The sequence below is a fragment of the Gelidibacter algens genome (genome assembly GCF_001678675.1).
Taxonomy (GTDB): Bacteria; Bacteroidota; Bacteroidia; order Flavobacteriales; family Flavobacteriaceae; genus Gelidibacter; species Gelidibacter algens.
Genome location: NZ_LZRN01000025.1, coordinates 1 through 57,671, shown reverse-complemented (window position 1 = coordinate 57,671; position 57,671 = coordinate 1). Strand labels below are relative to the sequence as shown.

The following is a 57,671-nucleotide window of genomic DNA, read 5'->3' as shown; positions in this document are numbered from 1 at the left end:
CCAATCTTAAAAAAGCGCTCCAATGGTGTGACGTGGCCAACATGCTTCGTGTTCAGAATGAACGGATGGATATGACCTATTTTCCATCAACCAGAGAGTATACGCAGCAATATGGTGTTAATAGAGCTCTGCTCAATATGTTAGATAAAGAAATAACCATCATGCATCCAGGACCAATCAACCGTGGGGTGGAGATTACAAGTGATGTAGCAGATTCCAAACAAGCTATTATTTTGGATCAAGTTCAAAATGGTGTCGCCATTAGGATGGCTGTCATCTACTTATTAGCATCTAAAATTAAACATTAAAACCAAAAGTTATGATTTTTGATAAAGACAATAATACCACCATTATAACCCAAGAAAAGAGCACCATAATTGAACTGGTGAAAAAACTTCAGGCAACCTATCCAAAATTTAAAAATGACAACGTCATTATTAATTTGGCAGTCATCAACAAAGTGAGCTTACAGGATATTATTGAGTTTTTGGAAATTTCAAATACCCACCGTCATGCCAAGCACTCTTTTGTTATTGTCACAGATAAAATAAATTTGGATGAAATACCAGATGAGATTGCTGTTGTGCCAACCCTTAAAGAAGCTTATGACGTGATAGAGATGGAAGAGATGGAACGTGATTTGGGCTTCTAAACATTGTTATGAAACTGACTATACTTGGTTGCTTCAGTGCAACCCCGAGAAAGGACGCAAATCCTACTGCTCAGGTTTTGGAAATCAACAACCATCTTTTCCTAATTGATTGTGGTGAGGGAACTCAGGTTGAATTACGCCGTAATAAAATTAAATTTGCCCGCATCAGGCATATTTTTATTTCCCATTTGCATGGGGATCATTTTTTTGGATTGGTTGGATTGATTTCTACCTTTAGATTATTGACTAGAGAAACGGAATTGCACATACACTGTCCAAAGGGGTTGAAGGAAGTCATAACATTACAAATGAAATTGGCGGATTCATGGACCAACTATCCGCTCTATTTTCATGAACTCACTTCCAGTGATTCTGAACTTATTTTTGAAGATGGGAAAGTAGAGGTATGGACTATTCCACTAGACCATCGTGTATATACCAATGGGTTTTTGTTTAAGGAGAAGGAAGGTGAACGCCATTTGCATATGCCATCAGTTATAGAAGCCAATATTGACATGGCCTATTACAATAAGTTGAAACAAGGGTGTGATGTACTGAATAAGGACGGTGTGCTCATTGATCATCTCAAAGTCACACTACCTCCAAATCCACCAAAAAGTTATGCGTTTTGTAGTGATACAGCCTATAAAGAAGATATAGTGCCTATTATTAAAAATGTAGATGTACTCTATCACGAATCTACTTTTTTGGAGAAGAATGCTAATTTAGCACCAAAAACAAAGCATTCGACAGCTAAAGAAGCAGCATTAATTGCCAAAATGGCGAATGTCAAAACTCTTATTTTAGGTCATTTTTCAACGCGCTATGACAATCTAAATGAATTTAAGCGCGAAGCGGAGACTATCTTTAAACCGGTTGAATTGGCAAGTGATGGCAAGTTCTTTGATTTTGATTAATTATTAAAACCAATTTTTCGTTCGTTATTAACTGCATTGAATCTACGATTTATGACGATAGTATAAATAATCTTTTAGTTTCGTCTGAATTCTTTCAGATTCTTGACCCAATCCATCGCTTCAGGGAGCTCCTCACATCGTTTTAGGCTTATTTGAGCAAATTGCTTCTCAATGGATGCAGTATAATAACCAAAATCATTATAGGCCACTGTCGCAATGGCGACTATAAAATCAAATTCCTCATGAAACTTATGCCATAGTTGTGGTTCAAGAGAGTAGGAATCCACTCTATTGGAGATATACGCAATTTCTATCTGCTCACCATAATAATCTATGAGCGCACCAATTACTTCTAATATTTTATCCCAATCAAAATGAATTCCTTCATGAAGTTCAGAGATGACAAAATTGTCAAACAAATAATAATTCCCAAATGAAAATTCTAATTTGTTATGTGGTAGTAAGCTAAAATATATACTTTCTTCAAATCGCATTATAGTCAAATAATGCTTAAATTTATAAGAAATTGATCATCCAAAAAAGAAAAAAGATTATTTAACACTACAGAAATTTATAATGCATACAGACTTAGGAAATTACAGAAAATCATACGAGAAGCAAGAGCTGTTAGAATCTAATATTAGTGATAATCCCATGGAGGTTTTCCAAAAATGGTTTCATGAAGTAGATACTAATTTTGATGAAGGTGAAACCAACGCCATGACCATTTCTACCCTTGGGTTGGATGGTTTTCCTAAGAGTAGGGTAGTCCTGCTCAAAAAATATACACATGAGGGATTCATTTTTTATACCAATTATGAAAGTGAAAAAGGTAAGGCAATCCTCAACAACCCTAAAGTGTGTCTGTCATTTTTCTGGCCTAAGGCAGAGCGCCAAGTGATTATTAAAGGCAATGCCGAAAAAATAGCACCAAATATGAGCGACGGCTATTTTGAATCACGCCCACGCGGAAGTCAATTAGGAGCCTTGGTATCCCATCAAAGTGAGGTTGTAGAAAATAGAAAAGTTCTTGAGGAGGATCTACGGCAGCTGGAAGAGAAATTTGAGGAAAAAGAAATTCCGAGACCAGATTATTGGGGCGGATTTATCGTAAAACCTATTTCAATCGAATTTTGGCAAGGGCGTCCAAATAGGTTACACGACAGGATCAGATTTACCATAAATGACAAATTTGATTGGGTTATGGAGCGTCTGTCGCCATGAGAGGCCATTTTCCAGATTTAAAGTTATTTGGATAGCATCTATAAGATTTAATAAAAAATACGCTAGGAAACACCATTAATCCTTGTATAGATAAGCCTATCGGTACTGCTGTCTATGTGGGCATTAGTTGATATAACTAAATCAGGATTTAAGAATCCAATCATGCGTACATTTTTACTTATGCTCATTTTGTTTTTTCCTGTTCTAGGAGCCCTTTTCTATTTTCAATTTCGAAGAAAATTATTAGACAAAGCCCCTCTAAATTTGAACGGAGATTTAAGCGAGCTCACTAAACTCATATCTCAAGACTACTTTCTTAACAAATTCCTTTAACAGTAGTGTAATAATGATGCATGTGCCTTACCATGTGCTAAAACCTATAAATTTTCAATTTCATGTGCTTAAATTTATATGCAATCTATTTGTAAGGCATATTCTAATCATAGTGCAATTTCAAAATCTATTTTTCAACAACAACACCGATAAAGCGTTAATTCTTACCGTTGTAAAGCATAAATCGTATGGATAAAAATGCATTTCATCGATGATTTACATATAAAACCGACCAACAACATGTTTTTCGTCGATTTTAACATTTCCTTAACATTTTTTATCAATTAGTCTTCTAAATTAGCTAAACCAAACCGAATTTACCTACTTATGAAAACTACATTATACTTGCCAATGTTGGCGTTAATTGCCATGTTCACGTTTTCATGTTCCTCAGAGGAATTTGATGATCAACCAATAGATCAAAGTATTTTAAAAAATGCACCGGCAACCAAAGTCATTGAAGTTGAGATTTTAGAGCTCATCAATAATTACAGAATAGGCAAGGACTTAACTCCTCTAAACAATTTAAGCGTTATTAAGTCTGTGGCTTTTACACATACCGATTATATGGTCACGCTAAACCAAGTAAACCATGATAACTTCTATCAGCGTAAAGCAAGTTTGGTTAACAATGTAGCTGCCCTTAAAGTGTCAGAGAATGTAGCATATGCGTATAGTTCTGCACAGTCTGTAGTTAATGCGTGGTTAAACAGCCCAGGACATAAAGCAACTATAGAGGGAGATTTCACTGATTTTGATATCTCAGCAGAAAAGAATTCTGAAGGTAAATGGTACTTTACAAATATATTTATTAAGCGTTAATTTCGTATTGAATTTTAAGATTAGTTAGTTATTTTGAAAGAAGCCGCTCAATGAGCGGTTTTTTTATTTGTGCAGATATTATGCGATTTTTATTTTCAAAACTTAGCTGCTCTTATTCCCTTAAAAGATGTCGTCCATAGACAGACTTCTGAATGCAGGATTTCTCCTCTGTGCTGGTGTTTTCGTTCCCGATCTCGTCAGATTACATTTGAATATATTTTGGTTGTTGACCGAGTAGAGGTAATAGAGGCCGCTAATTTCATATTTAATTATGTTATGATTAGAAGTATAGCCTTTTTACAATTAAAACATAAACAGCCTTCACAAAAGTTATGAGTCGACTTTATAATTTGCCAATGAAGTAAGGGTTACAGAAAATTCAAAAAAGGGTGAGGTACATTGAAATAAAAAATGAACTAGACAGCAAGTATTAGATATCTCGCACAAACCAGTAGTACTATAGTCATATTTTTAATGATTTGCCAATTATTGCTTAGTTATTGACGCCATTTCTAAATTCATTCATCTTTGACACTTATAAGGTCTGTAAGAAATCAGTAAGTTATGTTCAGTAACATATAAAAAAAAAGCAGACCAATGGTCTGCTTTTAAAATATAATAGTTATCGAAATTAATCCTTTAAGATGTAAAAGTATGATCTTCTGTTTAACTGGTGCTCTTCTGAACTACATTTAACACCGTTTGAACACTCGTTGAGTAATTGTGTTTCTCCATAGCCAATAGCACTTTCAATACGCTCTTTGGCAATGTCTCGGGATAGTATGTAATCTTTAGTAGCTTTAGCTCTTCTGTCAGATAGTTTTAAGTTGTAATTGTCACTTCCTCTGCTATCTGTGTGCGATTCAATTTTGATCACCATATTTGGATGTGCTCTCATTACATCCACAATGTGTTCTAGTTCATACTCAGCATCTGTTCTGATATTTGATTTGTCGAAATCAAAGAAGATCGGATTGATTACAATTTGGTCATTGTCAATTAACGGTGTTAGGTAAAGATCTGCAGTATTGACTACACCATTTTCAACATTCGTAGCTACTTCTTTAAGGGCGTCTTTGTAATCTGCTTTGCTTCCTAAAACGGTATAGTTCTTATCACAATCTGCATCAAACTCAAAGGCTCCTGTTTCTGACGTGATTACCGTAGCAATGATCTTTCCAGAAGTATTGATCAATTTGACTTCAACATTGGCCAATGGTGCGTTGGTTTTGCTGTTTCTCGCAATGCCTTCAATGTTTTGCTTGCAAGGTTCAGCATTGAAGCTGTAGATATCATCACTTCCGTTTCCACCTAGACGGTTAGAGGAGAAGTATCCAGTTTTACTGCCGTCATTCATGAAAAATGCAAAATCATCATAGCCACTGTTGTAGGGTGCACCAATATTTTCAGGTTCGGCATTTTCATCCTTAATGATATTCGATTTGTAAATATCCAATAAACCTAAATTCAAATACCCATCAGACGAGAAATAAAGCGTACTGTCTTGAGCTACAAAAGGAAACATTTCACGGCCTGCAGTATTGACTTTTTCACCTAAATTTAGTGGCTCACTATATTTTCCATTCTCTAAAATATTGACCTGATAAATATCTGTCTGTCCAAAACCTCCTTCACGATCTGACACAAAATATAATTTTGTGTTATCAGAACTTAACGTAGGATGTCCATTTGAAAAGTAATCATCGTTAAACGGGAGTTCAACAATATTTTTCCAATTACCATCCTCTAATGTCGCTTTGTACAATTTGAGATGTGAAGTACCTTTACGGTCATAATCCAATCTGTTTCTTCGGTTCAAATTATCTCTTGTGAAATACATGGTTTGTCCGTCGTTACTGATTGCAATAGAGGCTTCATGATACGCCGTATTTATTTTTGATGAATTGATAAACTCAGCCTCTCCAAATTCTTTTTTATCATCTTTATCAGTTACGGTTACGTAGTACATATCCAAAAATGGTTCGGCATTCCATCCGTATCGTTTTTTTACATCTGTATCTCTTGCGGACGAGAAGTAAAGTTTACCCTCAGCGCTGTAACCTCCAAAATCAGAAAACTCAGTATTGAAGGGCATATTCTCGATTTTAACAACAACATTTTCAGTAGATGCTAAGTCTTGGTAAATATCAAGATTATTCGCATCAAAATCTTTAACACGACTGTCGTCATTTTGAATGGCCTTAAATTTTACTAACCAATCGTCAGCTTCTCTGTAACTTCCAATACTTCTCAAGCTTTGAATGTATTTAAAGATATATTCAGGATTGACATTATTGTATTTGTTGACCGCTTTTCCATACCACAACGCCGCTTCTTTTGATTTTGAGTTGTTGTAGTAAGCATCACCTAACCGAGTTAACACATGTTCACTACTGTCTCCTTTTTTAACAGCCTCTTCATAAAGTTCAATAGCTTTAATATAAGAATAGTTTTCAAAGAATTTATCAGCCAGCTTTTTTTGAGCAACCATAAACGTGCTACTAAGCGCAAAAAGAAATATAAATAATTTTGTTTTCATAGTCATAGGTTTTAGAAGTATCGAGGCGATTTAATACGTTTACTTTTAAAGATTTCAAACATCAGCAAAACTTCATGAGTACCGCTTGTATAAGGTCTGAGATCAGAGAAAGGATATTCGTAGGCATAACCAATTCGCAATTGTTTGGAAACTTGGAAGTCTGCAATACCTCCTAAAGCTGAAGTTCCTTCATTCATTCTGTATGAACCACCTATCCAAAATTTCTCATTAAACAAGAAGTTTGCGGTTAGATCTAAAGATAGGGGAGCACCATTGGTTGCTTTTACCAAAAATGCCGGCTTAAATTTGGTTGTTCCACCTAATTCAAATACATAACCCCCCGTAAAATAGTAACTCAGTCTTTCCAATGCTTCAAAATTCTCTTCCCCATTGTAATCCGTATTCAATAATCGTGGAGCAGACAATCCTAAATACCATTTATCAGAATGCCAATAGGCACCTGCGCCAATATTAGGTTTCCATCGATTTTCATAGCCGTAAATAACAGGGTCATACGCTTCCGCAGTCTGGTAGTCAGGATCTAAACTAAAGCCAGTGAAACCAGCTTTTAAACCCAGAGCCAATTTTGTATTTTGACTTGTTTGAATAGTATATGAAAAATCAGCATAGAGATATTGGAAGTTTTGGTATCCAAGTTCATCATTGATAAAAGACATACCCAAGCCAATCTTTTCATTGCGCAAGGGCGCATGGACTGATAGTGTTTGCGTGGTCGGGGCTCCTTCGAGTCCAACCCATTGGCTTCTATGTAAACCAACTACGCTTAATGTTTCTCTGCTACCTGCATAAGCAGGATTGATAGAAATGGTGTTGTACATATACTGTGTAAACTGCGGTAGTTGTTGTGCTACTCCCACCCAGCTCGTGAACAGTATGAAAACGACGATATTAAACTTTACAAATTTCATAGGTTAAAATTTATTTGGTTGCTACGTAGATTGGACCTGCAAAAGGTTTTAATCCACTATTTTTTAAATTAACGATATAATAGTATGTGCCGGTTGGTACGAAATTGGAGCTTCCAATTGATGCACTAGATGCAGTACCATTCCAATCATTCTGATAGTCTTTGGACTCATAGATTAAAGCTCCCCAACGGTTGTAGATTTGAATTTCTACAGTAAAGCCACAAGTTTCAACCCCTGTAACGGCGAAGAACTCATTAATGTTATCATTATTAGCTGTGACTGTTTTTGATATCACAACATCTTCTGAACCGCATGGTAATACCACACAATCATCATTTAAAGAAATATTAACCAGTGTTTCCGTCGCACATAAATTATCAGTGGTCGTATACTTAAAGGTATAGGTTCCTAATTGCAATAAGTAAGGATTGAATATACTACCATCCAATGTTGCGGTTCCCGATTCTACAGACCATAGACCATCTCTAGTGAAAGTTCCACTAAGTAAATTAAATAGGTCAAAATCAATGTCATCATTATTACAAAGTTCACTATCAATTCCAACAACTGTACTCGCAATGTTTACATTTATTGTTTGTTTGAATACAGCATCATTATCGCAGGTGTCAGATACTGTCCAAGTTCTTACAATTTGATAGTTAGTAAGGTTATCTGTAGCAGTAGATACTTCTTCAAAAACAACATTAATATTGTTTGAGCAGCCATCTTCAAATTCAAGTGCAGGCACCTCAGGAATACTTTCACATGTAATTGCAATCTCTGTTTCGTAATCACCAACTAACGTTGGGGCGGATACATCTGCTATATTTATAAGTTGAACACATTCAGCAGTATTTAAAATGGTGTTTTCACCATTATCACGAAATCCGTTGTTATTTGTGTCCTGGTATTTAGTAATAGAATACGTACGTGTTATGGTTTGTGAGCAAGTACCTTCATCACTACTGTTAGATGCAGTAATTTCGATAACGCCACATGTCGACTCTCCAATACGTCCATCTCCATTGCCCAACGCTTCAAATTCTTGAATGCTATATGTTGTAGCAGATGGTAACTCATCATAACACGCTACATCCAAACTAGGGAAGGTAGGACATACAATTTCAAAGATATCTAAGCTCACAGTAATTGTTGCGGGTTGTGATACGTTCCCTACTATGTCTCTCATTGTATAGGTTACCGATGCTTCAGTAAATGTGGCTAGAGGCGTAAAAGTTGTCATTCCGTTAGCACCTACTGTAAACGTCCCTTGCCCAGCAACGGTTACTGTATTGGCATAGGTTTCTGTAATGGGATCAATGAGTTGTACAGAAGACAGATTCAAAGCATAAGAGCCTTCACCATCATTTGCAAGTACATCAATAACGGTATCCGTTTCTAATAGTCCACAAGCGGTATCATCATTGGCAACAGGTAGTGATATTTGATCTTGGCAACGAGCGCCATCTCCAGGTTGCAAACCTTGCATAGCTGCACTATAAAAAGATGCCGTAACACCGCCGGTATGTGGAGAAGAAATTTTATAGGTTAAACCAGAACTGTTATTGGCCACAAATAGGTTACCAACACTATCAAAAAATGCTGTACCATAAGAGTTAGTTGTTTCAGCCTCCAGGCCAGATACGAAACCTAAGTCAATTACAGTATTGGAAGCGAGGTCATAACGGAATAACTTTGGATTTTCAGTACTTGTCATCATATACAAGCTATTGTCTATAGCATTATATGCAAGATCATTTATAACAATAGTATAATCTAATAGGTCAGTGGATGTCAAGTAATTTGGACTTAACGGATCAAGATTTACAGCCACGAATTTTTTGCCACTGTGCAAGTATAAGATTCCATTGTTATTCATATCACCAGAACTATAAAATCCAGTAGTAAAAGGACTTTTAATGTCAAAGTATTCAACATCACCTTTGGCATCTATTCTTACGATCTTATTGGTGCTTTGTAACAAGCCATATAAGAAACTATCCTTAGTATTGTATCCAATACCATTTATAAAACGTGATGTAGAAGAAGCTTCTACCAAAGGATCTTTTATTAAGGTTTGAACATTAGTGGTCAAATTTAAAGTATGAAAACCGGATACATAATTACTTTCACTCGTACCAGTATTCGTTATTATAAAAGCTAAACCATCAGTACAATCAAATGGAACTGCTAGGCAGTCTAAAGGAGCTGATCCCGATAAATCTAAAATGCCACAAGTATCATCGCCTTGTATTTTAACATTATACGTTGCTATTGTGGAACCAATAGGGCTAGAAATCCAAGTGGTGGTCTGGTCACCGTTATCAGTAAATTGGCCAGGTGCTCCAGTACCGTTTGCAATAAACGGTGCTGTGCCTTTAAAGGTTGCTGTAATTATATAGGCCGTTTTGCTGTTGGTGCAAGAAAGAGATTCTGGGTTGACAAGGGCAAGTCCTTCAATAAAGTTGACCGTCACTGCCAATCTACTCAAACTTTCACAACCTGAACTAGAAGTTTGTGTAGAATAATATGTAGTTCCATCTAAAAGAGAAGCGGAAGCAACTAGCGGAGTTGTAGACGCTAAATCACTATACCATGCAATGGCATTGCCTGAAGCACTTAAGTTAGCAACAGTAGGATTTTCTAAAGCGCAAAATTCTTGAACGCTAGCACCTGTTGGAGCAGCGGTTGTGTTTGTTGAAACAGATATTGTAGCTTGGTTTGAAATAAGACCTGTAGTATCAGCAATAGAATATTTTATGGAAGCCTCTGTAAAACTTGCAGCAGGTGTAAAAGTTAGAATACCTGAACCATTCACGGTAAACGTGCCTTGTCCTGAAACCGTAACTGTAGAAGATGCCGCGTTTGTAGAAGGATCTATAAGTTGAACAGATGCCAGGTTTATAGGGTAAGTTCCTGCACCGTCGTTCTGGAGCAAATCAATAGTAATTGTTTGACCATTACTTAAACAAGCTTGATCTTTTACAGCGTTTGGAGCGACAGCCTGATTTGGGCAGCGGGCGCCATCGCCAGGTGTTCCGGTTAAAGAATTAAATGCCGTTGCTGTAAGCCCTCCAGTGTGCGGAGAAGCTATTTTATAAATATTTCCGGAAGCATTATTGGAAACAAACATGTTTCCCATACTGTCCATAAAAGCTGTTCCAAATGAATTGGAGCCTTCAGATGCTAATCCGCTGATGGCACCAAGATCCGTAACCGTATTGGACGTAACATTATAACGCAATAATCTTCGGCTACTATTACTAGTCATCATGTACACATTATCATCTATAGGGCTAAATGCGATGTCATTGACTGTCGTGGAATAGCTCAATAATGTATTAGCAACTAAATAATTTGAAGCTGACGGGTTTAAATTTATTGATATGAACTTGTTTTCTCCATAAACAAAAAGGACGCCGTTTTTGTCTATATCACCAGCAGCATAACTTCCTAGTTTAAAATCTCCTGTAATGGTTAAGAACTCAAGAGTCCCTGCGTCATCCATTTTTACAACTTGGTTGGTGCCTTGAAGGATGCCGTATAGATAGTTGTCCAAGATGTTATAACCAATGGCATTGATAAATTGAGAAGAACTTGAACTAGGAATTAACGGATTTTTAATCAACGTTTGGGTATTGGTCGCCAAATTGTAAGTGTAAAGTCCGGTAACATTTCCGTTAGAAGATCCATCATTAGTAAGGATGTAAACTAATCCACTTTCACAATTATATGGGGCTCTCAAATTACCAGATTTAGGAGCTGACTGATAATTTGCAGTGCTTCTTTCGCTCAATGTAGTATTATCAAGCTGGAAAGCACTTTCAACATTTACCCCGATATTTTCTTTTTGGGGAGCGAGCTCTGATGTGGTTTGACCATTTGTGTCTAACACATTTGCTAGCAGAATAAAAACCAATACTAATTTTAGTTTTAGTACCATAGGAGTGATAATTATTTTCATGACGTTACGATTGGAATTAAAATCTCAATACATCATCTACACGATAGATGACTACAAACAATTTTTTAATACTAACTTTACTAGAGGGAAAACACCTGGAAATAGCAGTGCAGAATGGATTAAGAAATTACTTTGATTTGGGATCATATAAATTAATAGCTTCAAACAAAGAAAGAGTGATTATATGTTCGAATCAAAAATAAATGTTAAATCACTGAAATAATCGTTAAGTGGGGACGTCTAGACACTTTATCGGTCGAATAAAGTTGTTAAACGACACACTAAACCGTTAAGAACACACGTTTTGAAGGCTAAAGATAAATTTGGGTCATTTTTTAGCAGTTGAATTTGGCTACTTTTTTCAGTTATACGCGAAAAGCCAAAACTAAGTAGGTGGTAACCTGTATCAGTTTGTAGAAAAAAAATGTATTTAATCGAACAACAATATGAAAACAATCGTACTTATAAGACATGCGAAATCCTCTTGGGATCATGATGTCAATGATTTAAAACGGCCTTTAAGTGAGAGGGGTCTTTCTGATGCCAGTTTGCTTGCCAAAGCATTTATGGCCTATAATTTTAAACCTGATGCCATCTATTCAAGTCCCGCAAAAAGAGCCTTATCCACTTGTAATATTTTTATGGAAAACTTGAGTTTATCAGAAGAATTATTAAGCATTGAAGAGCAGGTGTACGACTTTGGAGGGAACCGAGTACTACAGTTTATAAAGGCATTGGATAATGATTTTGAAAGGGTGATGATTTTTGGCCACAACCATGCTTTTACTGCATTGACCAATAGCCTTGGAGATATGGCTATTGACAATTTGCCTACTTCTGGTTTGGTAATGATTCATTTTAACGTCGAAACTTGGAAAGCGGTGACGCAAGGCACAACTAAAATGATTTTAAAACCAAGAGATTTTAAGTGAGTAGCTATTAAACACTATAGTGTTGTATAATTATAGTTTGTAGACTGGACTTAATATTGACAAATAACTATTCTCTGTGAAGTGGCTTTATTTTAAGTTTTAAATAGAATATATTTGTCATAGATTAAAATTACAGTACATACTTCATGGTTACAGATATAAACTCCAATACATATATTAATAGAGAATTGAGCTGGCTACAGTTTAATGAACGTGTTTTGCAGGAAGCAGAAGACGAAACAGTACCGCTTATTGAACGCCTTCGTTTTTTGGGTATTTTTTCAAATAACCTAGACGAATTTTTTAAGGTCAGATATGCCACCGTCAAGCGGATTGACGAAGCCGGAAAAACTGGCAAGAGTGAGTTGGGGGGTATTTCAGCAAGTGAATTGTTGGAGATCATCACACAAATCGTCATCAAGCAACAAAGTGATAGCCTCGACATCTTAGCAACCATACATGAACGCCTGGAGGATGAAAATATCCATATCATCAATGAAACCCAAATTGATGACAGGCAACATCGGTTTATCAAAAATTACTTTATTCAAAATGTGAGTCCTGCTTTGGTGATCATTATTTTGAGCGATTTGGTAAAACTGCCAACCTTAAAAGACAGTGCGGCCTATCTTGCCATTAAAATGGACTTGGGCAATCAACAAAAACAATATGCACTTATTGAGATCCCAAAATCTATGGATCGGTTTGTGGTGCTGCCAAAAAAGGGTCATGACAATTACATCATCCTGCTTGATGATTTGTTGCGGTATTGCATGCATGATATCTTCAATATTTTTGAATATGAATCTGTTTCAGCACACATGATCAAAATTACGCGTGATGGCGAATTGAATTTTGAAAGTGACCTGAGCAAAAGTTTTATCGAGAAAATTTCTGACAGCGTTAAACATCGGCAAGTGGGAGAACCTGTCCGATTTGTTTATGACAAAACAATAGATCAGGAAACCTTGCTGTTTTTGATGAACATTATGGGTATTGATTCTAAAGACAGCGTGATACCAGGAGGGCGTTATCATAACAGGCGGGACTATATGGATTTTCCAAGTTTGGGAAGAACAGATTTATTGTACGATAAAATAAAACCGTTGCCCGTAAAAGGATTGAGTTTAGAAACCAGCATCTTCAATAATATTGCAAAAAAAGACTATCTGCTGCATACGCCCTATCATACTTTTTCATACATCGTCAAGTTTTTAAGGGAAGCTGCATTAGATCCTAGGGTTAAAAACATTAAGATTACGATTTACAGATTGGCACAAATTTCCCATGTCGCCAGCTCGTTGATCAATGCGGCAAAAAACGGTAAAAAAGTAACCGTGGCCATCGAGTTGCAGGCGCGTTTTGATGAACAGGCCAATATTGATTATGCTGAACAAATGGAAACTGATGGTGTAAACCTTCTGTTTGGTGTGAAGGGTCTTAAAGTACACAGTAAAATGTGCGTGATTGAACGTGAAGAAAATCAAAAAATTAAGCGCTACGGGTTTTTAAGTACAGGTAACTTTAATGAATCTACCGCCAAACTTTATACAGATTTTACCTTGTTCACTTCAGACCAAAGAATTTTGAAAGACGTGGTCAAGGTGTTTGATTTCTTTGAAACCAACTATAAGATTTTTAGGTATAAACATATTATCGTTTCGCCACATTATACTAAAACTAAATTATTTAAACTGATCGATACTGAAATTGAAAATGTCAAAAACGGAAAACCTGCGTTTATAAAGTTGAAGCTCAACAGCATCTCCAGTTATATGATGGTAGATAAGCTTTATGAAGCCAGTAGGGCAGGGGTGAAAATTCAAATGATTGTCAGAGGTATCTGTTGCTTGGTTCCTGGCATCAAAGGCATGAGCGAAAACATTGAAGTGGTCAGTATTATTGACAAGTTTTTGGAACATACCAGGTTATTGATTTTTTGTAACAATAATGATCCCAAAGTGTTTATCACATCTGCAGATTGGATGTCAAGAAATATTGAAAATAGAGTAGAAATTACGTGTCCAATATATGATAAGGATATTAAAAACGAGCTTTTGGATGTTTTTGAGATCTCATGGAATGATAACGTAAAGGCCCGTTTGTTAGGAGGCTCCCATGAAAATAAATACAGACATAATAATGATCCAAAAGTAAGAGCGCAATTCGCCATCTATAATTATTATCTCAACAAATTACAAGACTAGATTATGCTGACTATTAAAAAATATGCTGCTATTGACATTGGATCCAATGCGGTACGCTTGCTTATTTCAAATATTATTGAACAAAAAGGAAAACCAACACTTTTCAAAAAAAGCGCTTTGGTGCGTGTTCCTATTCGTTTGGGAGCAGACGTGTTTTTAAAGCATCAAATTTCCAAAGAAAATGAACTGCGTTTGGTAGATACCATGAATGCGTTTAGGCTGCTCATGAAATCACATAAGGTCACTGCTTACAAAGCTTGCGCTACTTCAGCAATGCGTGAGGCTGATAATGGTGATGACATTGTGAAGCTTATAAAAAAACAATGCCAGATAAAGATAGATGTTATTGATGGCGAAGAGGAAGCCGCAATTATTGCTGCTACTGATTTGAATAGCTTTATCGATAAAAGCAAAACCTACTTATATGTTGATGTTGGGGGTGGGAGTTCTGAGTTTTCTGTGATTGATCAAGGTGTAACCACAGCTTCAAAATCTTTTAAAATAGGGACGGTAAGACTGTTAAATGACATTGTCCAAAAAGAAGCCTGGTTAGAGTTGGAATCATGGATCAAGCAACACACCAACGGTTTTGAGAAGATTGATCTTTTGGGTTCAGGGGGAAACATCAATAAAATCTTTAAGATATCAGGAAAGGCTATGGGAAAACCGCTCACGTATTTCTATTTGACCTCCTATTACAACATGCTCCAAACCTATAGTTATGAAGAGCGCATAACTGAATTGGACTTAAACCAAGATAGGGCAGATGTGATCATTCCGGCAACCAGAATCTATCTTTCTGCCATGAAATGGAGTGACGCCAAATACATCTACGTTCCTAAAATTGGGCTTTCTGATGGGATTATCAAAAGTGTATATTTTGGTACGGTTGCAAGTGTAAATTTGATATAATAAGCCGTTTGTCTTCTTTTTATTGTTAGATATCTAATTTATAATTGAAATACTATTTTTCAAATTATATTCACTCACTCAAATCTTATATTATGAAAAAAATTTTTACACTTCTACTTTTTGCAGGTATTACAACCTACTCATTTTCTCAAGATATTAAATACGGTGTGCACTTTGCTACCAACGTGTCCAACATGGATTATGAAGTTGATGGAATTAGATCAAATCCACATAGAAACGGGTTTGTTTTTGGAGCCTTTGTAGATTTTGGACTGACCGAAACCTTGGCAGTAATGACAGAATTGCAATATTCTCCCGAAGGTGCAAATTTGCAATATTACAAAACAGATTATCTCAACTTGCCAGTAATCTTAAACTATAATATTTTTGGTGGATTTAAGCTTGGTGTCGGTCCGCAGGTAGGATTGAAAGTCCACAAACAGAATGACGGATTTAAAAACTTAGTGTTTTCAGGTGTTGGGTTTGCCGAGTATATGGTGACTGATGAAATTGGTATTGATTTCCGTTATTTGTATGGCATTTCAAATGTGTTTGATGATGAATTGGACCTGGAAGCTAAGCAAGGTGTGATGCAATTTGGATTTACTTATCGACTATAACATCTACTAAAATATATTACAAATAAAGCTCCAATACTGTTGGAGCTTTATTTTTTTATGCTTCTACTGATGTGTTAAAATGAGCCATAAATACAAAGGCGTCTATCCATGGATCGTTTCACTTTTACTCAAATTTTTCATGATTTGAGCTTCATAATCTAACAGTTCATTCCATTTTTGATCCACTTCTTTTCTTTCGCCATATTGTCTTGCAAATCCTAAAAACATGGTGTAATGGTTGGCCTCACTAACCATTAGTTTTCTGTAGAATTCAGCTAATTCCTTATCTTCCAATTCTTCCGAAAGCAAACGAAAACGCTCGCAGCTTCTGGCTTCAATCAAAGCCGCGTAAAGTAGTCTGTGGACAAGTTGTGTGGTTCTGCTTCCGCCTTTAGGAAAAAAGCCAATCAATTGAATGACATACTCATCCTTCCGGTCTCTACCAAGAATCCATCCATTTTCAAGAATTTTATCATGCACCATTTTAAAATGGCTGATCTCTTCCTTTACCAAAGCCACCATTTCTTGCACCAATTCAGTATATTCCGGAAAACTGACAATCAAAGAAATAGCAGTGCTGGTTGCTTTTTGTTCGCAATAAGCATGATCTGTCAAAATATCTTCAATATTTTTTTCGACGATATTGACCCAACGTGGATCTGTAGGTAATTTAAGTCCGAGCATGATTTACTGATTTTGGTGTCATTTCTACCCAAGAGAAATCACATGATTTTTATTTTTTTTAAATTTTATAGTAACTCAACTTTGTGCTTCTATTAAATTCAAGGTTTGTTGTCCGTTAGAATCGATCGACATTCTATATAACTTATGTGTATCGTCTATAGGATTGATAAATGTAATGTCCAGTTTAATGTCTTCTGCAGTTGATAGTTCCTGATTTACCCAGGCGTGCTGTAGCGTCGCGTTATCCCAAAACGGGTCAGCATCAATTGCGCTAATTTGTTTGGCTGAAATATGAGTGTTCAAAATATCTTTGGTTGCTGTAAAAACGCTTATGTCTGACTCAAACACACGCTGATAATTCACTTTTTTAGTAACACCATTTGTGGCATCTGAAATTAATATCTGCTCATCCAGAAGTGAGTAATTCTTGATCCGAACTTGGACACTGTTTGAGATAATGGTATCGGTAACAATCTCCACATAGGATTCAGGATGATAAGTGGCACTCTGAACTGGTGTTGTTTTTAAGTTAAATGCAGAAACAGCCTGTTCTAAAGATTCCTTTTTTGTTTTTCTGCTATCACAGCTCAAACACACTATGGAGACTAAAGCGACTAATACTAATAAATTCTTCATAAGACAAGATATTAAAGCATCATAAAAAGTTATAAAAATTAACTATAAATCCAGCCCAAATGTTTTTTTCAAGAGCTCAATATTCGGGTTTTTCTCTTTCAATTTCTCGTATTTTTCAATGGGCGTAAAGGCGTATTGCTTTGCAATTTCTTCATTGACATGAATCTCTAAAGATAAGTTATAATTACGAAGTGATTTTCTGAGATGTTCCATCAACGGGAATTGGGCCCGTTCCAATTCTATTTTGAGAGATTCAAGAGGGAATTCCACATGGATTTCAGTGCCTTTTAAAACCGGCTTGTTCATTTCCAACATAGACACCATAATCTTTTCTCCTTTTGTGTTTAAAGAGCTAATATAGGTGTCCCACGCTTTGAAGAAGGCTTCTGGTGTAAATGCTTCTGAAGGTAAATCATTTGGATCAATAACCACCTCCATCTGTTTAATCAGATGTTCCTTTTTAGCCCTAATACTTTTTAAAGAAAGACCAGAAGTGCGTTTGCTATCAAATTTCAAATCAATTTTAGGAACTGATTGTTGGGAATAATCGCTTTGCTTTTCCTTGATAACAGGTTCAGGCTTGATTTCTAACGATTCAGTTACAGGAGTGCTACCCGATACTTCTTTTTTAGGAAGCGATACAGAAATAGGGGTTATCCCTTTGGCCTTAAAATAAGAGGCCGGGATTATGTAGTGTTTGCTATTTTTTTTTTCTTCCATCAAAAGTGATAGAGGCAAGCTGCATTAAGGTCAGTTCAACGAGTAAGCGTTGATTCTTACTGCTTTTAAATTTGAGATCACAGTCATTGGCCAATTCAATGCCCTTCATCAGAAACTCGTAGGACGCTTTTCTGGACTGTTCCATGTATTTCAGCTTGGTATCCTCACCAACTTCAAGCAATTCTATGGTCTGCTCATTTTTGCAAACCATCAAATCCCTAAAGTGTGACGCTAAACCTGCAATATAATGGTGCCCATCAAAACCTTTAGATAAAGTGTCATTAAACTGAATGAGCAGTTCAGGTATTTTATTCTCTAAAATTAAATCGGTACTCGTAAAATAGGTTTCGTAATCAAGAACATTTAAGTTCTCAGTAACGGCTTGTCTGGTTAAATTTTTACCAGAAAAACTGACTACCCTGTCAAAGATGGACAGTGCATCACGCATAGCGCCATCAGCCTTTTGGGCAATAATATGAAGTGCATCATCCTCGGCATCAATGCCTTGTTCTTGTGCAATGTATTTTAAATAGTTTTTAGCATCTTTAACCGTAATGCGTTTAAAGTCAAAAATTTGGCAACGTGACAAAATCGTTGGAATAATTTTGTGCTTTTCAGTGGTCGCTAAAATAAAAATGCAGTGCTTAGGTGGCTCTTCCAAGGTTTTCAAGAAGGCATTAAACGCCGCTTGAGAGAGCATGTGCACCTCGTCAATAATATAGACCTTATATTTTCCAACTTGTGGCGGAATCCTAACTTGATCTGTCAAATTACGGATATCATCCACCGAGTTGTTAGAAGCTGCATCCAATTCAAAAATGTTGAATGCAAAGTCTTCATCTTCTTTCTCAGTACCATCACTATTGATCATTTTGGCCAAGATACGTGCACAAGTGGTTTTGCCTACCCCACGCGGACCGGTAAAGAGTAGGGCTTGGGCCAAATGATTGTGTTCAATGGCATTTAATAAGGTATTGGTAATAGCCTGCTGGCCCACAACATCCTTGAAGGTTTGTGGTCTATACTTGCGTGCCGATACGATAAAATGTTCCATCAATAGTGTTGCATACAGTCCGGTATTTGATAATGCCAAACTTGAAGTAACAAAGTTAGAAAATCGGTTCTAATAAAGGAATTACAAGGTGTGATTTTAGCATTAGTTATTAACAAAAAAGGCATAGGTTCCGAGAGTCTAAACTACGTTAGAGTGTTGTATTGAGTGTTTATGTTGAAATTGGCAACTTTAGGCAATTAAATCTTTAGTCAATTAAAACTTTAAAGTAACTTTGGCCGCAAGTAATTCGCCTTATCGCTGTTCATGCAAATGGATGGAGGAAAGTCCGAACACCGTAGTGCAACATAATGGTTAATGGCCATCGGTCGTGAGATCAGGAAAAGTGCAACAGAAAGTATGTACAGGTCATGCTGTAGTGAAACCAGGTAAACTCTATGTGGTGCAATGTCATGTATACCAACGTCCCGATCCGTCGGGAGAGGGCGGCACGCTCGATTGTTGGAGGGTAGACAGCAAAAGTGTGCTGGTAACAGTACACTCAGATAAATGATAAGGGCATTTTTATTTCTGGAATTCATTTCCAAAAAGAAAATGTACAGAATTCGGCTTATAGATTTACTTAAACTAACAGGCTCTTTGAATTTTCAAAGGGCTTTGTTTTTTAAAAATAGTTTAGGTAAATCTCAGTGCTTTCTCACTGTATGTCTGCGAAACAGTAACTCACAAATTTATTCTGATTTCTCAAAAAAACTAAACGCACTACTTCCATAATTTTTAGAATACCTAAAGTTGGGCAAATGAGATAGATCGGTCTGTTTGGCGTGCTCAACAATTAAGACACCATCATTTTCCAAAAGTTCATTTTTAAAAACCAACTCCGGAATTCTTGAAAATTGTTCTAAGCTAAAAGCATAAGGCGGATCAGCGAAAATGATTGTAGATTGAAACTTGGAGCTTTCTAAAAATTTAAAGACATCACTTTTTATAGTTTGAATATCCATTTCAAATTCTTCAGCGGTTTTATTGATAAATTTAATACAGCCAAAATCTTCATCCACACAGGTGATGTTTTCCGTGCCTCTGGATGCAAATTCATAACTGATGCTTCCTGTACCTGCAAAAAGGTCCAACACAGATATCTCATCAAAATAAAAGCTATTGTTCAGGATATTAAAAATAGCTTCCTTTGCCATGTCAGTCGTTGGACGAACGGGGAGTTTTTTTGGCGCTGTAATGCGTCTTCCTTTAAAATTACCTGAGATTATTCGCATGGGTTGAAACTATTTAAAATAAGTGTGTGTTGGTGTTTGGATGCACTATTGTCATTGGTGTCATAAGCATACTTTTTAGAAGGCTTACCGAAAGTTACATAACGAATATAGGTATAAAGAATTTTGTACAACGCATCACCTTTTTCAATAGCTCCCGTTAATTTAACAACCACGTTTTCAGGGTTTAACTGGAGTTGTTCAATGGTGAAAAGTATAAAGTAGATAAAATCTTCTTTGCTGTCATACTCAAAAGTGTTGTAAAGCTGAAGCTGTCCTTTTTTGACGACCACCATTTCAAAATGAAAGGGCTCCACGTTGATATATATGCTGTCATCCTTAGAATATTTATCTTGCTTTAGGGCCTGTTCCAATAAAATGGTGGATGCATGCTTGTATTCAAATTCACCATAGACCTCAAACAAATAATTGTTAATATTCATATAAGGTACAAACACATTGACGCTTTTAATGGCTTCTATTTTATCGTGGGAAATAAAATCAGTTTTAATGATTTTTGAACTGAACTTCAAATAGTCTGCTGAATTTTGCTCGTCAAAGAATTTCTCTGGAACTAAATTGGACAGTTCATTTTGAAAAAACACTAAAATGCTATCAAACGTGCCATTTAAAAGCGGCTCCTCTGCGATGGCGTTTCTAAGATGTTCCAAAACAACTTCTGGTGTAACTTTGCCTTTAAAGTCAAGACGCTTTAAATACGTTACTTTCGAGTTTGTACAATTTAGGATACAAAAAGAAAGTCCACTCAAACTAATTTGAATGGACAGTTTTTTTAAGATTTTCAATTCCAATTTATTCAGTGGTTGAATAGTTTTTAGGCCAGTTACCAATGGTTTTGACTTCCGTCATAGAACCAACCATTAATTTTGGTCCATTTACACCATCAACAGATATGACTTGTTTTTCTTTTGCAATCAAGTTTTTATCCTCACCATCCAGAATGATGGCTTTATCTACACTTGCTTCAAACACAGGGATATCATCTAATTTACCTGCTTTCAAGGTGAATTTTGCTCCAGGTTTCCCTACAGGTACATTCATCATCGTTTTATAACGGGTATCAGCTCCAAACAAAGAATCTTTTACTGGAACATAACCTAAAGTATCAATAATGACAATTTCTTTTGTAGTAGTAACGCCACCAAAACGTCGCGTTGCCTCTTCGTCAACAATGGTAGAGTCCTTACGTTGTGTAATTGTATATTTCCCAGTTTCTATAAAGTTGACTAGAGCATCAAAGTCATCGGTAAATTTACCATTCACTTGTTTGTATGCCATTTCAGCATCTCTAATATCATTTAATTTTTCAATAACAATAGCATAGCGTTTGTCTTTAAGTTGATTGAATTGGATTTCTCCATACACTGACATAAAGGTGCTGTAGCCAAGAAAAGCAATAGCCGCCCATAGTAAGATATGCAAAATTGGCTTAAAGTTTTTAGGAACAAATTTGTCAATCAACCATACGATTCCAATCGTAAGGACGATAACAATTACAATAGCAAGGATTACTGTTAGCATAGTTTGTGAGTTTATTTTTATAATTGGTCTATCGCAAATCTACAATTTTTTTTTATTCACGAAAACCAAACCTTATAAAAATGATAAAATTAAAAAAGTTGATGTGTCAAATATCGCAATATGCTTTTAAAAAGGATGTCATAAAGTTACAACAATTCTTTATAAACATTACCTTTCCGTTTTAAGAAAAATGACTCTCTCAAATATGAATGCCTCCGATTTTTATAAACATTTAATACAAAAATTTCCATTTGAACCTACGTTAAAGCAAAATATAGTCCTCGATCAGCTTTCAAATTTTGTTTTTGACACCAATACCAATCAGTTATATTTGTTAAAAGGGTTTGCTGGTACCGGAAAAACAAGCATCATCGGGACTTTGGTTTCCAATTTATGGCATATTAAAGTAAGTGCGGTATTGATGGCACCCACGGGAAGGGCCGCCAAGGTTATCGCAAATTACTCAGGTAAGGAAGCGTTTACCATTCATAAAAAGATTTACTTCCCTAAAAAAGATAAAGGTGGCGGTGTTAAATTTGTAATGCAGCCCAACAAGCATCGCAATACTATATTTATTGTCGATGAGGCCTCAATGATTCCTGATGCGCCATCAGATTCAAAATTGTTTGAAAACGGATCTTTGCTAGATGATTTGATGCAATATGTATATTCTGGCCACAATTGTAAATTATTGCTCATAGGCGATAAAGCACAATTACCGCCTGTGAAATCAGATTTAAGTCCGGCATTAGACAGTGTACAACTCAATCTCAACTATAATAAAAATGTTATTACCATGGAACTGGACGAAGTGGTACGGCAAGGTCAGGATTCAGGGATTTTGATGAATGCCACCAAGCTTCGTGAGGTTTTGGAAGGCGAATTTTATGAGTCTTTTAAATTTGATCTAAAAGGATATTCAGATATTGTTCGTCTTGTAGACGGTTATGAAATCATGGATGCCATAAATGATGGGTATTCAGACCAAGGCCATGAGGAAACTGCCATTATTGTGCGCAGTAATAAACGGGCCAATTTGTATAACAAACAAATTAGGGAACGCATTTTAAACAATGAAAATGAACTTACTGTTGGCGATTTTTTAATGGTGGTAAAAAATAATTATTTCTGGGTAAAACCAACCTCTGAGGCAGGATTTATTGCAAACGGTGATATCGTTCAAGTGTTGGAAATCTTTAGTATTCAAGATCTATACGGGTTTAGATTTGCAGAAGTAAAAGTCCAAATGGTAGACTATCCAAAAATGACGCCCTTTGAAACAGTTTTACTTTTAGATACGATCGAGGCAGAATCGCCTTCATTACCTTACGAAGAATCCAACAGGTTATATCAGGAAGTACAAAAAGATTATGAAGAAGAAACATCCAATTATAAAAAATTCCTGAAAATTAAAAATAACAAACATTTCAACGCGTTACAAGTCAAATTTTCTTATGCCATTACCTGTCATAAATCGCAAGGTGGGCAATGGCATACCGTTTTTGTGGAACAGCCTTATTTGCCAAACGGTATCGATAAAGATTATTTGAGATGGCTTTATACCGCTATTACCAGAGCGAAAGAAAAGTTATATTTGATAGGGTTTCCGGAGGATTTTTTTGAAGTATAAACAAACGCAAATTCATTATCCACACCTTAACAACTCAACAAAAAAAAACAGACAACAAAAAATAAACCAATAAAACATGGAAACCATCATCAGCATTTGTCTTGGTATTGGATTGGCCGCCTCCGTGGGTTTCCGCGTGTTTTTGCCGTTGTTTGCACTCAGTTTGGCCTCTTATTTTAATGTCTGGGAGCTGAACTCCTCGTGGCTTTGGGTAGGAAGCCTCACTGCAGTTATCATCTTTGGTGTTGCTACCATTATTGAAATCTTGGGGTATTACATCCCGCTGGTCGATAATTTATTGGACACCATCGCCATTCCATTGGCCGCCGTAGCAGGAACCGCGGTGATGATGTCTACTGTGTCTGATTTAAGTCCTGTAATTACGTGGGCGTTGGCCATTATCGCAGGCGGTGGAACGGCAGCCACCATTAAAAGTGCTGCAGGATCTTCACGAATAACATCAACTGTCACTACTGCAGGATTTGGTAATCCGTTGGTATCAACCATAGAGACAGGCACTTCTATCATCATGTCCATCTTTTCAATTTTCCTGCCTATTATTGCTTTTGTCTTGGTGATCTTTGTTTTGTTTGTCATTTTCAAACTTTATAAAAAGATTAGACCCTCCAAACCCTAAAATACCCCAAAAAGTTTTATTTTTGGAAGGAATTTTGGCCAACTATGAAGATAATTTCAATGATTCCGGCGCGTTACAGCGCTACACGTTTTCCAGCTAAATTGATGCAGGATTTGGCTGGCAAAACCGTTATTCTCAGAACGTATGAAGCTACTGTGGCCACTAATTTGTTTGATGATGTGTATGTGGTGACGGATAGCAGTATCATTTACGACGAAATTGTCAACAATGGTGGGAAAGCCATCATGAGTAAAAAAGAACACCAATCTGGTAGTGATCGTATTGCAGAAGCAGTAGAGCATTTAGATGTTGATATTGTAGTAAACGTACAGGGAGATGAACCTTTTACAGAACGGGAAAGTTTAGAAAAGGTATTGAATGCTTTCAAAAACGACCATCAAAAAGAAATCGATTTGGCTTCCTTAATGGTGGAGATTCACGATTGGGAAGAAATAAGCAACCCCAATACGGTAAAGGTTATTGTTGACCAGAATAACTTCGCTCTATACTTTTCGAGAAGTCCCATTCCTTATCCGCGAGATAAAGACGCAGGCGCGCGCTATTTTAAGCACAAGGGAATTTATGCGTTTAGAAAACAGGCGCTTCTTGATTTTTATAAATTACCAATGCAATTCATTGAGGCTACTGAGAAAATTGAATGTATTCGTTACTTGGAATATGGTAAACGGATCAAAATGATAGAAACCCATGTGGAGGGTGTTGAAATTGACACACCTGAAGACCTAGAACGCGCAAAACGTTTATGGAAATAGACTATACCAACATAAAAGTAATCGGTTTTGATGCTGATGATACGCTTTGGGTCAATGAAACCTATTTTAGGGATGCTGAACTTGAGTTTGCAAAACTTTTGGCACCCTATGAAACGGTCAATAAAATTGATCAGGAGCTGCTTAAACGACAAATTGAAAATTTGCCATTATACGGTTATGGCATTAAGGGGTTTATCCTTTCTATGGTAGAGATCGCACTGGAACTGTCCAATAACTCTATCAGTAATACTACTGTAGAAGCGATACTCAATATAGGCAAGGACATGCTCAATAAACCAGTTGATCTTTTAGAAGGTGTAGAGAAAGTCTTATACGAATTATCTAAAGACTACCGATTAATAGTTGTGACCAAAGGTGATCTTTTAGACCAAGAACGTAAATTGGAAAAATCGGGCTTGCTGGATTATTTCCATCATATAGAAATACTCAGCGATAAACAGGAAAAAAATTATTCCAAATTATTGAACCATTTAGATATTAAACCTTCTGAGTTTTTGATGATAGGCAATTCATTAAAATCAGATATTTTACCTTTGGTAAACATAAAAGCGCACGCCATCCATATCCCATTTCACACAACCTGGATCCATGAGCAAATTGTAACCAATACATATGACTCTAAGAAATATAAAATCATGACTAGTTTATTGGATGTTCTTCCATTGCTGAACAAAAACCCCAAAACTTAAGTTAAGACAATAAAAAATGAATTATAAAAATTATCCAATGGTGTCCAGAGTTGTTTTTGGACGCGGTAGCTTTAATCAATTGAACGATATATTAGCCCCAAAACGATTAAATGCCAAAGCACCATTTATATTTTTGGTAGATGATGTTTTTAAGGGAAACGCTTGGTTGACCTCCAGAATTTCTCTGGCTTATGATGATCAACTACTTTTTATTTCAGCAGATGAAGAGCCAACCACATCACAAGTAGATGAACTGGTAGAACAGATTATTTTGAACCATACAGATCGCCCTTCAGGTATTATTGGTATTGGAGGCGGGACACTATTAGATTTGTCAAAAGCCGTAGCCATAATGCTCACCAATGAAGGAGAATCTAAAGACTATCAAGGGTGGGATTTGGTAAAAACACCCGCCATATATCACGTTGGCGTCCCTACAATTTCAGGCACAGGAGCCGAAGTTTCCCGAACTACCGTATTGACAGGACCTGAGAAGAAACTGGGTATCAATTCTGATTATACCCCATTTGATCAAGTTATTCTGGATCCTGAATTGACTAAAGATGTTCCTAAGGACCAATGGTTTTACACAGGCATGGACTGTTATATCCACTGCGTTGAATCATTAAAAGGCACCTATTTGAATGCTTTTAGTCAAAGCTATGGAGAGAAATCGCTTGAACTTTGTAAAGAAATATTTGTTGATGGTGACGGTTCTGAAGAAGAGTTGCAAGACAAACTCATGATGGCCTCTTGGCATGGTGGGATGAGTATTGCATACTCTCAAGTGGGCGTTGCACATGCCTTGAGTTACGGCTTAGGATACCTATTGGGCACTAAACATGGCCTGGGCAACTGTATCGTTTTTGATCATTTGGAGGAATTTTATCCGGAAGGTGTCGCATTATTTAAAAGAATGAAAAAAATCCATGGCATTATACTTCCACAAGGCCTTTGCTCAAAACTTGATGAGGATGAATTTAATACCATGATTGATGTTGCCTTGGCAATGGAACCGCTGTGGGAAAATGCCATGGGTAAAAATTGGAAACAAACCATCACAAGAGAAAAGTTAAGGGCCTTATACGAAAAAATGTAGTATGCAGTGGTTATCCAAATTTATATACTCCAAGATTCTTGGCTGGAAGGTTGTTGGCAATGTCACGATGTCAAAAGACACCATTAAAAAGGCAGTAATAATCGCGGCGCCCCACACCAGCTGGCAGGATTTTTACATTGCCCTTATGATGCGACAGGTAATTGGTGTAAAATCAAATTATGTGGCCAAAAAAGAACTTTTTAAATGGCCATTTGGATATTATTTTAGAGCGATTGGAGGCGCACCTTTAGACAGGCGTCCTGGACAAAACAAAGTAGAGGCCATTGCCAAACTGTTTGAGAACAGGGCAGAATTCAGATTAGCTTTGTCTCCAGAAGGCACAAGAAAGAAAGTTGAGGAGTGGAAAACAGGATTTTACTACATAGCAAAAAAAGCAAATGTGCCTATCATCATTGTTTTACTTTCGTATTTTGAGCATAAACAAAACAAGATTTCAGAACCTTTTTACCCTACCGAAGATTTGGTGGCAGATTTTAAGTACATGCGCAGTTTTTTTTGATGGTGTTAAGGGGAAAGTTCCAAAGCATTCCTAACTCACATAATTAAGTTTCAAAACTTCTGGGCAAATAGATTGGCATGCAATTTGAAAAGAAGCTATAGAATTAATTGGTGAAACATAAAGTAAACATAATCTTTTTGTCCCTAAAGAGAAACATCAGTAAATTTTTGTTACAAAAGCTATCTTCTTGGAGATAGCTTTTTTTATTGATCTATATTTCAAATAAAATTTCAATCACAAATTTGCATATACATTAGTGACGTACATAATTAGTAAGTGTCTATCTTTTAATTGTGAAATTATTATTATTATTATTATGAAAAAGTATAAGGCCAACAATTTCTTGTTGGCCTTATACTTTTTATTGAAAGCGTGTTTTAATTATTCTTCAACATCAGAAGTTTCCTCCATGGTATGATATACGTTCTGAATATCATCATCATCTTCCAATTTTTCTAACAGTTTTTCAACATCTTGTGCTTCTTCAGGTGTCAATTCTTTAGTGACTTGCGGAATGCGTTCAAATCCTGACGATAAAATTTCAATCTTACGATTCTCTAATTCAGACTGAATAGCGCCAAAACTCTCAAACGGGGCGTAGATCAAAATGCCATCGTCATCCCTAAACACTTCCTCGGCTCCAAAATCTATAAATTCCAATTCAAGTTCCTCAGGATCCAAACCTTCGGCATCGATTCTGAAATTACAGGTGTGGTCAAACATAAACACGACTGAGCCTGACGTCCCCAAGCTTCCATCACACTTATTGAAATAACTACGCACGTTGGCAACTGTTCTGGTGTTATTATCAGTGGCTGTTTCAACTAATATAGCAATCCCATGTGGCGCATAGCCTTCAAAAAGTACTTCTTTAAAATCGCCCAAGCTCTTATCTGACGCCCGCTTAATAGCTCGTTCCACAGTATCTTTAGGCATATTGACAGCCTTCGCATTTTGCATAACAGCTCTCAATCTTGCATTGGTATCCGGATCAGGACCGCCATCTTTTACGGCCATTACAATGTCTTTACCAATACGCGTAAAGGCTTTGCTCATTGCTGACCAGCGTTTCATTTTACGTGCTTTACGAAATTCAAAAGCTCTTCCCATTTTATGTTCTAAGTTTTAAGTATAAGTTTAAAATTCTAAATCTGACTGTGCCATTAGTTTACTGCCACCATCCATCACAAACTGATGACAAATTTAAAAAAATCAATTCATCAATAGGTATTCAAAAGGTGAAAAAAGCGTGTAAAAAATTTCTTGAGATCGTAAATAAGCCAATCGCTAAAATTGTTAATGACAGAATTAATGTGAGGCTCATTTTAGGTTGCAAAGAGGATCTTGAACATTAGAATTTATTGGGTTGTTTTATATAGTGATGCCATTACCGCTTTGTGGAACAGTTGATCCAAAGGAACTATTCGATGTTAAAAACTATCTGTTTCAGAATACTTTCAAGAGTTCTATGATTTTTCGAATATCCTATAAGCGGAGTCGCACATCTCGTTTTCTTAAAGTACAATTGAACAGCTATCAGAAAGCATCTACAACTCATGGTTAGAAAAAGAGTAATTGACTACTCTTGAACTTCAACGATAGCTTCAATAGCTTCAGCCAATTTAAAATCTTTTTCGGTCACGCCTTTGGCACTATGTGTAGATAATGAAATGGTGAGCATGTTGTAGACATTTTTCCATTCTGGGTGATGGTTTTGCGCTTCACATTCAAAGGCAATTCTGCTCATCGCACTAAAACAATCCTTGAAATTGTCAAATTCAAACTCCGCATGAAGCGCGTTGTCATAATATTCCCAATCAGGAAAATGCAATAATTTTTTTTCAATGGTTTCTTCAGATAATGGAGACATAATTTAGATTTTTTTAGTTTCTTAAAATTAGAAATTATTATTGACAAATTCTAAATCTAAGGGTTATAATTAATGTAATTGTCCAATTCTTCAAGAAGTTCAGTACTACTTAATTGAAGGTGTTTTGGCAATTTGTTCAGTTTGGGCATCACGGCTAAATAACGGTCTTCATTGGTAGTGTAAACCTGCTTGAAGCGCACCGATTCTGATGTGATCAAAGCCACAATTTCCATAATAAAATCATCATGATGCACCAAATCAGAACTCCCCAAGTGGAACACACCATGCTCATTTCTATTAATGATGTAATGGATTTGTTGGGTCATCTTAAAATCTGTAGTCACATTCATGATGAGGTTTGGAAACACTTCAATGGCCGTTTTTTCTGCTATATGTTGCTTAATTTCTTTGAGGCGAGGGGACTGGGTGCCAAAAATCATTGGCAACCTGATAATCACTACTTTCCTTTTTGGCAAGCGCAGTAACATATTTTCAATTTTGATCTTGAAATGGCCATAAATACTATCGCTTAGCGTTTTATCATCCTCATAACTTGGGTATTTGCTATAGGCATCAAACACATTGGCAGATGAAAAGAATATAATTTTGCAATCATGAGAAACCACATACTCCGCCAGATGCTGATGGGCAATAACTTGGGCATGAAAATCGCCACGTAAGCAGGAAATGATGATTGATGGTTTTACGACGTCGAGAATTTCAAAAATATCATCTTCTTCCACACGGTATTGGAAAAAGTGCTTATTGTCATCAAAAGTTTTATTTGAAATGTGGTAGGTGCCAAAGGTCTTAAAATATGAACACAGTTCTTTATACAGAGAATTTCCTATAAAGCCACTGGCGCCAAGGATAAGAATCCGATGTTTGTTGTCTGGTGTCATCATGTATTGGGGCAATTTTTAAAAAATAGACAATCTAGTCATGGAGGTAAACTGCTCCAAGGCTCTCATTCCTAGCAAGGAATTGCCTTGCATATTTAAACCGGGAGACCAGACTGAAATTGTATAGTGATTGGGTAAGAGCGCTACAATGCCCCCACCAACACCACTTTTTCCTGGTAAGCCCACTTCAAACGCAAATTCTCCTGCTTCGTCATAAAAACCGCAGGTAAGCATAATGGCATTGATACGTTTGGCTTGACTTTCAGAAAGATGTCTCTTTTGTAAACAGCAAGAGCCATGATTGGCAAACATAAAAAATGCCTTAGACAGTTGCTCACAGGTCATTTCAATGGCACATTGGTGAAAATAGAAGTCTAAAACATCATCCACATCATTTCTCAAATTGCCATAGGCTTTTAATAAATTTGCAGCGGCATAATTATTATATCCTGTCATACGTTCAGAATTTGCCACATCCTCATTGAACGCGATGGTAGGATCATCAACGACAGATCTGACGTAATTTAAAAAATCCTCTTTCGGATTTTCAAGTAGAGTGACCAAAATATCAGCAATAACAAGTGCTCCAGCATTTATAAGGGGATTTCTCGGAATGCCGTTTTCTAGCTCTAAAAGCGATAAATGGTTGAAAGGGTTTCCTGAAGGTTCAACATCCACACGTTGCCATAAATTTTTAGGATACATTGGCAAAGCCATGGCAAGTGTCAAAACTTTTGAGATACTCTGAATGGATAATTTTTTGTTCCAATCGCCAGTGGCAAAGGTTTCTCCGTTAATGAGCCGCAGGTGGATTCCAAAATTTTGAACATCAATATTGGCTAACTCAGGGATGTAAGAAGCCACCAACCCTCTGTTGACTTCATCCTTTAAGTTACTGTGAATAGTATCAATGACATTTTGGTAATCGATCATGAATTAGGCTTTATAAAATGGAGTCTTCACAACGGTTGCTGGAACTGCATTTTTTCGAATTTGAATATTAATTTTACTGCCAACTTCAGAATAGATAGCCGGTACGTATCCTAAACCGATCCCTTTATTTAGAGAAGGAGACATGGTGCCAGAAGTAACTACCCCAATGGTTTTACCGTGGCCATCCACAATATCGTAACCATGACGTGGAATGCCGCGTTCATCCAACTCAAAACCGACCAATTTATTTTCTGGCCCGTTTTCTTTTTCAGATTTAAGCGCTTCACTATTGGTAAAATCTTTGGTGAATTTTGTTACCCACCCCAAACCAGCGGCAATAGGAGAGGTGTTTTCGTCAATGTCATTGCCGTAAAGGCAATAGCCCATTTCTAAACGTAAGGTGTCACGAGCGGCCAATCCGACGGGTTTGATACCAAAAGATGCTCCAGCTTCGAAGACCTTATCCCAAATTTGCTTTACTTCTGAGTTTTTACAATAGATTTCAAATCCGCCGCTACCTGTATAACCCGTTGCCGAAATAATCACGTGTTCAATACCTGCAAAATCCCCCACCACAAAATTGTAAAATTTGATTTCAGAAAGGTCATGGCTTGACAGGCTTTGCATTGCTCCAACGGCCTTAGGCCCTTGAATAGCAAGTAAAGAATATTCAGATGAAAGATCTCTTAGCGTTGCACCCACATCATTCTTGGAACTGATCCAATTCCAATCCTTTTCAATATTCCCAGCATTGACGACCAACAGATAGGTTTCTTCTTTAATTTTATAGATGATTAAGTCATCTACAATTCCGCCATTATCATTTGGTATATAGCTGTATTGTGCCTTGCCGATAGTTAATTTGGAAGCATCGTTGCTGCACACTTTTTGGATCAATTCCAGAGCATGAGGGCCTTCAATTAAAAATTCACCCATGTGCGACACGTCAAACACGCCTACGCTTTGTCGTACCGTTTCATGCTCAATACTTACCCCTTCATATTGAACAGGCATATTGAAACCTGCATAAGATACTAATTTTGCTCCCAGAGCTTCATGTGTGGACGTTAAGGCTGTACTTTTCATAAGTTATGTGTTTCGTTTCCGCAAGGCAGAATGTGTTTTAAATGTTTTGATTTATAACTGAGCTAAGGCAAACCCTATAAAATTTTGAATATTTTGAGGAAGTTTCCATAGTTGCAGCACAAAAGTATCGAAAATTATCTGTTTTAAAAATGAATGACTTCGATTAAAAAAATGTTAAAATGGTAAAGAGCGTTAAGATTAAAATCAGCACTAAAATAAATTTCGGAATTAATAGGAGGAAAGCAAAAGTTGATAAACTTAAGTTAAATACCTTTTAAAATAGTGTTCAAAAGTAAATTATTGCTAACTTATTACTATGGAAAATGTATTAGTAGCAGGTGCAAATGGCACCACCGGAAAACAGATCGTAAAGCTTTTGACAGAATCACAGTATTTTAAACCTGTGGCAATGGTTAGAAAAAAAGAAGAGATGACTCAGTTTGAAAACGACGGCATTGAAGCGGTCTTGGCAGATTTGGAAAATGATGTGTCACACGCCGTAAAAAATATAGATAAAGTAGTATTTGCCGCAGGTTCAGGTGGGAAAAATGTAATAGGCGTCGATCAGGATGGCGCAAAACGCTTGATTGATGCGTCAAAAAATGCAAATGTTAAGAAATTTGTGATGTTGAGTTCTATGGGTGCTGATGCCCCAGAAAAAGCAGAGGAATTACAAGATTATTTGAAAGCAAAACACAATGCGGATGAATATTTGAAAAGCAGCGGATTAAATTATGCGATTGTAAGACCAGGAAGCTTGAACAATGACAATGCAACCAATCATATTAAATTAAAAGAAAAATTATCAGAACGCGGAGAAATCAGCAGGGCAGATGTGGCACAAACACTTGTCCACGTGCTCAATGATGACACCGCCAATAAAGTATCTTTCGAGATTTTGAAAGGAGACACCTTAATAGGAAAAGCTCTAGAAAATTTCGCTAGTAAATAAGCCTGGAAGCGTTTTAGAAATAATTTAGAAAAAGAGGCAATTTGCCTCTTTTTTTTTATGAAATGCTGTTTAATAAAACGGTCTTTAATTCGTTGTAATGCGCTATTGGAATGGATACTTTTTCCTTATCCATAACGGCCTCAATTTGTGGCGGCAAGTCAATGTTTTTTTGGATGACAGCTTCCACCACTTCCAAGAATTTTGTGGGATGTGCGGTTTCCAAAAACACACAATGTGCATTGTCGTGATTTTTTAAATACGCTTTACAGCCCAAATAACCCACGGCACCATGCGGATCTGCAACATATGAAAAATCAGTATAAAGCTCTTTGAGCGCTTTCCTCGTGTCATTATCAGAAAAACTATAGGACGATAAGTTTGATTTGAGCGCCTCAAAATTATTCTTGTAAATTTCCTGAATCCTGATAAAATTACTAGGGTTGCCCACATCCATGGCATTACTTATGGTTTGAACCGAAGGTTTTGGCTGGTATAATTGTGAGGTAAGATACTCAGTCACCACATTATTTTCATTATTTGAAGCGATAAAATGTTGTATGGGTAACCCTAATTGCTGTGCCATCATGCCTGCGCAAATATTCCCGAAGTTACCACTTGGTACAGAAAACACAACATTTTTATTGGTTTTATGAAGCTGTTTATAGGCGAAAAAGAAATAAAACATTTGAGGCAACCAACGTGCAACATTAATTGAGTTTGCTGAAGTGAGTTGCATTTTACTGGTCAACTCTTCATCTAAAAATGCGCGTTTCACCATATCTTGACAATCATCAAAAACTCCATCCACCTCTAAGGCTGTAATGTTTTGCTTGAGCGTTGTCAATTGTTTTTCTTGAATATCACTCACTTTTCCACTCGGATACATTATCACCACATTGACACCCTTCACGCCTAAAAAACCATTGGCTACAGCACCTCCAGTATCACCTGATGTGGCTACCAAAACGGTGATTTCCCCAGTGTCATCTTGATTAAAGTACGCTAAGCAACGCGCCATAAATCGAGCGCCAACGTCTTTAAATGCCATAGTTGGCCCATGAAACAACTCTAGTGTAGCTATCTTTTCATTAATTTCCACGATCGGAAAATCAAAGGATAAGGTTTCTGAAATAATGGTTTTTAAAACAGCTTCAGGAATATCTGGACTCACGAATTGCTTTATGGCTTCAAAAGCAATGTCTTCATAAGAAAGATCATCTATGTTTTCAAAAAAAGAGCTTGGTAAAGGCGTGATACGCTCTGGAAAATATAATCCTTTGTCTGGAGCAATACCTTTTATGACGGCCTCTTTGAATGAGGAGTTTGGGGCTTTTTTATTTAGTGAGTAGTATTTCATGGTAATTGACGGGTGACGGATGACGGGTGACCGAAGTTAGTGTCGATAGGTCATTTTTATTTAATTAATTTTATTTTTAAATGCGATCATCATATTCATCATAAGATTTTTCATATAAATTGTCGAATTGAGCTATTGTTAAATAATTTCTATTTCTTGATTTATAAAGACATGTCACAACTTCAGCCAATGACCGGATTGCATAGCCTATAAATTTCTTTTGCTCAGGATTGCTTTGTCCAATTGAACCTTCTGAAATATTTGATGCAATAGAATCAGCCGCACGTCTTATTTGAGATGATAAATTATATTTTTCTTTATCAGGAAAAGACGCTGTCAGAACATCAATTTCTTCACCTAAATCCATTGCTTTTTGCCAGATTATCAGGTTTTCAAATTTAAATTTATTCATAAGTCATGTTTTTTGGCTAAAACCAGCTCTGCCACCAGTCATCCGTCATCCGTCATCCGTCATCCGTCATCAGTCTTATCTCATAAGATTTTAATTCCTCCCGTATTAATCCGCGACACATAAGTTTCAAATGCAATGGTCGTACTCGAATATACATCCCGCATCGCTCTTTCAACGCTTTTAGCATTTTCAATTCCTTTGGATAGCGTAAAAATAGATGGTCCAGCGCCAGAAATTCCAGCACCCAAAGCTCCATGAATAAGTGCGGCCGACTTGACTTCCGCAAAATGCGGAATTAATCTGCTACGGTGCGGTTCAACAATAACGTCATGAAGTGCTCTTTTCAATAAGTCGTAATCATTAGTGTGCAGGGCATGGACAAAACTTCCCACGTTGGCCCATTGTGTAATGGCATCCGTCAACGGAAATTCCTTGGGTAAAATGGCCCTAGCATCAGAAGTTTTAATTTCTATTTGTGGATGGATAATGGTTGCATACATATCTTTTGGCGTCGGTAATTGTAGAACTTCCAATGGCGATGTGCTTTTTACCAGCGTAAATCCCCCGAAAATCCCTGGAGCTAAATTATCTGCATGCTCACTACCGCTTGCCAAAGCTTCACCTTTCATTGCGAAATCAGTCACTTGGGTTTTATTGTAAGGTCTTCCTAAAAGTTCATTGATGGCAAAAACACTTCCACATGCACTGGCGCTACTGCTGCCAATACCACTACCGGGTTTAATTTTTTTGTAAATTTCAATTTCAAATCCGCAGTTAGGTTGCGCATCAGCAAGCATTGCCAATGCAGAAACTCCTGCTACATTTTTTTTAGCTTCAAATGGCAATTTATATCCTTCGATCTTAGTGATAAAAATTCCTTTTTTTTCTGTTTTTCTAACAATCATCTCATCCCCAATAGTGTCTAAACAAAATCCTAGGACATCATATCCGCAGGACACATTAGCTACCGTTGCCGGGGAGAATATTTTGATTTCATTTTTTGTCACAAGTACTTTTATTAATTTTGTTTACAGAACCATCCGCGACTGTTTGTTTTATACGCCAACTGCCGACCGCAGACTGCCGACTGCCAACTGCAGACTGAGAACTAATTCCCAATTCTAATAATATCAGCAAACAATCCTGAAGCCGTTACATCAGCTCCAGCACCGGCACCTTTAATGATCATTGGCTGTTGTGGATATCGCTGAGTAAAAAACATCACGATATTATCCTTGCCTTTCAGATTATAAAAAGGATGATCCGACGGAATTTCTTGCAGGCCAACTTTAGCTTTCCCTTCGTTAAATTCGGCCACATATTTCAACTGGCAGTCGTTCTTTTTTGCAGAGGCATATAATTTTTGGAAATGGCCTTCATCAGCTATTAACGTTTGATAAAAATCATCCACAGAATCACTTTTTAGATTGTTTTTTGTTAAAAACGACGTGTTTTCAATGTCTTCCAAATTCATTTCAGTACCACTTTCTCGAGCTAGGATCAGGATTTTTCGAGCCACATCAACACCACTTAAATCAATCCGCGGATCAGGCTCCGTATAACCTTCCTTTTGTGCTTGTTTTACAACATCGTGAAAATTTGTATGGTCATCAAAATTATTGAAAACAAAGTTTAAACTTCCAGAAAGCACCGCTTTGATGGACGTTATTTTATCGCCAGAAGCAATCAAATGATTTAAGGTATCAAGGATGGGTAAACCAGCACCAACATTAGTTTCAAATAAAAATGGCGCATTGTATTTTACCGAAAGTCTCTTGAGATTGCTATAGTTTTCAAACACACTTGAACAGGCAATTTTATTGCAAGCCACTACAGCAATGCTCTCTTTTAAATAATCTGCATAAATTTTTGAAACGTCTTCATTAGCAGTAACATCCACAAAAATACTGTTGCGTAGGTTGAAGCTTTTGTTGCGTTCTAAAAACCCTTCCAAGGAGGCCTTTTCCCCTGAAGCCAATTGTTCCTTCCAAGATCTTAGGGATAGTCCAGATTCATCAAAAATCATGGTTCTAGAATTGGACAAGCCGATCACTCTCATATTAATTTTCAGTTGCTCTTTCAAATATTTTTTCTGTTGTTTGATTTGCTCTACAAGTCGTTCCCCAACATTTCCAACCCCAGTGATATAAACATTCAGCTGTTTGGTCTGATCTTCAAAAAAGCGTTCATGAATAGTATTCAATGCCTTTTTTACATCCTTTTGTGCAATGACTGTAGAAATGTTCTTTTCTGAAGCACCTTGGGCAATGGCTCTAATATTAATGTTATTTTTACCTAAGGCACTGAACATTCTGCCGCTAATACCTTGATGATTCTTCATATTATCACCTACAAGGGCGACAATAGATAAATCTTTTTCTACAATTATAGGATCTATTTTTTTTAATGAGATTTCATTTTCAAATGTGAGGTTAATACTCATTGCTGCAAGATTGGCATCTTTTTCATCAATACCAAAACAAATCGAGTGTTCAGAAGACGCTTGAGTAATAAAGATGACGTTGATTTTTTCTTGCGCCAAGGTTTCAAACAATCGCTTAGAAAACCCGGGAATGCCCACCATACCATGCCCTTGCAAAGTCAATAAGGCAATATTACTGATGTTGCTGATCCCTTTTGCAGCCTTGGAAAATCCGTTGTTCTTGTCGTTAGTAATGATGGTGCCTTGGGCTTCGGGCTCTGTCGTGTTTTTGATGTGGATGGGAATATTTAAATCCAAAACAGGTTGCACTGAAGGCGGATATAAAACCTTTGCACCAAAATGCGAAAGTTCCATAGCTTCCTGATAAGATAGTCTTTCAATAGGATACGCCTGTTTGACGAGTTTAGGATTTGCCGTAAACATGCCGCTGACATCTGTCCAGATTTCCAATCGGTTGACGTGTAACGCTGCAGCAATAATAGCTGCCGTAAAATCAGATCCACCACGGCCTAAGGTTGTAATTTCTCCCGATTCAGATTTGGACACAAACCCAGGAAGGATCGTGATTTTTTGATTGGCATTCTTAAAATAGTGTTGAATGTTAGCGTTTGTGATGTTGTAGTTCACTTCAGCTTTGGTGAAATTAGCGTTGGTCACCAAAAGATCTTGACTATTTTTTCTGACCACATCTAAACCATAGCTTTTCATGGTTTCTGCAATGATGTAGGAGGAAAGGAGCTCTCCCACACTTACTAACTTATCTGAGGTTTTAGGAGACAGTTCATTGATAAGATAAATGCCATCCAACAAGCTTTTTAAACTTGCTAATTTACTCTCAACATATTCTTTTACGGTGTCATTCTGTACAGGGATGAGTTCAAATAAAAGATTGAGATGGATCTCTTTAATAGTTTTGAATTCAGAAAGATAGCTTTCGTTTTTCTGCTGTGCCAGTTCGCCAGCTCTCAACAGTTTATCTGTAATGCCACCCACCGCTGAAACAACGCAAACAACAGGTTCAGTTTTTGAATATTTATCTAGAATTTGAATAACCTTTTTTATGTTTTCTGCGGAACCGACTGATGTTCCCCCAAATTTTAATACGTTCATAGCGGATGGTATAATGAATTAACAGTAACTATATTAAAAATAAAATGAATTGGAAAATATGCGACGAGATAAAATATAAACATTAACCCCAAAGGGTAATACTGTGAATAGAAATCGTGCCTTCTGCAGAGATAAAGGTCATGAAAACATTTTTGATGTGTTGTAAAGTATACATATCTTGGTCTATACCTTTCAAATGTATTATTTTTACTTTAATAAAAAAATTTACAACTGAGTTTTGGAAGTAAATAGCACATTATTAAATATATCCTAAAAAAAGACTCTTAAAATGAAGATATTCTCAAAGCAACAAATCTATAAAGGGGATCAGCAAACGGCCAAAAAACAAAAGATAAGCTCTACCGAATTGATGGAGCGTGCAGGAATGCAAATCTTTAATTGGATACACGAGCGCATGCAAGGTGCTCAAGTGCCAATTCATGTGTTTTGTGGGATTGGCAATAATGGAGGTGACGGACTGGTGGTGGCTAGACACTTGATCACTTACGGTTATAGTGTCCATACCTATGTTGTGAATTGCAGTGAGAAGCGTACTGAAGATTTTTTGGTGAATTATGACCGTATCAAACAGACCACTAAGAAATGGCCAATTATGCTGAATTGTGAAGCAGATTTTCCCACAATTGGTCCTGATGATATTATTGTAGATGCCGTTTTTGGAATTGGACTGAATAGGCCTCCCAATGATTGGGTGAAAAGACTGTTTCAACATTTTAGAGCGTCGAAAGCATTTACATTGTCTGTTGATTTGCCGTCTGGACTATACCCAGATGATGTTCCAGAAGATGAAAATGGCGTAGTTTGGGCAAATTACACCTTGAGTTTTCAGGCTCCCAAACTGGTATTCTTTCTTCCAGATACTTCAAAATATACCGTAAACTGGGAAGCGCTGGATATTGGTATTGATGCTGAGTTTTTGAAAGAAACAGAAACGGAAGTGGAGCTCATTGGTAAGAATGAGATTTTTCCAATGTATAAACCAAGAGAAAAATTTTCCAATAAAGGCACCTATGGACACGCACTAATTATTGGCGGTAGCTATGGTAAAATAGGAGCAGTGGTGCTTTCAGGAAAGGCGGCGTTAGCCTCCGGATCAGGTTTGGTGACTACGTTTATACCAAAGTGCGGTTACATTCCGATGCAGTCCTCTTTTCCTGAAGCTATGACCCTCACTGATCATGATGAAGAGAAACTCACAGACATCAGTTTTGACATTGAACCCACTGCCATTGGAATTGGCATGGGAATGGGAACAGACGTAAAAACACATGTGGCATTTCAGAAGTTTCTAGAATCCAATTCGGCATCTTTAGTTATAGATGCTGATGCCATCAATTTGCTATCAAAGCACAAAGAAGATCTCAAGTTATTGAAAGCTCAAACGGTTTTGACACCGCATCCAAAAGAGCTGGAACGTCTTATTGGAAAATGGAAGAATGATTTTGACAAGTTAAAAAAAGCAAAGGCTTTCTCCAAGAAGCACCAGTGTGTTCTTGTGATAAAAGGCGCGCACACCATTACGGTATTTGAAAACAAAATGTATATCAATTCAACGGGTAACCCCGGACTTTCTACAGGCGGAACCGGAGATGTGCTTACAGGTATGATCACAGGACTTATTTGTCAGGGATATGAGCCCTTAATGGCAAGTTTATTTGGCGTATATCTCCATGGTAAATCTGCAGATATTGCCGTAGAAGATTATGGGTATCAAAGTTTGACGGCAAGTCATGTGATTGAGTATTTGGGCAAAGCATATCTTGATCTTTTTGCAAAACCTCAAATGCCCCATGATCCTGATGCTGAAGAACACATATCCTAACAAAAAACCCGCACTTTAGTCAGGTGCGGGTTTTTAACTTTAATAATATTTGAAAATTTAGATACTCAACCCATCAAATAATTCCTCAATTTTTTTACTGGAAGGTCGTGGTGCATTCGCATCAACAACATTGCCATTTGGATCGATCAGGATAAATCTTGGGATGCCATTGATTTTATAGTTTTGTATAAAATCTGATTTCCAGTTTTTATCAGAAAACAATTGGATGCCTGCAAGATTTTCTTCTTCAATCATCGTTCTCCATTTAGTTTTGGCTACCTCTGGGTCTCCGCCACCACTTCTCATTGCATCATCAATAGAGATACTTACAAACTGAATGTTTTTATCAGCATACTCTTCTTCAAGTTTTTTCAATGCAGGAATCTCTGCAATACAAGGTCCGCACCAAGTTGCCCAAACATCTATATAGACGTATTTTCCTTCCAAGTCTTTAAGAGATGTGGTTCCTCCTTTAAAGTTCTCATAATTTTCAAACGTTGGAGAAGGAGAGCCTACAGGAAACTGCTCTCTGACGGCGATAGATTCTGCAAAATAATTTTGGAACATGTTCAGCATCGGTTCCAGGTTTGATTTCGCCATGTTGGTGACCGTACTATCTATGCCCTTATCCTGGTTATAGAAGCTGGTTAACTCTTTTCGAATATCCTCAATTTCCGTTTTAAGACCTTCAGAACTCAAGCTGCTCAATTTATCTTGATCCAATAATTTTTTCTCTAACTGAATTTGTTCTGACAAAAAGTTATTGTGTTCAGCTCCAGGACCTGAAAACTCTAATGTTTCTTCAAAGTTCTCAACATCTGCAGTCATGTTGATGTCAAAGCCATTTTTCAAGAAAATAGGCGCAGCAATGTTTCCATTGAAAATGCCGAAGACTTCTGGTTGATCGATTTTGAGGGTATCAGAAAAAGTGCCATCATCAGCCAATAGAATGGTTTTGGTGATGGTTCTGTTTCTCAACAAAATGGAATCACTTGTTTTGTTGGTAATTTTTCCAGAAAGGGTGACATAATTTTTGGGTTCTTCCTTACATGACACAATAGCTAAGGCACATAAGAAAACAAATATTTTTTTCATTGTTTTTATTTTTAAGTTTTCAAAAGTAAGAGTTTGGACACACATAGTAGAATCTTTTATTAATTATTAACATTTGTTGGATAAGGCAAAGGTATTGTTCATTTTTGGACATAGAAATGACATGAATGAATCTAATACATCCCATATCTTCAAAAACCTTAGAATTATCTGTGATAAGCGATATTCTTTTTTATAATAAAACGATTGAACTTTCAGAAGAATCAATTTCAAAAATAAAAAAATGTAGAGCGTATCTCGATAATAGAATGCTTGAACAGGAAAAACCCATTTACGGCATCAATACAGGGTTTGGCTCCTTATATAATGTAAAAATTTCTAAAGACAAATTAACACAGTTGCAAGAAAACTTGGTCATGTCTCACGCCTGTGGTATTGGAGACCAAGTGCCAAATAGCATTGTAAAACTGATGTTGCTGCTAAAAATTCAATCTCTAAGTTATGGCCATAGTGGCGTACAGTTAGATACAGTTCAGCGCTTGATTGATTTTTACAACCATGATATTTTACCTGTGATATATACACAAGGCTCTTTAGGAGCTTCTGGAGATCTTGCACCTTTAGCGCATTTGGCGCTACCTTTAATTGGCAAAGGGGACGTGTTTTATGATGGAGAAATAAAGCCTGCTGCAGAAGTATTGGAGCAATTTGATTGGCAACCCATTACTTTATTGTCCAAAGAAGGGCTTGCGCTTTTAAACGGAACTCAGTTTATGAGTGCCTATGGCGTTCATTTATTATTAAAATCTTATAAACTCTCTTATTTGGCCGACCTTATTGGCAGTATTTCTTTAGATGCTTTTGACGGCAGAATCGAGCCTTTTAATGAGTTGGTACATTTGGTAAGGCCTCACAACGGACAGTTGAAGACTGCAAAACGCATTCGTGAATTTTTGGAAGGCAGTCACCTCATTTCACAACAAAAACAACATGTTCAAGATCCCTATTCTTTTAGATGCATCCCACAAGTACATGGCGCCACTAAGGATACTTTAGAGTTTATTCATAAAACCATAAAGACTGAAATCAACTCGGTTACGGACAATCCCAATATTTTCATTAACGAAAACGAGATCATATCCGGTGGTAACTTTCATGGACAACCTTTGGCTTTGGCTTTAGATTATTTGAAGATTGCCATGGCAGAACTCGGGAACATTTCTGAAAGACGTATTTATCAATTAATTTCTGGTTCGCGTGGGCTTCCTACATTTTTGGTCGATAATCCCGGGCTCAATTCGGGGTTTATGATTCCGCAATACACAGCCGCTAGTATTGTAAGTGCAAATAAGCAATTGGCCACTCCAGCAAGTGTTGATTCCATTGTGTCTTCAAATGGACAGGAAGACCATGTAAGTATGGGCGCAAATTCAGCAACCCAAGCTCATACCTTAGTCTATAACGTAGAGCGTATTTTGGCCATTGAATTACTCAATGCGTCCCAGGCGATTGCCTTTAGAAAACCAACAACGTCATCCCCATTAATTGAATCCTTCCTAAAGAGTTATCAAAGTGAGGTTAAATTTGTGACCCAGGATGAAATATTCCATGAGCTTATTAAAAAATCGGTCAATTTTATCGATGATTTTAGTATTGACAATGACCTTCTTTTTGAATAAAAGCAGAAATAATATTTATAAAAGGTTGATTGATTATTGTGATAGCAGCAGCTTACGCCTTCACAATTGATTCGGCCCAGGCAACTGCATCTTGAAGATCATCAAAGATTTCAAACATCTTTTTGAGGAATAACTTTTCTACCTCCGCATTGGATTTGGCCTTAAAATCTTTAGAAACCACAGCAAAACCTTTAAGATTACTAATCTTCGACGTTTCAAAATAGGTGGCAGGATCTACAGCATAAGAATTAATACGATGGGTAATGTATACAAATTCCTTATTATGAAAATAGGTGTCTACCACATTTATGAGTACAGTATTGTGTTTGGGAGATACTGTAATACCTTCATTTATAATTACAATAAGGTAAGAATCATAAATATGCATTTCACAAAAGTCGAACTTCAATAAATCTTTCATGCGCAAAGTTAGTCAATAACAAAAATATAATAAAAAAGCATCTGTAAATTTACAGATGCTTTTACCCTTAAGCGAAATCACTTAAGATTTCGTCTCTTTTTCTGGTTTCACAATAGTGATTACCAGCTCATTTGTTTTTGAATCTAAATCCATGGTAATGGAATCACCCTCATTGATATGAGCAGTAATGATTTCTTCCGCCAAGGTATCTTCAACATACTTTTGGATGGCACGTTTTAAAGGTCGCGCACCATATTGTTTGTCAAATCCTTTCTCAGCAATATAATCTTTAGCTTCAGTAGTCAATATAAGTTCATATCCCAAATCTTTAATACGAAGAATTAATTTATCCAATTCAATATCAATAATCTTATTGATATCCTCCTTTTCTAGTGTGTTGAACACCATCACATCATCAATACGGTTCAAGAATTCAGGTGCAAATGCTTTTTTAAGGGCATTTTCAATAATGCTTCTGGAGTTATCACTTGCTTGTGCAACTTTTGCAGCCGTTCCAAAACCGACACCTTGTCCAAAATCTTTCAATTTACGGGCTCCAATGTTAGAGGTCATGATGATAATGGTATTTCTAAAGTCGATTTTGCGTCCCAAACTGTCCGTTAAGAAACCATCATCTAAAACCTGCAACAACATATTGAACACATCTGGATGTGCTTTTTCAATCTCATCCAACAACAATACGGCATAAGGCTTACGTCTTATTTTCTCTGTCAACTGTCCACCTTCTTCATAACCTACATATCCGGGAGGTGCTCCTACTAGTCTTGAAATAGCAAATTTCTCCATGTATTCGCTCATATCAATTCTGATCAGGGCATCTTCACTATCAAATAGCTGACTTGCCAATACTTTAGCCAACTGCGTTTTACCAACACCTGTCTGTCCCAAAAAGATAAACGACCCGATTGGCTTATTGGGATCTTTAAGTCCCGCACGGTTACGCTGAATGGCTTTCACCACCTTAGCTACCGCTTCATCCTGTCCTATAACTTTTCCTTTGATCAGTTCTGGCAACTTTGCAAGTTTGTTGCTTTCAGTTTGCGCAATTCGATTTACCGGAATCCCAGTCATCATAGAAACTACATCTGCCACATTATCTTCAGTAACAATTTCTTTATGAAGTTTGGTTTCTTCTTCCCATTTTTCTTGGGCCAATGCCAAATCTTTCTCTAAACGTTTCTCATCATCACGCAACTTGGCAGCCTCTTCATATTTCTGCTTCTTAACCACCGTGTTTTTAGTCTCCTTAACCGCTTCCAATTGCTTTTCTAGCTCTAAAATTTGCTTAGGCACATCAATATTGGTGATGTGGACTCTTGAGCCCGCCTCATCCAATGCATCAATAGCTTTGTCCGGCAAGAAACGCTCTGTCATGTATCTATTGGTCAACTTTACACAAGCTTGAATAGCTTCTGGAGTGTATTGTACATTGTGATGTTCTTCGTATTTTTCTTTAATATTTTCCAAAATCTGGATGGTTTCCTCAACAGTCGTAGGTTCCACAATCACTTTTTGGAAACGACGCTCAAGGGCACCGTCTTTCTCAATATACTGTCTGTACTCATCCAAGGTAGTGGCACCAATACATTGAATTTCACCTCTTGCCAAAGCAGGTTTGAACATATTGGAGGCGTCTAAACTACCTGTAGCACCACCGGCACCAACAATGGTATGAATTTCATCAATAAAAAGAATAATATCATCATTCTTTTCCAATTCATTCATCACCGCTTTCATGCGCTCTTCAAACTGTCCGCGATACTTTGTTCCAGCTACTAAACTCGCCAAATCTAAGGTCACAACCCTTTTGTTGAAAAGGATTCTTGACACTTTACGCTTGATAATTCTGAGTGCTAAACCTTCCGCAATGGCCGATTTACCAACCCCAGGTTCACCAATTAGTAATGGATTGTTCTTTTTACGTCGGCTCAAAATTTGTGAGACACGTTGTATTTCTTTTTCTCTCCCCACTACAGGATCGAGCTTTCCTTCTTCAGCCATAACCGTCAAATCACGACCAAAATTATCTAAAACGGGGGTTTTTGATTTCTTGGCACCTTTTGAAGTGGATTGGCTAAACGGGTTTTGTTTTGTGTCATCTTCATCATTCATATCATCATCAGAAAACGACTCCGCCTTAGGAGATTCTGTGTAGTCATCGTTGTTAGTTATCATAGATTTGAATTGTTCTTTAACGTTATCATAATCCACTTTAAGCTTATTTAAAAGCTTTGTGGTGGGGTCATTTTCATTTCTTAAGATGCACAATAATAAGTGTGCGGTATTGATAGACGTGCTCTGAAACAACTTTGCTTCTAAGAATGTTGTTTTTAAAGCACGCTCTGCTTGCCTTGTTAGGTGCAGGTTTTTCTTTTCATTTGAAATTTCGGTATTGCTTAGGTTTGCAGGACTCAAAATTTCCACTTTACGTCGTAAGTGGTTTAAATCAATTTCAAGTGCGCTTAAAATATCAATTGCTTTGCCGTTGCCATCTCTTAGCAATCCCAGCATTAAATGTTCTGTACCAATAAAATCGTGTCCTAACCTTAAAGCTTCTTCCTTGCTGTAGGCTATAACATCTTTGACTCTTGGGGAAAAATTATCATCCATAGTAAAATCCTTTCTGCATTAAAAATAAATAAAAACAATAGTATTAGGGCAAAAACTATACCTTAAATATTTTTATAGTTGCTAAGTGACAAAAAAAACTTCACAATTTCAAAACATTTAACGAGATACTTATCAAATAAAAAAGCGGCGTTATTGTTAATAACAAATACCAAAAATTTGTCATTAAAGTGGCGTTACAACTCACAAAATGGTTATCTTAGCACGTTTTGAAAACCTACAAAAAATCTAATTAATTTTATTTATGGCAGAAGGAGAAAAATTGATCCCTATCAACATTGAAGATGAAATGAAATCGGCTTACATTGATTATTCAATGTCGGTCATTGTGTCACGTGCCTTACCAGATGTTAGAGATGGTCTAAAACCTGTTCACAGGCGTGTGCTTTTTGGGATGCATGAACTAGGTGTTAGGTCTAATACGGCTCATAAAAAATCAGCAAGAATTGTTGGTGAAGTATTGGGTAAATATCACCCGCATGGTGATACTTCAGTTTATGATGCGATGGTACGTATGGCTCAAGAATGGAGTTTACGTTATATGTTAGTGGATGGCCAAGGGAATTTTGGCTCTGTTGATGGCGATAGTCCGGCAGCCATGCGTTATACAGAAGCACGTATGCGCAAGATTTCTGAGGACATGTTGGCAGATATTGATAAAGAAACTGTAGATCATAAACTCAATTTTGATGATACTTTACAAGAACCAACCGTTTTACCTACACGTGTCCCTGGTCTATTAATAAATGGTGCTTCTGGTATTGCTGTGGGGATGGCTACTAATATGCCGCCACATAACTTAAGTGAGGTTGTTGACGGTATCATTGCATATATTGATAATCACGACATTGATATCGATGAGTTAATTACCCATATAAAGGCACCAGATTTTCCTACTGGAGGTACAATTTATGGCTATGACGGCGTTATAGAAGCTTTTAAAACCGGTCGTGGTAGAATTGTTGTTAGAGGAAAAGCCAATATTGAAGAGGTACAGGGGAAAGAGTCCATTATCGTGACTGAAATTCCTTACCAAGTCAATAAAGCCGACATGATCAAGAAAACGGCTGACATGGTCAATGAAAAGAAAATTGAGGGCATTTCAATGATTCGCGATGAATCAGATAGGAACGGTATGCGTATCGTTTATATTTTGAAGCGCGATGCCATTCCTAATATCGTTCTCAATACATTATATAAACATACGGCCTTACAATCGTCTTTTAGTGTCAACAATATTGCCCTTGTTAAAGGTCGTCCGCAATTATTGAATCTTAAGGACATGATCTATCATTTTGTGGAGCATAGGCATGAGGTGGTCGTAAGGAGAACTACCTATGAACTTCGCAAAGCCGAAGAACGCGCCCATATTTTGGAAGGTTTAATCATTGCTTCAGATAATATTGATGAAGTTATTGCATTAATCCGAGCATCTTCTAATGCAGATGAAGCCCGTGAAAAATTGATTGCCCGTTTTGAGCTTTCTGAAATTCAGGCAAAGGCCATTGTTGAGATGCGCTTGCGTCAATTGACAGGACTGGAGCAAGATAAGTTACGTTCTGAATACGACGAGTTAATGAAAACTATTGAAGATTTGAAAGACATTCTGGAAAAGAAAGAACGTCGTATGCAAATTATCAAGGATGAGTTGGCTGTTATAAAAGATAAGTATGGTGATGAACGCCGTTCTACAATTGAATATTCAGGAGGCGATTTGAGCATTGAAGATATGATTCCTGATGAGCAAGTGGTGATCACCATTTCTCATGCTGGGTACATAAAGCGTACATCGTTAACAGAGTACAAAACCCAACATAGAGGAGGGGTAGGGCAAAAAGCATCTACCACACGTAATGAGGATTTCTTAGAGCATTTGTTTGTTGGAACCAATCACCAGTACATGTTATTCTTTACCCAAAAAGGAAAATGTTTCTGGATGCGGGTTTATGAAATTCCTGAAGGCAGTAAAACATCTAAAGGTAGAGCCATTCAAAACTTGATCAACATTGAGCAAGATGATAAGGTAAAAGCTTTTATTTGTACACAGGATCTTAAAAATGAAGAGTACATTAATAGCCACTATGTCATTATGGCAACCAAGAATGGCCAAGTTAAGAAAACCTCTTTGGAGCAATATTCACGTCCTAGAACTAATGGTATTAACGCCATTACTATTAAAGATGACGATATTTTACTGGAAGCAAAACTAACTACTGGGAACAGTCAGGTCATGTTAGCCTTAAAATCTGGTAAGGCCATACGTTTTGAAGAAGCAAAAACGCGTCCAATGGGAAGAAACGCGTCAGGAGTAAGAGGAATCACATTAGCAAATCCGAAGGATGAAGTTATTGGCATGGTAACTATCGAGAATCCGCAGGAAGAATCAGTATTGGTTGTTTCTGAAAACGGTTACGGGAAGCGCACTTATATTGACGATCCCGAAGATGGAGAAGCTGTTTATAGAATAACAAATAGAGGCGGAAAAGGTGTAAAAACCATTTCTATTACTGAAAAAACAGGAAGTTTAGTGGCTATCAAATCGGTAAGTGATGATAGTGACCTGATGATTATCAATAAATCTGGTATTGCTATTCGTATGGCAGTTAAAGATCTTCGTGTGATGGGAAGGGCTACCCAAGGTGTCAAATTGATCAATTTAAAAGGAAATGATTCTATTGCTGCAGTAGCAAAGGTCATGACAGAAGAAGAAGATCCATTGATTGAGGACGCATTAGACGAATCAATTGACAATCAGGATGCTAGTGAAGATGGCACAACTCTTGATAATTCAGATGATGAAAATAACAATTAACACTTAATATTTAAATTAACTAAAAATGAAAAAACAAGTCATGATCGCTTTGGCACTTTTAGTAGGTTCTTTCTCCTTCGCACAGAAGAGCGAGTTGAGAGATGCCGAAAAAGCAATAAAGAAAAGTAATTTTGCAGAAGCCAAAACTGCAATAAATGCTGCAGAATCCTTAATAGGAAATGCAGATGATAAATTGAAAGCGGAGTTCTATTTACTAAAAGGTCAAGCACTTTATGCAAATGGTGCAGGTTCAGGTGCTGACATGGATACTGCCATTGAAAGTCTCAATATGGTTGAGAAAGTAGAAGGAAGCAACGGAAAGCATTCTAAAGACGTGCAAGATTTGAAAGATTTGATGTTGACTTCTTTCTTAACTAAAGCAAACGCCTCTTTAGAGAAAAAGGATTATGCTGCGTCTTCAAGCGGGTTTGAAAAAGCCTACAGAATGTCAACTAAAGACACGTTGTATCTTTACTATGCAGCTGCAACTGCTGTAAATGATGAAGACTATGACAATGCGTTGAGACATTATGAAGAACTGAAAAACTTAGGTTTTGTTGGTATTGAAACAGAGTATGTTGCTATCAGTAAAGAAACCGAGGAAGAAGAAAATTTTCCTTCTAAAAACTTGATGGATATTTCAGTAAAAGCTGGGACACACATCAAACCATCCACAAAAAAGTCAGAATCCAAGCAAGCTGAGATCGTTAAGAATGTGGCATTGATTTACATGAGTCAAGGCAATAATGAAAAGGCGATTGCAGCCATGAAAGATGCTAGAGCAGCAAATCCTGATGATGCTACGTTAATTATTTCTGAAGCTAATATGCAATTGAAAATGGGCAATAGAGATGAGTTCAAAAAACTAATTGAAGAAGCCTTAGTTACCGATCCAGAAAATCCGGAATTGTTGTTCAATTTAGGTATTGTTTCCGCTGAAGGTGGTAATATTGAGGCTGCCAAGGACTACTACGAACAAGCCTTGAAAATCAAACCAGACTACACAGACGTGCATAATAACATGGCGGTTTTAATCTTGAGCCAAGAGCAAGATATCATTGAAAAGATGAATGCTCTAGGGAGTTCTGCGGCTGATAATAAGAAATACGATGAGCTTAAAGCGGAGAGATCTAAACTTTATGGGCAAGCTGTTCCTTATTTGGAAACTACCCTTAAGTTAAGACCAACAGATGTACAAGCAGCTAAAACATTAGTCAATATCTATAGTGCTTTGGGTGAAACTGCAAAAATGAAAGACATGAAAGCTAAACTAGAAGCTTTGGAAAAAGGTCAATAATGTTGACAACATATGTAAGTAAACCAAAAGCTACCTCAATGAGGTAGCTTTTTTTATATAATTTTTTTGATGACCCTCAGCTTGTGCGTGTGCATTTTGGTGTCAATATTATAAATACCTGAATGATCCAATCGGTCAATACGGACTTTTCCGTAGGCATGGATAATGTAATTGTCAGGCATAATGATGCCAACATGTATAATCTGCCCTTCGTTATTATCAAAAAAAGCCAAATCTCCAATCTCACTTTCCTCAATAAAACTTAAAGCCTCGCCTTGCTTTGCCTGTTGCTCCACGGTACGATGTAATTTGTACCCATTCAGTTTATACACCATTTGTGTTAAACCTGAAGCATCAATACCAAAAGGTGTTTTACCTCCCCACAAATAGGGCGCATTACGATATAAAAAAGCGGTGTCAATTACATGTGATTTTGGCTGTAGGCCCTCAATACTATGGCCATCAAATGAATGATTTAAGAAATTGAGACAGGTCAAAGAAGATCCTAACGGAATGGTGATCAATTGGTCATTATGATCCTGGACAAACTCCAGCAAATCGCCTGAAAGTCTCCCTGATAATTCTATAACGGAATCATAATCGGTTTCAGAAATTTCAAGGTACTGGTTATTATCAATCCAACCTTCAAACTGATCATAAGCCAAACGGATTTTACTCCATTTTTTCCGGCGTTCAGTCACCTTAAAAATTTCACCATATAATACTTGAGATACAAGCTCAGTAGTATCATCAGGTTCAATTCTTAAAGGGACGATGCTTAAATTGGCAATTCCGTATTGCATAGAGATGAAATGGTCTATTGACTATATATTTGATTTATGTCCCAGGATTGATAAGAAAAGGCCAACTCTTCCCTCTCAAGAAAAGCGGTAAATCAGAAATTTCGATGTAAAACCCTCGTGGAAACATACAGATCAATGATGAGGCATTATGATGAATATATTTATTTTTTAGGACTAAGTAACCCATGTGAGTCCGACACTATAAAAAGAAAATTGAAGGTAATCACTACCTAAGGACGTTCAATAACTATGGCCGATGCACCTCCACCACCATTACAAATGGCCGCTGCTCCAAGCTTAGCATTGTTTTGCTCCAACACATTCAATAAGGTTATGATAATTCGAACCCCAGAACATCCCAATGGATGTCCTAAAGAAACAGCTCCTCCATTAACATTCACGTTGCTATCATTAAGTCCCAGAAGCTTCATATTAGCCAATCCAACTACCGCGAAAGCTTCATTAAACTCAAAGAAATCAACATCATCTATTGAAATCCCTGCTTTATCAAGTGCTTTTGGCAACGCTTTGGCAGGAGAGGTGGTAAACCATTTCGGTTCTTGTGCCGCATCAGCATAACCTCTTATGGTTGCTAACGGTTTAAGCCCAAGTTCTTCGGCTTTTTCCTTGCTCATCAAAACAACTGCTCCAGCACCATCATTAATGGTGGAGGCGTTGGCAGCCGTAACAGTACCATCTTTCGAAAAAGCGGGTCTTAAAGATGGAATTTTATCCATCTTAACATTGGTGTATTCTTCATCCTTTGAAACGACTATGGCGTCTCCACGACGTTGAGGGACTTCCACAGGTACCACTTCATTATCAAATTTTCCTGCATCCCAAGCCGCTGAAGATCTTTTGTATGACTGAATGGCATAAGCATCCTGATCTTCTCTACTAAACTTATATTCGGTAGCACATGCGTCTGCACAAACACCCATGGCATTTTCATCATACGCATCTACCAAACCGTCTTTTTGCATCCCATCAATTAAGGTAGCTGGACCAAATTTTGTTCCTGTTCTGGCATATAAATAATGCGGAATCAAACTCATATTCTCCATACCCCCCGCAACAATTATATCAGCATGTCCCAAGGCAATGGCTTGGGCAGCTTGCATCACTGCTTTCATACCTGAAGCACACACTTTATTAATTGTAGTACATGGCACCGTATCAGGAATTCCAGCATAAATGGCCGCCTGACGGGCAGGTGCTTGTCCTGTTCCTGCTTGTACCACATTACCCATAATCACTTCTTGTACCAATTCAGGCTTCAGTTTGATCTTATCCAACGCGCCTTTTATGGCAATGGCTCCTAATCTTGGAGCTGGAACTGTAGATAAGGCTCCTAAAAAACTTCCTATGGGAGTTCTTGCTGCTGATACAATAACGACTTCTTTACTCATTTTTAATGGGTTTTATTTTACGTGACGCAAAATTAAACATTTTTTAATTGATTTTGGAATGAAACCTCAGGTTAAACCAACTAATCCTCTTATAATTTATTACTTTTGAAAGACAATTGAGAAGACTTTGATGAAAAATATTATAAACAAGTGGTATAAAAATCATGCACTTATTTACAAAATTACTCCTTTTTATTAGGAACTACTTTTTTAATTGTTTATCTCTTTCCCAAAAGCGGTAAATTCAAATACAATTTTGATAAGAATAAGCCATGGCAATCTGAAAATCTTTACGCACCATTCGATTTTGCCATTCAAAAATCACCAGAAGAACTAGAGAAGGAAAAATCGGCCATTGTTGAAAACAGCGCCATTTACTTTGATCTTATTGAAGAGGTCAAGGATTTTGTGAATGACGATTACAACAAGAAGTTCAATACCACCTTTGATGATTCTTTAGGAAGAAAAAAGACAGAACTTTTTAGGGTAGGCAAGCGAGTTTTGGATGAGATCTATAAAAATGGTGTTTTAGAAGAAGATTACAATTATCCTAATGACAAGAATGTCATTTTATTGGATGGGCAAAATCAAATAGCTTCTACAACGTATTCTGAACTCTCTAAAATTGATGCTTTTAGAAAACTGTTGGAAAAACAACTTGAAGAAAAGGGCAACTCTAATTTTAGTGCCGTCTTTGTGTCTTTGTTTTTTGATTTGGTTGAACCCAATTTGAAGGTCAACAGATCCCTCACCCAAAATGCGTTAAAAGAAGAACTTGATAAGATATCAGAAACGCGAGGCAATATAGAGCGGGAAACCTTGATCATTTCTAAAGGCGAATTGGTAGAAGGTCAGAAATATGATGTTTTAAGATCTTTGGAATCAGAATATCAATCACAGGTTTGGAACTCCTCCAATTACACATGGGTAGTAGTGTCTTATTCATTATTGGTGGCATTGACTTTATTGATGCTTTTATTGTTTTTGAGAAAATACCGCATCGAAGTCTTTTTAGACAATACAAAAGTGACCTTCATATTTTTTAATATTCTATTGATGGTGCTATTGACAACCCTCATTGTCAATTATAATTCCAAATATGTATACGTTGTACCACTTTGTGTATTACCATTGGTATTGAAGGCCTTTTTTGATGCCAGATTGGGACTCTTTTCCCATGTCTTGACTGTTTTGTTGCTTGGCTTTATTGTACCTAATAGTTATGAATATATGTTTTTGCAGATTATTGCAGGAATAGTGACCATACTAACGGTTTCTGAATTGTACAAACGCGCCAATCTATTCATTTCAGTAGGGCAGATCACCCTTGTTTATATCATTACCTACTTTGCTTTTTTCGTTATTCATGAAGGCAGTATCACGAATCTCAATTTTGAGGCTTTCGGACTTTTTATTTTATGTGGATTGGCCACCTTGTTTGTACAACCGCTCATTTATATTTATGAAAAGCTTTTCGGTTTAGTTTCTGATGTGTCCTTGTTGGAGCTTTCAGACACCAATAGCAAACTTTTAAAGGAATTGTCCAATAAGGCACCAGGCACATTCCATCACAGTTTAAATGTAGCCAATTTAGCGGAAGCTTCTGCCAATGAAATTGGAGCCAATGCCATGTTGGTTAGGGTAGGAGCTCTTTATCATGATATCGGTAAAATGAAGAACCCAACGTATTTTACAGAGAACCAATCAACAGGATTGAATCCCCATGATGAGTTGTCGGCTCAGGAAAGTGCCAACATTATTTTTGCCCATGTTTTGGATGGTATCGAAATAGCCAAAAAGAACAATTTGCCAGATCGTGTAATTGATTTTATTAGAACCCATCACGGAACCAGCGTTGTGTACTATTTTTATATGAAGGAAAAGGAAATTGATATTGCAACAGATGATGCTGATTTTAGATATCCAGGACCAAAACCATTTAGTAAGGAAACTGCAATTCTGATGATGTGTGATAGTGTTGAAGCAGCTTCCAAAAGTCTGAAGGATCCATCCTCCACAAAAATCAATCATTTTGTTGAAAATATTATCAACAAACAAATGGAAGACGGACAGTTCTTAAATGCTGATATTACCTTTAAAGAGATTGAATCCATCAAAAAAATATTGAAAAATAAATTGGCTAACATCTTCCATCTCAGGATAGAATATCCAGAATAGTAAAATCACAAGAAAAATTCTTGAAAATAGTTGCGTTCTTTGTAATGAAAGGCTACATTTGCAACCGAAATTAAGGGAAGTTCTTTATAAAATAGGAGAGGTGCCAGAGTGGTAATGGAGCAGATTGCTAATCTGTCGACGCGTAAGTGTCGCCAGGGTTCGAGTCCCTGTCTCTCCGCAATTTTTTTGATAACCACCTCGGGGTGTAGCGTAGCCCGGTTATCGCGCCGCGTTTGGGACGCGGAGGTCGCAGGTTCGAATCCTGCCACCCCGACAAACCTAGCAATAGGACAAACTAAAACACTGTTAATCGTATGATTCTCAGTGTTTTTCATTTTTAGTGATATCACTTGATATCATTTCATAACAACTAAAAGGTGTACAATCAGGTGTGCACTTTCTTACCAAAATTGTCGTAAATTTAAGGGACTTTAAAAACGATTTGACTTTTGTCTTTAAAACATTTTTGTTTAACCAAAGACATCTACAATGCAGACAAACACTACCTTTGCCGTGATTTTCTATACCAGAAAATCCCGAAGCAACGCGAATGAATTGAACATCTTCGCCCGTATCACATGCAATCAGAAACGTTCAGAAATCAGTTTAAAAAGGTGTACACTTTTAAGGGATTGGGACAGCAACAAGAACAGGGCACGTGGGAGCTCCTTCAAAACGAAAGTCCTCAATACCTACCTAGACCAAGTATACAGCCATTTATTGGACTGCCATAAGCAATTACTGGAAGAAGGAAAGATCATTACCGCAAACGCCGTTAAAGCACGTTATTTGGGTCTGGACGAGAACCATAAGACTTTGACTGAGCTCATGACATACCATAATACCAACATGGTCAGCATCTTGAAATATGGCACCATGAAGAATTATTACACTACCGAAAGGTATCTGTTGAAGTATCTGAGCAAAGTTTCAAAAGTGGATGACATTTACCTGAAACAATTGAACTATCGGTTCATCTGTGATTTTGAGCAGTTCCTGAGAGCCTACAGAAATCCAAAAAAAGAATTGGTACTGTCCAACAACGGCGTTATGAAACATATGGAGCGCTTTAAAAAGATGGTCAACCTTGCTGTTAAGTTGGAATGGATTCCAAAAAATCCGTTCAACCAGTTCCAGCTTAAGTTCGATAAATTTGACAGGCAGTTTCTTACTGAGCGCGAACTCGAACTGATTGAGAATACACATTATACCAATGCGCGGTTGGAACGTGTCAAGGACTGTTTTATGTTTTCCTGTTACACGGGACTGTCATATATAGATGTCAGGGAACTAACCCTGAACCATATCACACTGGGCATCGACAACAACTATTGGATCTTTACCAAACGTGAAAAAACAAATGAAACGGTCAAAATTCCTATTTTACCCAAGGCCTTGGCAATTATAGAAAAATATAGGGACGAAGCCGAAAAAACGAACAATAAAATCATCCTACCGCTCAGCTCCAACCAGAAGACCAATAAATATCTGAAGGAAATTGTACTGGACTGCGGTATCCATAAGAATATAACGTTCCATGTTGCCAGACATACCTTTGCAACTACCGTCATGCTCTCCAATGGCGTACCCATTGAGACCGTATCAAAGCTGTTGGGACATAATAAGCTATCAACAACACAGATTTATGCCAGGGTCGTGGAGTCAAAGATAAGCGAGGACATAGACAATCTGCTGATACGGTTTGAAACGAAAAAGTTGAAACCAAAGACCCAAACCAAACAAACAATTTTTTAAGGGTAATGAATTTCCTTTCAATGCGCTCCTCATAAGGCTACGGGAGTGTTTTGAAAGGAAATTTCAGCTAAAACTAAATTTCAAAATCATAATTTTAGTTTTAAAGACTTGTACTGCTCAGGTTTCAATTTCAATTCAAACGGCTTTGGCCAAACGGCTATTAACTGGCTTTATGTTTTTGAAAAATTTCTTTCAATTTTTAGTGATTTTATTTTAAAATCATTCTTGTCTTTCTGAAAACTTTACAAGTTTCCACTTTTTCCTTTAATCATAATTGCTATTGAAAAGAAAAAAAAGAGCATTATAGCCTTTACTAAAATATGAGAATTGAATAGTTTTCTAAAAATTCTTAAACACTTTTGGACATTCTTAAACTTCCCCATAAAGACTCGATAATTCATCAATTGACGCAAATTTTCACCTGTTGACAGGCGGTTTGAGGCCATTTGACGCAAATCGATAAAATTTTAAAAACCAGTGTATTTTCAACTAATTGATAATCAATAAATTGTACTGGTGTGGGAATACGTAACGTGGCTCTGCCCGTTACCCTCTTGCTATTCCCATCTCTTACTTTAATTCATACCTTAAGAGGAATTTTTTGTGCCATGTGAAATAAAAATCCGCTTAACTTAAAAATACCTTACAAAACTTTTAATGCATTCTCAGCTTCTGTTTTTATTAATTTGTTAGAATGCTTGCTAAGTACCACTATTTTCTCTCTTGCTTTTAACGACTTCAATTGACCTAATGCTTTGATAGCTTGCACTACAACTTCATCATCGTCAAGTAAATCAATTAATACATTTTCGACATTTTGCAAATTGACTTTTCCTAAGGCTGCAACAAACATTTGCCTAGATATACCATTCTCTTTATCTTTTATTATTGGTATTATTCGATCGACATCATGTTTGGTAATTGTTTTAAATATGGCATTTCCTATGGTCCAACGCAATATTGTTTGATCTTTCGACAATTTCATATATTCATCGATTAAAGTTGGTGTCGCTTTTCCAATTGCTTCTTTTACCGTCAGAGCTCTTACTATGCCTTCTTTATTTTTTTCACTATAATCTTTAACTAAATGTTTTAATAAAATACTTATAGCTCTGGGGTATTTTTTCCTCGTGTTAACCAAGTCCCATATTGAGGATATATTTAAACCGATACCATTGAGTTCATCCACTAACGTTGAAGCTTCCTCATTCAATGCTATTTCTAATTTAATTCCAATCTCATTTTGCAATTCTAATTCTTGCCTTGATTTCTTGGGCTTTTGAATTAATTCTTTGAAGTTTTTAGACAATTCATTTAAGTTCATAAATATTGTGATTTTAAAAAAATCAGTTTTACTTTTCTAAAATCACTTACTTTATGCGAATATCCTTTTTTATTCTTTAAAACCTAACAAAATTAATT

Annotated in this window: 46 protein-coding genes, 2 tRNA genes, 1 other RNA gene and 2 pseudogenes (1 of these 51 running past the window's edge); 26 read left to right on the top strand and 25 right to left on the bottom strand. The window is 36.9% G+C overall.

The features are described from left to right. The 3 genes in view from A9996_RS12235 to A9996_RS12225 are tightly spaced (at most 11 nt apart) and all read left to right on the top strand, a layout consistent with a single transcriptional unit that may run on beyond the window. A protein-coding gene (locus A9996_RS12235; RefSeq protein ID WP_066435291.1) for an aspartate carbamoyltransferase catalytic subunit crosses the window boundary here: on the top strand, positions 1 to 308 show its 3' end. 622 nt of this gene lie to the left of the window's left edge; 308 of the gene's 930 nt are visible here — the last part of the coding sequence; the start codon falls outside the window, past its left edge; its stop codon occupies positions 306 to 308. A gap of 11 nt (positions 309 to 319) precedes the next feature. Then, the gene (locus tag A9996_RS12230; protein ID WP_066435288.1) at positions 320 to 652 is read left to right on the top strand and encodes a ribonuclease Z; all 333 of its coding nucleotides are present in this window, start codon (positions 320 to 322) and stop codon (positions 650 to 652) included. Positions 653 to 660: 8 nt separating this feature from the next. Further along, positions 661 to 1,569 (top strand): ribonuclease Z, encoded by a 909-nt coding sequence (locus A9996_RS12225; RefSeq protein ID WP_066435285.1) that lies wholly within the window; start codon positions 661 to 663, stop codon positions 1,567 to 1,569. A 74-nt stretch (positions 1,570 to 1,643) separates the two neighbouring features. Here A9996_RS12225 and A9996_RS12220 read toward each other — a convergent pair whose 3' ends face one another. Then, positions 1,644 to 2,063: a hypothetical protein gene (locus tag A9996_RS12220; RefSeq protein WP_066435280.1), complete on the bottom strand. Its 420-nt coding sequence runs from the start codon at positions 2,061 to 2,063 to the stop codon at positions 1,644 to 1,646. Positions 2,064 to 2,145: 82 nt separating this feature from the next. Here A9996_RS12220 and pdxH point away from each other — a divergent pair, with 82 nt between their 5' ends. The 3 genes from pdxH (at position 2,146) to A9996_RS12205 (ending at position 3,948) form a co-directional block, all read left to right on the top strand. Next, positions 2,146 to 2,793: a pyridoxamine 5'-phosphate oxidase gene (gene pdxH / locus A9996_RS12215; protein WP_066435276.1), complete on the top strand. Its 648-nt coding sequence runs from the start codon at positions 2,146 to 2,148 to the stop codon at positions 2,791 to 2,793. A gap of 114 nt (positions 2,794 to 2,907) precedes the next feature. Beyond that, positions 2,908 to 3,126 carry a PLD nuclease N-terminal domain-containing protein gene (locus A9996_RS21065; protein WP_066435273.1) on the top strand — a complete coding sequence of 73 codons (219 nt, stop codon included), beginning with the start codon at positions 2,908 to 2,910 and terminating at the stop codon, positions 3,124 to 3,126. Positions 3,127 to 3,453: 327 nt separating this feature from the next. Then, a complete protein-coding gene (locus A9996_RS12205) occupies positions 3,454 to 3,948 on the top strand; it encodes a CAP domain-containing protein (protein WP_066435271.1) in 495 nt (164 codons plus the stop codon). Positions 3,949 to 4,579: 631 nt separating this feature from the next. On the opposite strand, the gene A9996_RS12200 is transcribed toward A9996_RS12205, so the two are convergent. The 3 genes from A9996_RS12200 to A9996_RS12190 are packed head-to-tail and all read right to left on the bottom strand — an operon-like array spanning position 4,580 to position 11,380. Beyond that, positions 4,580 to 6,487: an OmpA family protein gene (locus tag A9996_RS12200; protein ID WP_066435270.1), complete on the bottom strand. Its 1,908-nt coding sequence runs from the start codon at positions 6,485 to 6,487 to the stop codon at positions 4,580 to 4,582. Between the two features lie 11 nt (positions 6,488 to 6,498). Continuing rightward, positions 6,499 to 7,416: a PorP/SprF family type IX secretion system membrane protein gene (locus A9996_RS12195; protein ID WP_066435268.1), complete on the bottom strand. Its 918-nt coding sequence runs from the start codon at positions 7,414 to 7,416 to the stop codon at positions 6,499 to 6,501. Between the two features lie 10 nt (positions 7,417 to 7,426). After that, entirely contained in the window at positions 7,427 to 11,380 is a 3,954-nt protein-coding gene (locus tag A9996_RS12190) for a DUF6923 family protein (protein ID WP_066435266.1), read from the bottom strand. 446 nt (positions 11,381 to 11,826) lie between these two features. On the opposite strand from A9996_RS12190, the gene A9996_RS12185 reads away from it, so the two are divergent. The 4 genes from A9996_RS12185 to A9996_RS12170 all read left to right on the top strand — a co-directional run bounded on the left by A9996_RS12185 (position 11,827) and on the right by A9996_RS12170 (position 16,051). After that, positions 11,827 to 12,312 carry a SixA phosphatase family protein gene (locus tag A9996_RS12185; RefSeq protein ID WP_066435262.1) on the top strand — a complete coding sequence of 162 codons (486 nt, stop codon included), beginning with the start codon at positions 11,827 to 11,829 and terminating at the stop codon, positions 12,310 to 12,312. A 146-nt stretch (positions 12,313 to 12,458) separates the two neighbouring features. Next, complete coding sequence (ppk1, locus tag A9996_RS12180; protein WP_066435260.1) at positions 12,459 to 14,519, top strand: polyphosphate kinase 1; 2,061 nt, start codon at positions 12,459 to 12,461, stop codon at positions 14,517 to 14,519. A gap of 3 nt (positions 14,520 to 14,522) precedes the next feature. Further along, positions 14,523 to 15,431: a Ppx/GppA phosphatase family protein gene (locus A9996_RS12175; RefSeq protein WP_066435259.1), complete on the top strand. Its 909-nt coding sequence runs from the start codon at positions 14,523 to 14,525 to the stop codon at positions 15,429 to 15,431. A 92-nt stretch (positions 15,432 to 15,523) separates the two neighbouring features. Continuing rightward, positions 15,524 to 16,051, top strand: coding sequence for an outer membrane beta-barrel protein (locus A9996_RS12170; protein ID WP_066435257.1), 528 nt, complete (start codon positions 15,524 to 15,526; stop codon positions 16,049 to 16,051). 102 nt (positions 16,052 to 16,153) lie between these two features. Here A9996_RS12170 and A9996_RS12165 read toward each other — a convergent pair whose 3' ends face one another. From A9996_RS12165 to dnaX, 3 genes and pseudogenes are all read right to left on the bottom strand, one after another. After that, positions 16,154 to 16,735 (bottom strand): MiaE family protein, encoded by a 582-nt coding sequence (locus A9996_RS12165; RefSeq protein ID WP_066435255.1) that lies wholly within the window; start codon positions 16,733 to 16,735, stop codon positions 16,154 to 16,156. Positions 16,736 to 16,810: 75 nt separating this feature from the next. After that, entirely contained in the window at positions 16,811 to 17,371 is a 561-nt protein-coding gene (locus A9996_RS12160; RefSeq protein WP_066435251.1) for a hypothetical protein, read from the bottom strand. Between the two features lie 42 nt (positions 17,372 to 17,413). Next, positions 17,414 to 19,145: pseudogene (dnaX, locus tag A9996_RS12155) on the bottom strand (DNA polymerase III subunit gamma/tau). 239 nt (positions 19,146 to 19,384) lie between these two features. On the opposite strand from dnaX, the gene rnpB reads away from it, so the two are divergent. Then, positions 19,385 to 19,732, top strand: an RNA gene (gene rnpB / locus A9996_RS12150) — RNase P RNA component class A. Between the two features lie 102 nt (positions 19,733 to 19,834). Here rnpB and rsmD read toward each other — a convergent pair. Genes rsmD through A9996_RS12135 form a run of 3 tightly spaced genes read right to left on the bottom strand, consistent with a single transcriptional unit; the run spans position 19,835 to position 21,916 of the window. Continuing rightward, the gene (gene rsmD, locus A9996_RS12145) at positions 19,835 to 20,377 is read right to left on the bottom strand and encodes a 16S rRNA (guanine(966)-N(2))-methyltransferase RsmD (protein ID WP_066435249.1); all 543 of its coding nucleotides are present in this window, start codon (positions 20,375 to 20,377) and stop codon (positions 19,835 to 19,837) included. Then, positions 20,368 to 21,180 carry a DUF3822 family protein gene (locus tag A9996_RS12140; protein ID WP_169817256.1) on the bottom strand — a complete coding sequence of 271 codons (813 nt, stop codon included), beginning with the start codon at positions 21,178 to 21,180 and terminating at the stop codon, positions 20,368 to 20,370. The genes rsmD and A9996_RS12140 overlap by 10 nt, the downstream gene beginning before the upstream one ends. Before the next feature lie 7 nt (positions 21,181 to 21,187). Further along, the gene (locus A9996_RS12135) at positions 21,188 to 21,916 is read right to left on the bottom strand and encodes a hypothetical protein (protein WP_066435247.1); all 729 of its coding nucleotides are present in this window, start codon (positions 21,914 to 21,916) and stop codon (positions 21,188 to 21,190) included. 190 nt (positions 21,917 to 22,106) lie between these two features. On the opposite strand from A9996_RS12135, the gene A9996_RS12130 reads away from it, so the two are divergent. The 6 genes from A9996_RS12130 to A9996_RS12105 all read left to right on the top strand — a co-directional run bounded on the left by A9996_RS12130 (position 22,107) and on the right by A9996_RS12105 (position 27,285). Beyond that, positions 22,107 to 23,546: an ATP-dependent DNA helicase gene (locus A9996_RS12130; protein ID WP_394337355.1), complete on the top strand. Its 1,440-nt coding sequence runs from the start codon at positions 22,107 to 22,109 to the stop codon at positions 23,544 to 23,546. Positions 23,547 to 23,622: 76 nt separating this feature from the next. Further along, complete coding sequence (locus A9996_RS12125; protein ID WP_066435242.1) at positions 23,623 to 24,183, top strand: DUF4126 domain-containing protein; 561 nt, start codon at positions 23,623 to 23,625, stop codon at positions 24,181 to 24,183. 44 nt (positions 24,184 to 24,227) lie between these two features. Beyond that, positions 24,228 to 24,956 (top strand): 3-deoxy-manno-octulosonate cytidylyltransferase, encoded by a 729-nt coding sequence (kdsB, locus tag A9996_RS12120; RefSeq protein WP_066435240.1) that lies wholly within the window; start codon positions 24,228 to 24,230, stop codon positions 24,954 to 24,956. After that, positions 24,947 to 25,666 (top strand): HAD family hydrolase, encoded by a 720-nt coding sequence (locus A9996_RS12115; RefSeq protein WP_066435238.1) that lies wholly within the window; start codon positions 24,947 to 24,949, stop codon positions 25,664 to 25,666. Before kdsB ends, A9996_RS12115 begins: the two co-directional genes overlap by 10 nt. Positions 25,667 to 25,682: 16 nt before the next feature. Further along, positions 25,683 to 26,765 (top strand): iron-containing alcohol dehydrogenase family protein, encoded by a 1,083-nt coding sequence (locus A9996_RS12110; protein WP_066435232.1) that lies wholly within the window; start codon positions 25,683 to 25,685, stop codon positions 26,763 to 26,765. A 1-nt stretch (position 26,766) separates the two neighbouring features. After that, positions 26,767 to 27,285, top strand: a complete 519-nt coding sequence (locus tag A9996_RS12105; protein ID WP_157487215.1) for a 1-acyl-sn-glycerol-3-phosphate acyltransferase — start codon at positions 26,767 to 26,769, stop codon at positions 27,283 to 27,285. Positions 27,286 to 27,666: 381 nt separating this feature from the next. On the opposite strand, the gene A9996_RS12100 is transcribed toward A9996_RS12105, so the two are convergent. The 5 genes from A9996_RS12100 to gcvT form a co-directional block, all read right to left on the bottom strand. Next, positions 27,667 to 28,395, bottom strand: a complete 729-nt coding sequence (locus A9996_RS12100) for a YebC/PmpR family DNA-binding transcriptional regulator (RefSeq protein WP_066435228.1) — start codon at positions 28,393 to 28,395, stop codon at positions 27,667 to 27,669. Positions 28,396 to 28,864: 469 nt separating this feature from the next. Next, positions 28,865 to 29,155, bottom strand: a complete 291-nt coding sequence (locus tag A9996_RS12090) for a 4a-hydroxytetrahydrobiopterin dehydratase (RefSeq protein WP_066435216.1) — start codon at positions 29,153 to 29,155, stop codon at positions 28,865 to 28,867. Between the two features lie 56 nt (positions 29,156 to 29,211). Beyond that, complete coding sequence (locus tag A9996_RS12085) at positions 29,212 to 30,060, bottom strand: sugar nucleotide-binding protein (protein ID WP_066435214.1); 849 nt, start codon at positions 30,058 to 30,060, stop codon at positions 29,212 to 29,214. Positions 30,061 to 30,075: 15 nt separating this feature from the next. Continuing rightward, entirely contained in the window at positions 30,076 to 30,990 is a 915-nt protein-coding gene (locus A9996_RS12080; protein ID WP_066435212.1) for a glutaminase, read from the bottom strand. 3 nt (positions 30,991 to 30,993) lie between these two features. Continuing rightward, a complete protein-coding gene (gcvT, locus tag A9996_RS12075) occupies positions 30,994 to 32,076 on the bottom strand; it encodes a glycine cleavage system aminomethyltransferase GcvT (protein ID WP_066435209.1) in 1,083 nt (360 codons plus the stop codon). Positions 32,077 to 32,392: 316 nt separating this feature from the next. On the opposite strand from gcvT, the gene A9996_RS12070 reads away from it, so the two are divergent. After that, the gene (locus A9996_RS12070; RefSeq protein ID WP_066435207.1) at positions 32,393 to 33,028 is read left to right on the top strand and encodes an SDR family oxidoreductase; all 636 of its coding nucleotides are present in this window, start codon (positions 32,393 to 32,395) and stop codon (positions 33,026 to 33,028) included. A 55-nt stretch (positions 33,029 to 33,083) separates the two neighbouring features. Here A9996_RS12070 and thrC read toward each other — a convergent pair whose 3' ends face one another. The 4 genes from thrC to thrA form a co-directional block, all read right to left on the bottom strand. Beyond that, a complete protein-coding gene (gene thrC / locus A9996_RS12065) occupies positions 33,084 to 34,385 on the bottom strand; it encodes a threonine synthase (protein WP_066435204.1) in 1,302 nt (433 codons plus the stop codon). 76 nt (positions 34,386 to 34,461) lie between these two features. Beyond that, a complete protein-coding gene (locus A9996_RS12060; RefSeq protein WP_066435201.1) occupies positions 34,462 to 34,797 on the bottom strand; it encodes a four helix bundle protein in 336 nt (111 codons plus the stop codon). A gap of 80 nt (positions 34,798 to 34,877) precedes the next feature. After that, a complete protein-coding gene (locus A9996_RS12055) occupies positions 34,878 to 35,804 on the bottom strand; it encodes a homoserine kinase (protein ID WP_066435195.1) in 927 nt (308 codons plus the stop codon). Positions 35,805 to 35,905: 101 nt separating this feature from the next. Next, entirely contained in the window at positions 35,906 to 38,350 is a 2,445-nt protein-coding gene (thrA, locus tag A9996_RS12050; RefSeq protein ID WP_066435193.1) for a bifunctional aspartate kinase/homoserine dehydrogenase I, read from the bottom strand. Positions 38,351 to 38,639: 289 nt separating this feature from the next. On the opposite strand from thrA, the gene A9996_RS12045 reads away from it, so the two are divergent. Next, entirely contained in the window at positions 38,640 to 40,193 is a 1,554-nt protein-coding gene (locus A9996_RS12045) for a bifunctional ADP-dependent NAD(P)H-hydrate dehydratase/NAD(P)H-hydrate epimerase (protein ID WP_066435191.1), read from the top strand. Between the two features lie 57 nt (positions 40,194 to 40,250). Here A9996_RS12045 and A9996_RS12040 read toward each other — a convergent pair whose 3' ends face one another. After that, positions 40,251 to 41,288, bottom strand: coding sequence for a TlpA disulfide reductase family protein (locus A9996_RS12040; RefSeq protein ID WP_066435187.1), 1,038 nt, complete (start codon positions 41,286 to 41,288; stop codon positions 40,251 to 40,253). Positions 41,289 to 41,413: 125 nt separating this feature from the next. Between A9996_RS12040 and hutH the strand changes: the two genes are divergently transcribed. Then, positions 41,414 to 42,925 (top strand): histidine ammonia-lyase, encoded by a 1,512-nt coding sequence (gene hutH / locus A9996_RS12035; RefSeq protein WP_066435185.1) that lies wholly within the window; start codon positions 41,414 to 41,416, stop codon positions 42,923 to 42,925. Positions 42,926 to 42,977: 52 nt separating this feature from the next. On the opposite strand, the gene A9996_RS12030 is transcribed toward hutH, so the two are convergent. Together A9996_RS12030 and A9996_RS12025 are read right to left on the bottom strand one after the other, a co-directional pair. Then, a complete protein-coding gene (locus A9996_RS12030) occupies positions 42,978 to 43,346 on the bottom strand; it encodes a hypothetical protein (protein ID WP_066435184.1) in 369 nt (122 codons plus the stop codon). Positions 43,347 to 43,427: 81 nt separating this feature from the next. Continuing rightward, a complete protein-coding gene (locus A9996_RS12025) occupies positions 43,428 to 45,977 on the bottom strand; it encodes an ATP-dependent Clp protease ATP-binding subunit (RefSeq protein ID WP_066435182.1) in 2,550 nt (849 codons plus the stop codon). A 262-nt stretch (positions 45,978 to 46,239) separates the two neighbouring features. On the opposite strand from A9996_RS12025, the gene gyrA reads away from it, so the two are divergent. Continuing rightward, complete coding sequence (gene gyrA / locus A9996_RS12020; RefSeq protein WP_066435173.1) at positions 46,240 to 48,807, top strand: DNA gyrase subunit A; 2,568 nt, start codon at positions 46,240 to 46,242, stop codon at positions 48,805 to 48,807. A 25-nt stretch (positions 48,808 to 48,832) separates the two neighbouring features. After that, entirely contained in the window at positions 48,833 to 50,104 is a 1,272-nt protein-coding gene (locus A9996_RS12015) for a tetratricopeptide repeat protein (RefSeq protein ID WP_066435164.1), read from the top strand. Positions 50,105 to 50,157: 53 nt separating this feature from the next. Here the strand turns inward: A9996_RS12015 and A9996_RS12010 are convergent, their stop codons facing one another. Further along, positions 50,158 to 50,907 carry a C40 family peptidase gene (locus A9996_RS12010; protein ID WP_066435162.1) on the bottom strand — a complete coding sequence of 250 codons (750 nt, stop codon included), beginning with the start codon at positions 50,905 to 50,907 and terminating at the stop codon, positions 50,158 to 50,160. Positions 50,908 to 51,137: 230 nt separating this feature from the next. Continuing rightward, positions 51,138 to 52,316 carry an acetyl-CoA C-acyltransferase gene (locus tag A9996_RS12005; RefSeq protein ID WP_066435160.1) on the bottom strand — a complete coding sequence of 393 codons (1,179 nt, stop codon included), beginning with the start codon at positions 52,314 to 52,316 and terminating at the stop codon, positions 51,138 to 51,140. A 130-nt stretch (positions 52,317 to 52,446) separates the two neighbouring features. Between A9996_RS12005 and A9996_RS12000 the strand changes: the two are divergent. The 4 genes and pseudogenes from A9996_RS12000 (at position 52,447) to A9996_RS11985 (ending at position 56,249) form a co-directional block, all read left to right on the top strand. Next, a pseudogene (locus A9996_RS12000) lies at positions 52,447 to 54,494 on the top strand (HD family phosphohydrolase). Between the two features lie 94 nt (positions 54,495 to 54,588). After that, positions 54,589 to 54,672: transfer RNA gene (locus A9996_RS11995), tRNA-Ser, on the top strand. Between the two features lie 21 nt (positions 54,673 to 54,693). Continuing rightward, positions 54,694 to 54,768: transfer RNA gene (locus A9996_RS11990), tRNA-Pro, on the top strand. Positions 54,769 to 54,983: 215 nt separating this feature from the next. Continuing rightward, positions 54,984 to 56,249: a site-specific integrase gene (locus tag A9996_RS11985; protein WP_066435159.1), complete on the top strand. Its 1,266-nt coding sequence runs from the start codon at positions 54,984 to 54,986 to the stop codon at positions 56,247 to 56,249. A gap of 643 nt (positions 56,250 to 56,892) precedes the next feature. On the opposite strand, the gene A9996_RS11980 is transcribed toward A9996_RS11985, so the two are convergent. Beyond that, positions 56,893 to 57,573 (bottom strand): HEAT repeat domain-containing protein, encoded by a 681-nt coding sequence (locus A9996_RS11980; protein ID WP_083993942.1) that lies wholly within the window; start codon positions 57,571 to 57,573, stop codon positions 56,893 to 56,895. Between the last annotated feature and the right edge of the window lie 98 nt (positions 57,574 to 57,671).

What these genes read in the sequence shown, in the direction of transcription:
- A9996_RS12230 (WP_066435288.1), top strand. Translation starts at nt 320, where the DNA reads ATGATTTTTGATAAAGACAATAATACCACCATTATAACCCAAGAAAAG.
- A9996_RS12225 (WP_066435285.1), top strand. Translation starts at nt 661, where the DNA reads ATGAAACTGACTATACTTGGTTGCTTCAGTGCAACCCCGAGAAAGGAC.
- A9996_RS12220 (WP_066435280.1), bottom strand. Translation starts at nt 2,063, where the DNA reads ATGCGATTTGAAGAAAGTATATATTTTAGCTTACTACCACATAACAAA.
- pdxH (WP_066435276.1), top strand. Translation starts at nt 2,146, where the DNA reads ATGCATACAGACTTAGGAAATTACAGAAAATCATACGAGAAGCAAGAG.
- A9996_RS21065 (WP_066435273.1), top strand. Translation starts at nt 2,908, where the DNA reads ATGTGGGCATTAGTTGATATAACTAAATCAGGATTTAAGAATCCAATC.
- A9996_RS12205 (WP_066435271.1), top strand. Translation starts at nt 3,454, where the DNA reads ATGAAAACTACATTATACTTGCCAATGTTGGCGTTAATTGCCATGTTC.
- A9996_RS12200 (WP_066435270.1), bottom strand. Translation starts at nt 6,487, where the DNA reads ATGAAAACAAAATTATTTATATTTCTTTTTGCGCTTAGTAGCACGTTT.
- A9996_RS12195 (WP_066435268.1), bottom strand. Translation starts at nt 7,416, where the DNA reads ATGAAATTTGTAAAGTTTAATATCGTCGTTTTCATACTGTTCACGAGC.
- A9996_RS12190 (WP_066435266.1), bottom strand. Translation starts at nt 11,380, where the DNA reads ATGAAAATAATTATCACTCCTATGGTACTAAAACTAAAATTAGTATTG.
- A9996_RS12185 (WP_066435262.1), top strand. Translation starts at nt 11,827, where the DNA reads ATGAAAACAATCGTACTTATAAGACATGCGAAATCCTCTTGGGATCAT.
- ppk1 (WP_066435260.1), top strand. Translation starts at nt 12,459, where the DNA reads ATGGTTACAGATATAAACTCCAATACATATATTAATAGAGAATTGAGC.
- A9996_RS12175 (WP_066435259.1), top strand. Translation starts at nt 14,523, where the DNA reads ATGCTGACTATTAAAAAATATGCTGCTATTGACATTGGATCCAATGCG.
- A9996_RS12170 (WP_066435257.1), top strand. Translation starts at nt 15,524, where the DNA reads ATGAAAAAAATTTTTACACTTCTACTTTTTGCAGGTATTACAACCTAC.
- A9996_RS12165 (WP_066435255.1), bottom strand. Translation starts at nt 16,735, where the DNA reads ATGCTCGGACTTAAATTACCTACAGATCCACGTTGGGTCAATATCGTC.
- A9996_RS12160 (WP_066435251.1), bottom strand. Translation starts at nt 17,371, where the DNA reads ATGAAGAATTTATTAGTATTAGTCGCTTTAGTCTCCATAGTGTGTTTG.
- rsmD (WP_066435249.1), bottom strand. Translation starts at nt 20,377, where the DNA reads ATGCGAATAATCTCAGGTAATTTTAAAGGAAGACGCATTACAGCGCCA.
- A9996_RS12135 (WP_066435247.1), bottom strand. Translation starts at nt 21,916, where the DNA reads ATGCTAACAGTAATCCTTGCTATTGTAATTGTTATCGTCCTTACGATT.
- A9996_RS12130 (WP_394337355.1), top strand. Translation starts at nt 22,107, where the DNA reads ATGACTCTCTCAAATATGAATGCCTCCGATTTTTATAAACATTTAATA.
- A9996_RS12125 (WP_066435242.1), top strand. Translation starts at nt 23,623, where the DNA reads ATGGAAACCATCATCAGCATTTGTCTTGGTATTGGATTGGCCGCCTCC.
- kdsB (WP_066435240.1), top strand. Translation starts at nt 24,228, where the DNA reads ATGAAGATAATTTCAATGATTCCGGCGCGTTACAGCGCTACACGTTTT.
- A9996_RS12115 (WP_066435238.1), top strand. Translation starts at nt 24,947, where the DNA reads ATGGAAATAGACTATACCAACATAAAAGTAATCGGTTTTGATGCTGAT.
- A9996_RS12110 (WP_066435232.1), top strand. Translation starts at nt 25,683, where the DNA reads ATGAATTATAAAAATTATCCAATGGTGTCCAGAGTTGTTTTTGGACGC.
- A9996_RS12105 (WP_157487215.1), top strand. Translation starts at nt 26,767, where the DNA reads ATGCAGTGGTTATCCAAATTTATATACTCCAAGATTCTTGGCTGGAAG.
- A9996_RS12100 (WP_066435228.1), bottom strand. Translation starts at nt 28,395, where the DNA reads ATGGGAAGAGCTTTTGAATTTCGTAAAGCACGTAAAATGAAACGCTGG.
- A9996_RS12090 (WP_066435216.1), bottom strand. Translation starts at nt 29,155, where the DNA reads ATGTCTCCATTATCTGAAGAAACCATTGAAAAAAAATTATTGCATTTT.
- A9996_RS12085 (WP_066435214.1), bottom strand. Translation starts at nt 30,060, where the DNA reads ATGATGACACCAGACAACAAACATCGGATTCTTATCCTTGGCGCCAGT.
- A9996_RS12080 (WP_066435212.1), bottom strand. Translation starts at nt 30,990, where the DNA reads ATGATCGATTACCAAAATGTCATTGATACTATTCACAGTAACTTAAAG.
- gcvT (WP_066435209.1), bottom strand. Translation starts at nt 32,076, where the DNA reads ATGAAAAGTACAGCCTTAACGTCCACACATGAAGCTCTGGGAGCAAAA.
- A9996_RS12070 (WP_066435207.1), top strand. Translation starts at nt 32,393, where the DNA reads ATGGAAAATGTATTAGTAGCAGGTGCAAATGGCACCACCGGAAAACAG.
- thrC (WP_066435204.1), bottom strand. Translation starts at nt 34,385, where the DNA reads ATGAAATACTACTCACTAAATAAAAAAGCCCCAAACTCCTCATTCAAA.
- A9996_RS12060 (WP_066435201.1), bottom strand. Translation starts at nt 34,797, where the DNA reads ATGAATAAATTTAAATTTGAAAACCTGATAATCTGGCAAAAAGCAATG.
- thrA (WP_066435193.1), bottom strand. Translation starts at nt 38,350, where the DNA reads ATGAACGTATTAAAATTTGGGGGAACATCAGTCGGTTCCGCAGAAAAC.
- A9996_RS12045 (WP_066435191.1), top strand. Translation starts at nt 38,640, where the DNA reads ATGAAGATATTCTCAAAGCAACAAATCTATAAAGGGGATCAGCAAACG.
- A9996_RS12040 (WP_066435187.1), bottom strand. Translation starts at nt 41,288, where the DNA reads ATGAAAAAAATATTTGTTTTCTTATGTGCCTTAGCTATTGTGTCATGT.
- hutH (WP_066435185.1), top strand. Translation starts at nt 41,414, where the DNA reads ATGAATCTAATACATCCCATATCTTCAAAAACCTTAGAATTATCTGTG.
- A9996_RS12030 (WP_066435184.1), bottom strand. Translation starts at nt 43,346, where the DNA reads ATGAAAGATTTATTGAAGTTCGACTTTTGTGAAATGCATATTTATGAT.
- A9996_RS12025 (WP_066435182.1), bottom strand. Translation starts at nt 45,977, where the DNA reads ATGGATGATAATTTTTCCCCAAGAGTCAAAGATGTTATAGCCTACAGC.
- gyrA (WP_066435173.1), top strand. Translation starts at nt 46,240, where the DNA reads ATGGCAGAAGGAGAAAAATTGATCCCTATCAACATTGAAGATGAAATG.
- A9996_RS12015 (WP_066435164.1), top strand. Translation starts at nt 48,833, where the DNA reads ATGAAAAAACAAGTCATGATCGCTTTGGCACTTTTAGTAGGTTCTTTC.
- A9996_RS12010 (WP_066435162.1), bottom strand. Translation starts at nt 50,907, where the DNA reads ATGCAATACGGAATTGCCAATTTAAGCATCGTCCCTTTAAGAATTGAA.
- A9996_RS12005 (WP_066435160.1), bottom strand. Translation starts at nt 52,316, where the DNA reads ATGAGTAAAGAAGTCGTTATTGTATCAGCAGCAAGAACTCCCATAGGA.
- A9996_RS11985 (WP_066435159.1), top strand. Translation starts at nt 54,984, where the DNA reads ATGCAGACAAACACTACCTTTGCCGTGATTTTCTATACCAGAAAATCC.
- A9996_RS11980 (WP_083993942.1), bottom strand. Translation starts at nt 57,573, where the DNA reads ATGAACTTAAATGAATTGTCTAAAAACTTCAAAGAATTAATTCAAAAG.